A 57671-nucleotide genomic window follows, 5' to 3' on the forward strand; every position below is an offset into this window, starting at 1 on the left:
CGGGAAAATCATCCGTCAACTGACATCACTGGATTGCGTCATCATCGACGAGTTGGGCTACATCCCGTTCCCCAAGTCCGGCGGTGCACTCCTGTTCCACCTCATCAGCAAGCTCTATGAGAAAACCAGTGTCATTATCACCACAAACCTAGAATTCGGCGAGTGGGTATCCGTCTTCGCAGATGCCAAGATGACGACCGCGCTGCTAGACAGGATCACCCATCATTGCTCAATTATCGAAACGGGTAATACATCCTTCCGCTTTGCCCAGAGCAAAAAGTCCCAAAACTAATAAGCCTTGGTTGGCACAAAGCCAGCAGACGAACCTGCTAGATGAGAGCTGTTCGCCTGCTGGATTTGTGCCAACCAAGGTGGGTCAATTTTAAATGATGATGCCGGATCAATTTTGAACGCTCATTGACATTCCCAATACTGACCCAACCTATTCCTACGTTCGCTTAAATGAAGCTGAACTGCAAGATTTTGTCATAAGAAAACAGATAAAAGAAGGTCTTGATCCAAAGCGTGGTCTTGTGATTACGAGCAGTTTAGGACGAACAGTGCCTGTTCCTACCGAAACTCCTTCCCCATCGCTACAAAAAATCATTGATCAAGTCATACAGCAAGTGCAGATTCAAAAAGAGCTATACCCACGTGGACTTTCAGACCATCGTTGGCTCGAAGAAGTGTCTAAACAATACGAGTGAGAGCCTGACAATAGAGCCCCAATGACCATCAGATCTTACCGAGAAACCGACTTTCCCGCTGTTCTTGATATCTACGCTGCAAGTAAGTTGGATGAATTGATCTATGAGGATCAGAGGTTCCAGTTGCTACCGTTGGATCAAGATTTGAAGCGGTTGGAGGGCTTTAGGAACTCGAGGGTGTTTGTGTTTGAGCAGGACGGTTTGAAGACTTATGCCGCACTGGACCAGTCTGAGATCACGGCCCTCTTTATACATCCCAAAAGGCGGGGAACTGGCATTGGTAGAACGCTCATGCAACACATGCTGGAGAGGGCTGAGGGGGAGGCAACTCTCTATGTTGCTAAATCCAACCTACCGGCCAAGCGGCTCTATGAGCAATTTGGATTTGTCATTACCAGCGAGTTCATGACCGACTATAACGGCATTCCGATCCTTGCAAACAAGATGGTGCGTAAGGCTTAAGCCACTCACCAACATACCAGCAAATAAAAAAGGGCCGCAGAACTGCGACCCCCGATCTTTAGAATCTCTGGAATCCAATTATTTCTTGGAGCCGTCTTTATTGAACTGAGCGAGGTACGCAATAACGTCCTGACGCTGAGTTTCTTTCTTAAGACCAGCGAAAGCCATCTTACCTTTCGGGATAACTTTCTTCGGTTTTGTAAGGTATGCGTCCAGGGTAGCGGCGTCCCAAGCTTTACCTTCTTCTTTACCTGCCAGAAGAGGCTTGGAATACTTGTAGCCTTCGACTTCACCCCAACCAGCATCGATGATGCCGTTGAGTTTAGGTCCTACCTTGTTCTTGGCTTTTTCACCAACAGCATGACAAGCCTTACATTTTTTGAAAACTTTTGCGCCCTTAGCAACATCGCCTTCAGCGAAGGCCGCACCGGAACTCAACAGCAATGCAAGCGCTGCAACGACGCCAAACTGCTTCATATTTTATCCTTCCCACTATATCCTAAGAGATAACCGCGAATAGAGAACAACATAGTCTAACTCATGGGGCAGTTCCCATAGATTCGACGTTACCTTCGTATATATTGTTACGGCATATTGTCGCGGACGGAATTGATCATAAGCATAAACGACTGAAAATAACTTGCTTTGCGTCAAACTCACCAAAAACTGAAGCCGTTGTTTTGTGGGCGACAATAGACTTAATGCGGCTTTTATCTTTGCATAAATTATGAGAGTCTCAGCTATTGTATTCAGTAAGTACGGTTGGGTTGGTGGCTTGGAAATATAGTTTCAAATCACAACTCAGGAGGGAGGCCTGATGGCAGCGATCGCGATGCCAAAACCGTCACAGGAAACATTAAGAAAGCGCTCCAAAATCGTCGCTGATTTGCAAAAAATCGTGCGTGGAGAAGGTGTTATCTGCGATGAAATCGAGATGCGTCCCTATGAGACGGATGCCTTGACGGCATACCGCCAACTGCCGCTTGTTGTGGTCTTGCCTGAGACGGTGGATCAAGTCTCGAGAGTGCTCAAGTACTGTTACGACAATGATGTAAAAGTGGTGCCTCGTGGCGCCGGGACCTCCCTGTCTGGCGGTGCATTGCCGTTGGAAGACGGCGTTTTGCTGTCCATGATGAAATTTAACCGGATTTTGGAAATAGATCTGGAAAACCGGGCAGTTGTGACCCAGCCGGGTGTAACCAACCTGGGGATTACGACGGCTGTTCAGCAGGATGGCTTCTATTATGCTCCTGATCCGTCTTCTCAAATCGCCTGTTCCATTGGCGGTAACATCGCAGAAAACTCCGGCGGCGTGCACTCCCTCAAATACGGTTTGACCACCAACAACCTGTTGGGGCTGGAAATCGTTCTCATCACTGGAGAGGTGATCCGCCTCGGCGGCAAACATCTGGATTCTGAGGCCTACGACTTGCTGGCCCTGCTTACAGGGTCCGAAGGATTGCTTGCCATTGTCACTGAAGTCACTGTCCGCGTTTTACAAAAACCGGAAACAGCACGCGCTGCACTCATCGGCTTCCCAAGCTCGGAAGAAGCAGGCAAATGTGTTGCTGAAATCATCGGAGCGGGCATTATTCCCGGTGGCATGGAGCTTATGGACAAGCTCGCCATTGATGCTGCCGAGGACTTCGTACATGCAGGATATCCGCTGGATGTTGACGCCCTCATGATCGTGGAACTGGATGGACCTGAGGCTGAGGTTGACGATCTGCTCAAGCGCGTCAGTGCAATCGCAGAAAAGAATGGCTCATCTTACCTGCACGTCTCTCAGTCAGAAGAGGAGCGCAATACATTCTGGGCAGGGCGTAAGGCTGCGTTCCCGGCGGTCGGTCGCATCTCGCCGGATTATTTGTGCATGGACGGCACCATCCCACGCGCAGCTCTGCCACAAGTCCTGCAAGAGATGCAGGAGCTGAGCGAAAAACACGGGTTACGCGTCGCTAACGTGTTCCACGCAGGTGATGGAAACTTGCATCCACTCATTCTTTATGACGCTAATATTCCCGGCGAGCTGGCAGCAGCAGAAGCCTTTGGCGCAGATATCCTGCGCCTCTGCGTAAAAGTGGGCGGTGTCCTCACAGGAGAACATGGCGTCGGGATTGAGAAACGCGATCTCATGCCGGAAATGTACTCTGAGGATGACCTGAAACAGCAGCAACGCGTGAAGTGCGCGTTTGATGAGAAGCAGCTTCTCAATCCGGGCAAGATGTTCCCGGTCCTGCATCGCTGTGCGGAGCTTGGCTTCATGCACGTACATCAAGGCCAGTTGCCATTCCCGGATATTCCACGCTTCTAGAGCGTGATCCTAAGACAAGAGAACAGGACGAAACCATGGGAGAGGGTTTCCACCCAACAACAGCTGAGGAGTTGGAGGCGGTCGTCAAATGGGCCGCCGCCGAGCGAACTCCGCTGGAAGTGATCGGCAGTGGCTCCAAACGCAACTGGGGCAGGGCAGTGCAGTCCGCGCATACGCTGCGCGTAGACGGCATTGCTGGCGTGATCGACTATGAACCGGCAGAACTGGTGCTCACGGTCAAGGCGGGCACGTCACTGACGGACGTTCAGACCCTCTTGAAGGAGCATAATCAGGAACTCCCCTTTGAACCGGCAGATCTCAGTGCTGTTTTGGGAGTGCCAGTTCAGGCAGGCACCATCGGCGGTGTTTTGGCAACAAACCTGTCTGGCCCACGTCGCCTCAAAGCCGGTGCGGCGCGCGACCATGTGCTTGGTCTGGAAGCTGTTTCTGGGCGTGGTGAGATCTTCAAGGCAGGTGGGCGCGTAGTGAAAAACGTGACCGGTTATGATCTGTCACGCGGCTTCTGCTCCTCATGGGGCACTCTCGCCGTTGCCACAAGTTTCTCCATCAAAGTCCTCCCACGAGCAGCCAAAGAATGCACCTTCGTATTGCTAGGCCTGACCTCGCAAGAAGCATCCAGTGCCATGTCAGAAGCCATGGGTTCTTCAGCAGAGGTTTCTTCCGCAGCTCATCTGCCCAAAGGCTTCTGCCCGCTTTCACAAGAACATTCCATCACCTTACTCAGACTGGAAGGCATTCCCGTTTCCATCGAATATCGTTTGGATAAGCTTCGTAGCATCCTGAAACGCTTTCCATCGCAGGAGCTCATTGAAGGGCAGGCCTCCCGCAAAACTTGGGGTGATCTGCGTGACCTCATTCCGTTTGCCGGAAGTGACAAGCCGCTCTGGAAGCTTTCGGTCTCCCCGACTGCAGGCCAACAAGTGATTGCTGAGCTGGAAAAACGATTTGCGATCAGATGGATGATGGATTGGGCTGGTGGTCTTGTCTGGGTAGAAATGGAAGGTGAAGGACCTCATGATGTTCCTCTGCGCCGGATCATCACGGAAAACGGAGGTGGACACGCAACGCTCCTGAGAGGGAGTGTTGAACTCCGTGCCAGTGTTGATGTCTTCCAGCCGCAAGCAGAGACGTTAATGGGTCTTTCAAAACGTCTAAAAGCACAGTTTGATCCACACGGAATCCTCAATCCGGGCCGAATGTACGCGGGGATCTAGGTCATGCAAACCAACTTTACACCAGAACAACTCAAAGATAGCGCGACAGCAGTCTCCGAACAGATCCTGCGCAAATGTGTGCACTGCGGGTTTTGTACCGCAACGTGCCCGACCTTCGCGCTGCTGGGAGATGAGCTGGACAGTCCACGTGGTCGCATCTATCTCATCAAAGAGATGCTGGAAAACGACCGCCCTGCAGATGCCAAAACGGTCAAGCATATCGACCGCTGCCTGTCCTGCTTGTCTTGCATGACCACATGCCCTTCGGGTGTGAACTACATGCATCTGGTGGATCACGCTCGCATCCATATCGAACGCACCTACAAGCGTCCGTTGCAAGACCGGCTGCTCAGAGCAGTGCTACAGGCCATTCTTCCCAAACCGGGCCGTTTCCGTCTTGCCATCGCAGCCGCCTTCTATGGTCGCCCACTTGCTGGGCTCATGAAGAAATGCGGCGGCACGCTTGCAAAGCTGGGTACCCTTCTGGCGCTGGCTCCGACCAAATCTGCAATGCCCTCCCAGTTTGCAGGACAGGAAACCATTGCGCCGAAAGTGCAGAAGAGAGGCCGTGTCGCCATCCTGAAAGGTTGCGCACAAAGCGTCCTTGCCCCGTCGATCAATGATGCAGCTACCCGCTTACTTACCCGCATCGGCTATGAAGTGGTCTTCCCGAAAGGCGAGGGCTGTTGTGGTGCGCTCGTTCATCATATGGGCAAGGAAGAAGCCTCTAACGAACAGGCCAAAGCCAACATTGATGCATGGATGAGAGAGATGGAAGATGAGGGGCTCGATTCTGTTATCATCACCGCGTCTGGCTGTGGTACCACCATCAAAGACTATGGCTTCATGTTGCGCGATGACCCGCAATACGCCGCGAAAGCTCAACAAATCTCGCAGATGTCGAAGGATATCGTTGAGTTTCTGATTGAACAGGATTTGGGCGAAGCACAGCCGCACGAAGAGCTGACCATCGCCTACCACTCTGCCTGCTCCATGCAACATGGCCAGAAGATCACCTGGCAACCGAAGAAGCTGCTACAAAATGCTGGCTTCACAGTCAAAGAACCTCTGGAAGGTCACCTTTGCTGTGGGTCGGCTGGTACCTACAACATCATGCAGCCCAAAATTGCCACTGCTCTGCGAGACCGCAAAGTAAGCAATCTGGAAGCTACCCAGCCAGACCTCGTCGCCACCGGCAACATCGGCTGCATCACCCAAATCTCCAGCGGCACCCAAATCCCGGTCATCCATAGCATCGAGCTTCTGGATTGGGCCTACGGTGGTCCAAAACCGCAACAACTTGCAAGCAACTAATGAAAGGTTGAGGAGGGGCGAGCTCCTCTACTCGACGTGGATGTGGTCTTCAGAGTGGATCCTGCAACTGACTTTCCCGCCAATTTCACCTTCTAACTGGCGAAGCTCCTTGGCTAATTGAGGGGGGAGTTGAACCACTTCAACTGCGCCGGGCGTAACCGCGACGACTTGGGTATGCCAATCTCCAGCAAAAACCAAACCAGTCTCGTGAGCGAGTAGCAACAGGCTCAGCATACTGGCGAAACAGCCAAGCAGGATGGCTGCAAGTGTATACCGATTGAGTGATGGTCCCTGGTCTTTCAGGCAATCCTCCAGAACACCACGGATCTGGGTGATGTCTTCAGAGTTCAAAGGCTCATTCAGCAGCTCAATGGGTGAGCGTTCCTCGCTCGTGTGTTGTGAAGGAGAGGTGTTGCTCTCTTCATCAACTCCGTCAACAACTGGTCGTAGACACTCAAAAACAGGTACATAGCCCATGTCCGGCAACCGGATCTGCATGTGATGGGCATCAGGGTGTGCGTCGTTGTAACCCCGCAGAAGAGACCGCAAGCGCGAGATGTTGACCCGCACAATTGGGTTTTCACGCGGATTAAATCCCTCAGATAAATTGAAGACCCTCTGTCCAATAACTTGCTCTTTGAGGTCTTCTTCCTGTTTGGAGAGTTTACGCTCGACGAGAAATGTCAGGAGGGCAGTTAGTTTCGGGCTTCGCCTGAAGTTGGGGCTGGACAAAATACTGGAAAGAGTTGCGACCACTTCGTCCTTGCTGATGACTAGTCCATTCTTCTTGGTACACATACGCGGCACTCCCAAAACACACAGATGTGGCCTGGGGGAAAAGTCCCTCAATCAGATGGTCAGCAACGGCACATTCACATAATAAGTCTGTTTAAAGACAGACCTTTATTTTTTGATGCTTTGCCGTTAACTGGGGTACGGCAAGCAACTTGAAGTTGTTACCTTATCATAGGTTCCTGTACCCAGGATTGCAACAAACGTGCATGTCTAGCGCACATAGACCTTTGCGCCAAACGGAACCATATTATACAGCTCCGCCACATCTTCGTTTCTCATACGAATGCAGCCGGAAGAAACTGCTTGGCCAATCGTCCATGGTTCATTCGACCCATGAATACGGTAAAGCGTTGAGCCCAGATAAAGTGCACGCGCGCCCAATGGGTTACGCGGCCCGCCCGGCATGTAACGGGGGAGGCTTGGTTGCCGTTTCAGCATCTCAGCAGGTGGCCTCCAGTCTGGCCACTCGCGCTTACGGGTAACTTTGTGAACGCCAGCCCATTCAAAACCTGGACGGCCAACACCAACACCATAACGGCGGGCCTTGCCATTGCTTTGCACCAGGTAAAGATATCGTGATGTCGTATCGATCACGACAGATCCCGGTGAATACGAGGTGTTGTAGCTCACTGTCGTCGGCAAGAATTGTTTGGGAACACGGCGATCATACCGCTTTGATGTCGTACGCGGCCGTCTTGCTTGTTTTGCAGATCCACGAAGGTTCTGGACGGCCTTGGCTTGGGATCGCGGGATTTGCACAACCCACGGATTTGCAAGATCAGGGCTAAGGACAAGTGGAGGTGCAGAGGCGCGCGGCTTGTACTCTGCTTGCGCAGCAGTACCAAACGCACAAACTAAGCTACCTACGCCGAACAAAGTAACAAACCAGTTTGCTTTGCTTTTTGCCGTTGCTCCAAACATTCCACACTCCTCTGGACCTTGCCAATGACCCGATGTCCTCGGGAAAACTAGGAGTTGCAGTTCCAATAATCGTTAAAATTATCAATGTAATTAATGCTAGTTCAAACTAAGGTTAACCAATTGTTACTGGGTTATGCGGCCAATCGTCGAATTTATCCTTAAAAATCAATGCTGATAAATCTAAGGTAATAATTAACACTCTAAGAAGTATGTGAGTAGTGACCGGCGTGCAGGAGTGCGAATCGTGCCCATCTTACTCATGGGTGCATGGACGCGTCTTGTGACCGGGATTGCTATTTAAAACCTGTAATTGAGAGCCTGTCTTCGTAAGCCTGTGCCAGTTTGCGAAGAAAGGGCGGAAAACAAAAGAGGGTGCATCGCCGGACAGGAGTAGCGACGGTGTGGTCCTCATTAGGAAGCGTATTGGCTTCATGAGTTCGGGGTTGGGATGTCAGTTGTAAGAAAAACCTTTCGTGCAGAGGCTCAGTTCGGAGTGCGTAGCAAACGCACCGAAGTAAGCACTCCGATTCAGGACAATGGTGAAGAGTTGCGTCACCAGCAGATCATGGAAGAAATTGCCAGCTTGAAGGAGTTGGTAGGATCTCCCGCAACTGACCCACAAGAACTGTCCCGACGCGTCGCAGAAGAACTGCGTGAGGAAATCGGCGAGGCCGCAAAGCTCAAGGGTGAGCTGGATGCGATTTATCAGGCAATCGCTGAGACCAAGAATGAAATTGCTGCTCTTCACAACAAGGCCAGCGTCGATAATGACGAGCGTGGCCGCGTGACATTGGAGCTGGGCGCGATTGTATCTGGCACCGAAGGGGCGACAGAGCAAATCCTGACCGCAGCTGAGGTCATCGACCAGAGCGCAGCAACGGTCATGCCAATGGTCCCAAGTGAGCATGAAGGCCTTGTCACTGATATTCATGAGCAAGTGGTGTCGATTTTTGAAGCCTGTAACTTCCAGGATCTGACTGGCCAGCGCATCAGCAAGGTGGTGAACACCTTGTCATTCGTCGAAGAGCGCATCATTCGCATGATTGAGATATGGGGCGGTATTGAAAGCTTCAAGGAGATCAGTGATCGTATTGCCTCTGATAAAGAGGGCGATGATTCCGCACTGCTTCATGGTCCGGCTTTGGATGTGGAAGCTGGTACCGTGACACAGGATGATATTGACGCTTTGTTCGATTGATCTGTCTGAAAAGTGAATTGCAGATGGCTTGCTATTTTGGCAAGCCAATGCTTTATGAGAGAACATAACATAAACATTTTGAGCGGGTTAGTGAGACTGACTGATGGTCGTCCAACAAGACTCCGCAAAGACAATTGACCAAGAAGGGCAAGGCAATGGACCAGAACTCAACACCGATTGCTGAAGGACTGATCCGCGGAGAAGATGGCAAAGACCGCTGCTGGTGGCATGGGGGAGATCCATTCTATCAGGCCTATCATGACGATGAGTGGGGGCATCCGGTCACCAACGACATCCGCCTCTTTGAAAAGATCTGCCTTGAAGGTTTCCAGTCAGGCCTGTCTTGGATCACTATCCTGCGCAAACGCGAGAATTTCCGCGCCGGCTTTGCAGGTTTTGACTTTGAGAAGGTCGCAAAGTTTACACAAAATGACATCGAGCGCCTTGTTCAGGATGCAGGCATCATCCGCCACCGCGGCAAGATCAACTCCACCATCAACAACGCCAATCGTGCACTGGAAATGCGTGAAGAGTTCGGTTCACTCGCAGCTTACTTCTGGAAGTGGGAACCAGCCCCGGATCAACGCCCTGAGACCTGTGATTACGCCAACCTGAAGACACTCGGCAAAACCGAAATCTCCACGGCCATTTCCAAAGATCTCAAAAAACGCGGATGGTCCTTCGTCGGCCCAACCACCGTCTACGCCTTCATGCAAGCTATGGGCATGGTCAATGATCACCTCGAAGGCTGCTGTTGCCGGGACATCGTTGAGGCCAAACGCGAGGCTTTGGTGCGCCCTGTGAAGAGCTAGTAGAAGTTCTGCTGAAATGGATGACGAGGTGAGGGGGCTTAATGCACCAGTCACCTCGTACGATTGCTATGCAGTGTCAGCCGGACGCTCAAAGGTGCCTTGGGGTGGAAGGATCGCAAGAACAAGCGTTTCGCGATGCTCAAAGCCACAACGCCGATAGATCCGGCCTGCCGGGCCGTCACTGTGAGCTTGTAAGACAGGTATGGTAGCAGGTGCCTGCGCCTTAGCCCAGTCGACACCAGCGGTAACGAGAGCCGCGCATATGCCGCGCTTGCGATGGCTGGGCCGTGTCTCAACTTCCTGAAAACGCGAAACCGCTGCATCGGTATAGATTCCCAGATCTGCAACCAAGAGATCCCCATCAAAAGCGCCAAACCAGTTCGCCAATCCTGCTTTAACCTGGCGGCGACGGCTCTCAAAGCGTCTCCGCGCGTAGTTCCCGAAACTGTCTCGGTTATAGCCCTGATCAACAGCAGTGTCGATTTGGAGCGCGATGACTTGCTCCCAGTCTTCATCAGTCTGAACAGGACGGATATCGATCCCATCAGGCACCGGAGCACGGTTCAAAGGCCCGGTCAGGCTTAGCACATCGATTTGTTCCAACTTGTATCCAAGATCAGATAAAGGCGTATGTGCAGCCCCAATCGTCATGTCAGGCGTATCCCAACCGAACATTGTGTGTGCAGCCTTTGGAAGGTCCTGACGAAACTGCGCAATTTGCTTTTCTGGTTCAACCTTGTCACCCCGGAAGAACACCATGTTGCCAGCCCAGTAATGAGGCTCTTCCGGTATGCGCAAAATGATCCGGTCTGGATGAACCTCAACCTCACTAACGCTCCGTTCCACAAGAAGATCACTGCGTACCCCCAGCGTCTTCGCTATTTCCTGCTCGTTGCCCACACCGCGTCCTTCAAGTCACCCTGCTTTCAATCAGCATGAAGCTATTGAAAATAATCAACGCCCACAAGGGCAACACACCCCATCAAAGCAGAACCAAGCGTCCTGTCACTCATCCGCTATTGTCAAACGTTAGATCAGCAGGGCGAAATATAAAAAAGCCCCGGCGAATACACGCCGAGGCCTCATATTAGTCTAATTCACCACCACTTAAACGAATGCAAAATCATCAGCATGGAGATCAGCTACAGAAACATTCTGCAGGGTGATTGAAGTGTCATCATTCACATAGATAACAGTATCCGCACCAACATCACTTGCTGCAGCAAGGACATCTGCAACGCTATCGAATGTAGCAGCGAACTGGATCACATCCTCAGAAACGGCACCTGCGGTGAAGTCTGTGATGATGTCGTTGCCGAAGTCTGATCTGAAGAAGAACGCATCGTCCCCAGCACCACCTTCAATCACATCATCACCATCTCCTGCAATGACGGTATCATCACCATCTCCAGCGAAGATGGTGTCATCACCGCCGTATCCATGGATCTTGTTGGCATTAGCATCGCCAGTTAAGTGGTCGCTATGCTTGTCGGTGCCCATAACGTTTTCGATAGAGACATAAACATCTCCAGCAGCATCACCTGTGTTGTTGGACTGATCTGTTAGATCCACCGTAACAGCAGACGTAGACCAACGATAGCGGACAGTATCATTGCCTTCACCACCATCAAGATAATCAGCACCAGAGCCATAAGCATTCAGCTCATCATCACCGCCACCGCCTTCTAGGCGGTCGTTGCCACTAAAGCCAAACAGTCCGTTATTTCCGTCGTCTCCGACGATAACGTCATCAAAGTGAGACCCGAAAACCAGACTGATGTTTGTGAGATGATCGCCCTCTGCATGGCCGCCAGTGTTCTCGTTGGTAGCTAGATTGACATTCACACCTTCTTCCGAGAGAGTATATCTGATGCCATTGCGACCGCCGCCGCCATCAATGGTGTCAGCGCCAGCGCTTCCATAGATTTCCTCATTAGCAGAAGAGCCTGTGAAGGTGTCATTCCCATCAGTGCCATGATATCTGACTCTGCCGTCTTCCTGGATGGAAAAATCCGAGAGTGTCGTCCCATTCGAAAACACAAATTTCTCAATTGGGGAGCCACCACGTGCCCCATCCTGAATAGTCAGAACATTAGCAATCTCATCGAGCGGTTGGTCTGGATTAGATGGATCTATGATATAGATTTTTAGATCAGCTGCACGTTCATCAGATACAGCTACTTTGATATTTTCAAGTGAAATTCCATAACCAAATCGAACTGTGTCATTACCTGAAGTCTCGATGATTTTATCTTTACCGTAATCTTTGTCGAAAATGTAGGTGTCATCGCCAGCTCCGCCGAATAATCTGTCTTCGCCTTTGCCTCCGTCTAGGTAATCATCGCCATTTTCACCAGCTAGTTGGTCATCATCATTGTTTCCATAAAGTTTATCATTGTCATCCCCACCACTGAGCGTATCGTTGCCATCTCCACCTTTAAGAGTGTCGTGACCGTTGCCTGCGCTCAGGCGGTCATTTCCATCTTCACCATAGAGGCGATCATGACCATCAGTAGTAATTACTGTGTCATTGCCACCACCTGCAAAGACAACATTTGTATCGTACCCATAGTCGCTAAAATAATCATTGCCATTACCGAGTTCTGTATACTTGGACATTTTCTTCCTCAGTTTCATAAATATTTATGTATATGCAAAATACACATAAAATTAATGCAGTTTAGAAGTTGCGCTTGGCTGACTAAAAATACAAAATTAAAGAAATCTCAGAATTTTGGGGAAATCCGGTAAAATATCAGAATCCCGAAATCTATATCTAAGCAGTGATACGTAACTTGCCGCTCATCGTGATCGTTAATGTCTATTTGACTGGTGCTGCTTGTAAAAAATAAACCCCAGCGGAGACCCGCTGGGGTTTCATAAATGTTCAATTTTCCATCACTTAAACGAATGCAAAATCATCAGCATGGAGATCAGCTACAGAAATATTCTGCAGGGTGATTGAAGTGTCATCATTCACATAGATAACAGTATCCGCACCAACATCACTTGCCGCTGCAAGGACATCTGCAACGCTATCGAATGTAGCAGCGAACTGGATCACATCCTCAGAACCGGCACCAGCAGTGAAGTCTGTAATGATGTCGTTGCCGAAGTCTGATCTGAAGAAGAATGCATCGTCCCCAGCACCACCTTCAACCACATCATTACCATCACCTGCGATAACGGTATCATCACCAGCTCCAGCGAAGATGGTGTCATCGCCACCGTATCCATGGATCTTGTTGGCATTAGCATCACCAGTTAAGTGGTCGCTATGCTTGTCAGTGCCCATAATGTTTTCGATAGAGACATAAACATCTCCAGCAGCGTCGCCTGTGTTGTTGGACTGATCTGTCAGATCCACTGTGACAGCAGAGCTGGACCAACGGTAACGGACAGTATCATTGCCTTCACCACCATCGAGATAGTCGGAACCATCGGCATACGCATTCAGCTCATCGTCTCCTGCACCGCCTTCCAGATGGTCGTTACCGGCTTGAGCAAATAAATAGTTGTCATTGTCATCACCGATGAGAACATCGTCATACCAACTACCAATAATGGCATCAATATTGGTAAGTTGATCACCTTCAGCGAAACCACCAGTCATCACGCCTGTATCGAGGTTCACTGATACACCTTCAGTTGAAAGAAGGTAGTTCACAATATTATGGCCCTCTTTACCATCAATTGTGTCCGCACCAGCACTGCCATAAACTTCATCTCTGCCAGTACTACCGATGAAATTATCATCTCCGGCAGTGCCATAATGTTTCGCACGTCCATCTTCTTTAAGTGCGATGTTAGAGAGGGTCGTGCCATCCGCAAACTTAAACTGCATTGATGGAGAGGTATCGAGCGCTCCGTTTCGGATTGTTAGAATATCGGTAATCTCATCGAGCGGTTTATCCGGATTTTCTGGATCAATGAGGTAGATTAAGAGGTCCTGATTTTCAGAACCGCCTGCGACAACTCTAATATGATCCAATGTAATATCTGAGCCAAACTGAACGGTATCATCACCCGAAGTGTCGGTAATAACGTCTTTGTCATAGCCTCTGTCGAAGAAGTAAGCATTGTGCCCGGCACCACCAGACAAAATGTCATCCCCAGTGCCACCATCCAGGTAATCATCACCTTCTCCACCACTTAGGCTGTCATTCCCAGCTTCTCCGTAGAGCCGATCATCGCCTGCAGCAGTTATAATAGTGTCGTTGCCTGCACCGGCTAAAACAAGGTGGTCTTCAGAACTAGTAGTAGTATAGTTCTCATTGCCACTTCCGAGTTGGATATTCATGGCCACAATCCTCGAGTTTTATAAATTTTTATAATTGTGCAGATTGCACGTAATATTTATGCAGCTCATGATTGCGTGTGGCTGACCCAAAGTGAGGTAAGAAATACAAATGCTCGGTCTTGTTGATTCGAAGAAATATTAAAATCCACAATAACTTACAGAGAAGTTTCTTTTACAAGGTGCATCGCAGTTTAGGATGTAAAGTTTATTCAAAACGGCTGGAGAGGTTTTCGTCATAACTTTCAGTATGTGGTTACGAAAAAGCCCCGGCACAGTAGTGCCGAGGCTTCGAAGTTAGTGCTATACGCAAAAGTTAAGAGACAAAACTAAAATCATCAGCATGTAAATCAGAAACCTCGACAAACTGCAGAGTGATTGAGTTGTTTTCATCAAGTTGAATGATCGTATCAGAGCCTTCCTCGCGAGCTGCGGACATCACATCCTCGAAGGTCTCAAATACACCATCTGAGAATTGTATAGTGTCGATGAAACCTTGGTTTGCATGAAAATCGATGATTGTATCATTGCCAAAGCTCTCGCCAAAAATGATTGTATCACGGCGATCGCCGCAGGTAATTGTATCGTCTCCAGCACCTCCAGAAATCTGATTATCGCCGTTTACGGCAACAATAACATCATCTCCGCCAAAGCCGTTGATGACGTCATCACCATTCGTGCCCCAAAGGATGTCGGCATTATCACTTGCATTTTTCAGAAGCTTTTCGTGGATGTCTTCCCAGTTCCAGACAGTACCGTCTGCGAACTGAATCTCACCAAAGGCCAGTCGGCCTACTGTTGATGAGAATGCGTCCACAATCAGTAGCGAACCTCCGTCTTTGAAGTGATACTGAAGGTCAGAAGAGCTACTGTTTCCAGCGGAGCGTTCAATGCTGACATCATCTGGAGTGATTCCTTCACCAAATACGATCTTGCTTTCTGCAGTCCATAAGTGCTTGGTATGGATGATGTCTTTCCCGTCACCCAAGCCATAATGGAGCACAACTTCACCACCAGAGTAATGAAGAGTATCGTTGCCACTTCCACCTTCAATAGTTGTAATGACGTCGCTTGTAGGAGTAGCCAGGCTGTAGAAACTATCGTTTCCATTACCTCCAAGGAGTGTGTTGTTTCCTAGTGTACTACCGGACATGACATCATCACCATTTCCTCCTTCAAGAATGTTATCACCTGTGCCGCCGCCTAGTAGATCGTCCCCGTCTCCACCATACAAGTGATCATTGCCGTTACCTCCATAGAGTTCGTCGTTCCCGTCTCCACCAAACATCTGGTCGTCACCATCACCGCCGTGCAGCTTGTCGTCGCCCGCTTCACCGTAAATGTGGTCATTTCCTGCATCACCACTCAGGACGTCACTTCCATCTCCTCCTTTGATGGTGTCATTTCCATCGCCGCCAAAGATGAAGTCTCTGCCGTTCCCACCGTCGACAACATCATCACCTGCAAGGCTCTTGATAATGTCACCGTCAACAGTACCCGTTATCGTATCATTCCCAGCTCTGGCTCCATGATCAAAGGCGTGAGCTGCTGCGCTGTCGATGAGCTTTTGATTGATGTCTTCCCAGGTCCAGACCGTTCCATCGGAAAAGTGAACTTCGTTGAATAACATCTTTTTACCTGAAGGGAAGAAGCCATCATCCAGACGTAACGTACCACCGTCTGCAAAGGTAAACTCAAGTGAACCACTCACGAGAACTTCGTCAGGAGTGATGGCTGCGTTAAAGATAAGTTTATTGGATGGACGACCTGCCTTGCCATTTGCATGAATAATATCGTGACCATCCCCAAGACCATAGTGAACTGTGATATCGCCACCGTAGTAGTGAAGGATATCATCGTCCTTTCCACCTTCAATGTGAGATGCGCCATGGAAGACATAGAGGGTGTCGTTTCCACTGCCGCCTAGCAGCTGAATTGCATGCGGCGTACCGGCATGGAGAGTGTCATTGCCATTCCCACCATCAAGGATATCATCGCCTCCAAAACCTGCCTCAAGCAAATCATCACCATCTCCGCCTTTGAGGATATCATTTCCCTCTCCGCCAATCAGGTGGTCATCACCGTCTTCGCCATAAATGGTGTCATTCCCGCCGAGTCCCCTGATCACATCATCACCAGTGGTGCCACCTAAGAGGTCGTCCCCGTCACTCACATTCTCAAGCAGCTTCTGGTTGATGTTCTCCCAGGTCCACATAGTGCCATCAGCAAACTCAATCTCTCCAAGGATGAACCGCAAGCTGTGAGGGTCCATCACTCCGCTGAGGAGCAGAGTTCCGCCGTCTTTAAAGGTGAGTATGATGTTGTTCGGATTAGATGATGTTCTTGCAACCGTGACTTCATCAGGCAAGACGTCAGGACCCAAAATTATTTTGTTATTTTTGTCTTTAAAATCTTCAGGCTCCCAAAACTCTACTAAATCATCGCCATCGCCCAAGTTGTAATGGATGGTGACTTCAGCACCCCGTGTCACATAGGTTGTGTCGTTGTCTGCTCCACCTGTTATTATTGCAGTGTCGCGATAGACCCATGTAGTATCATCACCGGCTCCTCCTGCAACAATCGAAGTGCCGTGGTAGGCATGTATAGTATCGTTGCCATCTCCTCCAATAACCTGATTTTCTCCTTCAGTCCCGCTGTTGATGGTGTCGTCGCCTTCTCCGCCATCAAGAATATTGTTGCCTTGAACTGCAGTGAGCCTGTCGTTGCCAGCACCTCCTTCAAGGTGATTATCTCCGTCGTTGTCTTTGAGAGTGTCGTTTCCTTCGCCACCTATGAGGTGATCATTTCCCAAGAGACCTTCGATCCTGTCATCGCCGCCAAAGCCATAAATAACGTCATCACCCAAAGTACCCGCGAGCACGTCATCGTCACCACTTGCATTTTCAAAGCAGAACCGATTGATGTCTTCCCAGTTCCAGACCGTGCCATCTGCGAAATGAAATTCACTGAACGTGTACGCGGTAGGATAAATGTAAAAGGCGTTTTTGATGAGCAACGTGCCGCCATCTTTAAACGTTAGAAGCAGATCAAGGTCGTCACGAAGATATCCTTGTCGGTCTATGCCTTCGCCCACTTGTGTTACAGTGATTTCGTTGGGTGAGATAGCAGCACCAAAAACAACTTTTTCATTGTTTATCGTCGCATCCTCTGAATGATTGACGTAGATGGTGTCGTTGCCATCACCAAGGTCATATCGGAAGGTGGTGATGCCATTACCATAATAGAACTCATCGTCTCCGGTTCCGCCTTCTAGCGTATCATTCCCATTCCCTGCTTTCAGGATGTCATTGCCGGCACCTCCAATGAGGGTATCGTCACCATCACCACCGTCTAGCAGGTCATTGCCAGTTCTACCTTTCAATGTGTCATTGCCAGCTTGCCCATAAAGACTATCGTCACCTGCGCTAGTTGTAATATGATCATCACCTCCACCAGCGTGAATGATGTGATCGTTTAAGGCATTAGTAGAGAAGTTGTCGACGCTGTCTGGAAATGTAAGTCGGGTGACGGTTTCGTCTTCACCTGTACTGTCTGCAAGCTTCTCGCTGATAACTTCCCAGTTCCAAACAGTGCCATCGGCAAATTCGATTTCGCCGAAGTTTAAACGCAGGGTATCTGAATCTATGACAGATTTCAGCTTGAGGGTTCCACCGTCTTTGAAAGTCAGTAGAAGATCGGTAGATGTGCCATTTGCATGCGTCACTGTAACTTCGTCCGGAGAAATACCGGAACCAAGAATGACCTTATGATTTTCTTCCTTCAGTTTTTCCGGATACCAGAAATCAACGGTATCATTACCATCACCTAAATCGTATCGGACGGTGACCTTTGCAGAGGAAACGTTAACGATATCATCTCCCGTTCCTCCTGAGATAACTGAGGTGCCGGTAGCTGCATGTATTGTGTCGTTGCCACTTCCGCCTAAGATCTGATCCTCTCCATAAGTGATGCTAAGGATTGTGTCATTACCAGCACCTCCATCAAGGACATTGTTACCAGCGGTACTTTCTAGTCTGTCATCACCAGCACCGCCTTCTAGGTGATCATTTCCTTCATGTCCTCTGAGAGTATCGTTTCCGTCACCACCCACAAGGTGATCGTCTCCAGAGTAACCATTGATATCATCGTCTCCGCCGCGACCATCAATAGTGTCATCCCCTAAAGTGCCGGCGAGTTCTTCATCTTCCTCACCTGCGTTTTCAAAGCGCATCTTGTTGAAGCTTTCCCAATTCCAAACAGTGCCGTCTGCAAAGTGGAACTGTCCAAATGTAAAGTAATTTGGTCCGTGGTGGAAAACATTGTGGAGACGTAACGTTCCGCCATCTTTGAAGGTCAGCAAGAAATCAAGATCGTCGCGTTCATTGCCGTACTTGTCTGTGCCTTCTCCTTGGCGCGTAACTGTGACGTCGGCAGGGGGTATGCCTGGCCCGAAGACCACTTTTTCATTGTAGGAAGATTCTATATCGTGGTTCACATGAATGGTGTCGTTGCCATCACCAAGGTCATAGCGGAAGGTGGTGGTGCCTTCACCGTAGTGGAACTCATCGTCACCGGCTCCGCCTTCAAGGATATCAATTCCGTTACCGGCTTTGAGGATATCATTGCCCTTGCCACCGAGCAGAGTGTCATTACCGTCGCCACCGTCCAGGGTGTCATCGCCACCGTAACCCCAAAGTTTGTTATTATCGGCATCGCCTGTGATGTGGTCATCGTAACTGTTGCTGCCCATAACGTTTTCAATGGAGACAAGGGTATCTCCGTCCGCATCACCTTCATTCTTTGTCTGATCAACGAGATTTACTGTGACAGCGGACTTGGACCAGCGATAGCGAACTGTATCGTTGCCTGTGCCTCCATCGAGATAATTGTCTCCAGAGCCATAAGCGTTGAGCCAATCATCGCCAGCTCCGCCTTCCAGATGATCGTCACCGTCAAGAGCATAGAGACCGTTATTGCTGTCATCGCCAATAATCACGTCATCATGATTTGATCCGAAAACTGTTTTGATGTTCGAAAGCTGATCGCCTTCCGCGTCACCACCAGACATTGCTCCTGTGTCCAGATTCACAGATACGCCTTCTGTGGAATTGCTGTACCGGATGACATTGTTACCGCCGCCACCGTCAATTATATCAGCACCGGCACTGCCATAGATTTCTTCCCCAGCAGACGTGCCATTAAAGATATCGTTTCCATCTGTGCCGTAGTACTTGACATAACCACTGCTTGAAACCGTCAGGTTGGAGAAAACCGTCCCATCAGCAAATTCAAATCGTTCGATGCCGTGATCACCAGCAATCCAATTATCAAAGTAAAAAACGTCAGCAATCTCATTAAGCGGCTGGTTCGGGTTAGCCGGGTCGATCAGATAGAATACCAGATCGCCACCTTCGAGGCGGATTTTGAAATCGCTTAGTGTGAGGTCACCATCAAAACGAATGGTAGTGATTCCAGGCGCTCCTCCAAAATAGTCGATGCCTATTCCACGCTTGAAACCGTAGCTGTTATCGCCTTCAAGAGGCATTTTATCTGCAGCCATCTGTTTTCCTCGAATTTCATAAATATTTAAATATATGCATTGAGCACATATAATAAATACACTTCAAGGTTGTGTCTAGGTGACTCAGAGAAATCGCTAAATTTACATAAATTAGATGGATAAGTATTTTGAAGTTACTGCAGGTATGTCATAGATACATAAACACGCAGAAATCTCACAAGTAACGCAAATCAACGCAATAAAAAACGCACCCCGAGTAGAGGTGCGTTCAAAAATTTTTCTCAGTGGTTTTAGTCTTAGCCTGCGACTTTTTGTGCCAGAGGCTCAAACAACGGGTTTGCTGTGTGGAACACATACTCCAGCGGCGTCACAGTCACCATTTGTGCTCCTTCTTCGCGCAGCATGTCTGCACATTCAGGCACTCTGGCAGCAGGGCAATGCAGGACTAAAGAAGAACCTTCAATGCCAAACGGGGCAACACAGCCAAGAGCAGCAACCTTCTCCAGTACACCTGCAGGATTTGCGACAACAGTACGCATCTCTTTGAAATTGTGAGCGTTATCCTGCGCCGTGATCCGGTCCAGCATCAAGCGGGCGGCCTGCAAAGCACTCTCATTCCAGTTGGCTGTTCTGGACGCCACCAGGTGTGCCTGAGACCTGGCGATCACACCATCCTCAGGGATCTTCAGATTGTTGGCTTTCAGCGTAGAACCAGTCGAGGTGATGTCCACCACCAACTCAGCAGAACCAGCAGCAGGTGCACCTTCAGTCGCGCCAGCACTCTCAACAATGCGGTAATCCGCAATGCCTTTTTCTGCAAAGAACTGCCGAGTATGGTTCACATACTTAGTCGCAATGCGCAGGCGGCGACCATGCCGCGCCCGAAAATCTGAAGCAACGTCAGCAAGATCGGACATAGTGGACACATCAATCCACGCCGTTGGAACCGCAATCACAACGTCCGCATGGCCAAAGCCAAGAGCGGTGATGATATGCGTCTTCTCCTCGGGACGGTCGATGTTCTCGTTGACTAGATCCGTTCCGGTGATACCGAAGTGAACAGTACCAGCCGCAATCTCACGCGCGATCTCAGAGGCAGAAAGGAACGCGATTTCAACGCCGTCCACGCCCTTTAAGGTTCCACGGTAATTGCGATCACCACCCGGACGCTTCACCTTCAAACCGGCACGCGCAAAGAATGCATGGGTCATTTCCTGAAGGCGGCCTTTGGACGGTATCGCAAGAATAAGATTAGAGCTCATCAGCTTGCTCCCTCAAAAGCGCGGTCCAGCCAGATTGTAAAGCCAACAGCAGGAACAGTACTTGGCGCACCAAGACGTTCCACCAGCTTGTTGTAGCGACCACCACCGATCACTTGTCCAAGATGCTCACTGGATTCATGATGAATTTCAAAGACAAAGTCGGTGTAGTAATCGAGACGGCGACCAAAATCACCGGAGTACTCCAGCTTTGAAATATCAATACCACGCGCTGCCATCAGGTCGGTACGCTTCGCCAAACGCTCAATGGAAGCATCCAGATTAAGCCCGGTCTCTTTGGCGAACCCATGCAAGGTCTCAACCGCTTTCGCAGGTGGAGGACCAGACACGTTGAGATACTCACTCAATCGCGAGATCACATCCTTGTCCACGCCTGATCCAGCAGAAAGGGCGGCTTGCTCCATGAAGCGCTCAGCAATTTCGTGAGCTGTACGTCCACCAACAGCAGAAATGCCCGCAAGTGAAAGCACATCTTCAACAACAGCCACAGCTGCTTCTGGGTCCCGACCCTCAAGAGCAGCAAGAAAGCCCAGCTTCGCATCTGGTTTGGCCTCAACACCACTCATTCGGGTGATAACCTGATCCAGCCGGTCACGCTCACCAAACACATCACGCAGACGACGCTGCCAAACCTTTGGAATCTCAAGAGCTTGCAGAACAGCTGTAAACAGGCCTTCATCACCCACTCGAATGCGAGGGGAGGACAAGCCAAGCTTATCAGCAGTCTCTAGAGCAAGCGCCAGCATATCCGCATCAGCTTGTTCTTCATCCTCGCGGCCAATGGATTCAACACCGGCCTGCATGGTTTCACCCAGTTGCCCAGGTCGATGTCGGAAAACTTGCCCAACATAGGAGAATGCCGCAGTACGACCCGCGATACCTGTTTCCAGATAATGTCGGGCAATCGGAATAGTAAAATCTGGACGCAAGCAAAGCTCTTGTCCATCTTCTCCTGTCGTCAGGAAAAGGCGCCGCCGGAGATCTTCACCAGCCAGATCTAAAAAGATATCGGCTGGCTGTAAGATTGGCGGGGTTGCCTCTTCATAACCTGCATCCCGAAAAAGCTGGCTCAAAGCCACGCTGCGGTTATCCCCCAATGTCATATTAGTTCTCGCTTTGGTTTTTGCGATCGTCTTCCTGTGCGGCCAGAAGCTTTTTCACTTCTGCAACAAGATCATCCCGTTTCACAGCAAACTGTGCAGGACGGCTCTCACGCCAGGTTTTGTTATCTTCAATCTCGGCAGAAAGGCGTTTGCCTTCAATGAGATCTTTGATTTGAATTTCGCCTTCTTCACGCTCTTGCGAGCCTTGAATGATGGCACAAGGTGAGTTGCGGCGGTCAGCGTACTGAAGCTGCTTGCCAAACTGCTTTGGGTTGCCCTGATACATTTCTGAGCGGATACCAGCAGTGCGAAGCTCCTGAACCATGGCTTGGTAATGTGCAAGGGAGTCAACGTCCTTGTCCATCACACATACAACCACTGGGCCTGCAACTTCTTCCTGCCCAAGCTTGCCGAGCATAGTGAGTGCTGACATCAGACGGGAAACACCAACAGAGAAGCCGGTAGAAGGCACAGGCTGGCTCATGAAGCGGGAAACGAGGCCGTCGTAACGGCCGCCACCACCAACAGAGCCAAAGCGCACAGGGCGGCCTTTATCGTCTTTCACTTCAAAGGTCAGCTCAGCTTCATAAACAGGGCCGGTGTAGTATTCCAGACCGCGCACAACGGATGGATCAATCAGAACACGGCCATCAGTGTAGCCTGCTGCATCAAACAGCTTGCCCATGGTTGCCAGTTCTTCAACGCCTTCCGCACCAGTTTTGCTGTCTGCGATCAAACCACGAAGGTTCTCAATGGTCTGGTCGGTGGTCTCACCACCAGCTTCCACAAAGGCAAGAACCTTTTCCGCTTCAGCTTCACCAAGTCCAGCACCCTTGGTAAAGTCGCCGGAAGCATCTTTACGGCCTTCACCCAAAAGCAGCTTAACGCCTTCAACACCAAGACGATCCAGTTTATCGACAGCGCGTAGAACGGTCAGACGGGTATCAGCGTGTTCGTCACCGGAAAGGCCGATCACTTCCATCACACCGTCCAGAACCTTGCGGTTGTTCACGCGGATCACGTAGTCACCACGTGCAATGCCGAGGCGCTCCATCGTGTCGGACGCCATCATGCAGATTTCAGCATCAGCAGAGACAGAAGGCGCACCAATCGTATCAGCATCAAACTGCATGAATTGGCGGAAACGACCCGGTCCAGGCTTTTCGTTGCGGAATACATAACCAGCGCGGTAGCTGCGGTAAGGCTTTGGCAGGCTTTCGAAATTCTCGGCCACATGACGGGCGAGGGGCGCGGTCAGGTCGTACCGCAGGCTCATCCATTGCTCGTCATCATCTTGTAGCGAAAACACACCAGCGTTCGGACGGTCCTGATCTGGCAAGAACTTGCCAAGAGCATCAGTGTACTCGAACAATGGAGTTTCCACGGGCTCAAAGCCGTAAAGCTCATAAGTCTGCCTGATAACGGAGAGCATCTGCTCCATTGCCTGCAGTTCAGCTGGACCGCGATCTACAAATCCGCGCGGTAAACGAGCTTTGAGCTTGGCACTTTTCTTTTTTGCCATGAGGCCGTCTCATCCATGAAATAAAAGGGTTGTTGCAAACGCTTCCCGCAATAAGTCCCCAGAACGCACCAAGGGAAGCATGCTGTTGTCTGTCTCCTAGCCCATTGAGCAGGGGAGGGCAAGGCGCGAAGCGGGTGCAATCCGGCGCAAATTTCCCAATCAATACTTGCAATAGCGTCAAGAGAAGCTAAGGTCGCCCCAAAAAATGGAAGGACCATTCCCTTACGCATGCAAAGGAAGGTCTGCACACTGGAGAAATCATGGTGTCAAACACCAACTACGAACCAACTGAAATCAGCAAATCCGAAGGTCGCGTTACAGGTCCAGCAGAGTTAACTGTTGTATTGCCGACTTATAACGAAAGCAAAAACGTTCCCATCGTGGTTGAGCTGCTGGATAAAGCGCTCGCTGGTGTAGCTTGGGAAGTTATTGTTGTTGATGATAATTCTCCAGATGGAACCTCTAAAGTCACTGCTGACATTGCGCAGCAAGACCCTCGTGTTCGCATTGTTCAGCGTATTGGTCGTCGTGGTTTGTCCGGCGCATGCATTGAAGGCATGCTGGCCTCCAGCTCCAAATTTGTAGCTGTGATGGATGCTGACCTTCAGCACGATGAGAGCCTGTTGCCCAAGATGCTCGAAGCACTTCGTTCTGAAAGCTACGACATCTGCGTCGCCTCCCGCCATGTGGAAGGTGGGGATGTTGGGACGGGTCTGTCCTCAATTCGTGCATGGGGCTCCAACCTTGCCAACAATCTGGCACGTAAGTTTCTTAAAGTGGAACTGTCCGACCCGATGAGCGGCTTCTTCATGCTGCGTCGTGACAGGTTTGTTGAGCTCGCTCCGCGTTTGTCGTCCCAAGGCTTCAAGATCATGCTCGATATTGTCGCCAGCGGAAAAGGCGCCCTGCGTGTGAAAGAACTGCCTTTCGTTTTTCGTGAGCGTCAGCATGGTGAAAGTAAGCTCGATACACTGGTGACCATGGATTACCTTGGTTTGCTGGTTTCCAAAATCTTCGATGATAAGATTTCAGTTCGCTTTCTTATGTACTCCATGGTCGGTGGAACAGGTGTCGTCGTTCACCTCATCGCATTGAAGATATTCCTTGCCGCCTTCGGCATGCCATTTGGCCTCTCGCAATTGGTTGCAACCTTTGTGGCCATGTCCTCAAACTTTTTCCTCAACAACCGCCTGACCTATCGCGACCGTCGTTTGACGGGGCTTGCATGGATCAAAGGTCTGCTCACATTCTATGTGATCTGTAGCTTTGGTATTTTGGCAAACGTTGGTGTGGCAGAGTTGATCTATACGAACAAACCAATCTGGTGGTTTGCAGGTGCTGCTGGTGCCGTTATGGGCGCGGTTTGGAACTACGTCGTTTCCAACGCTCTGACATGGCGCAAAGGCTAAAGCGTTTCTTCTAATAGTGAGAGAAGCTTTTCACAGGAAGAAACGCAGGAAACCAAAGTTAAAGCACTTTGAGGAAAGCATTTAAATGCAGGACAATCCCGCAGGAAAGCCGCTGAGCTTTTGGTTGCGCCCGACCAATCTGATCCTGATTGTAGCCGTGCTGTCTTTGGCACGGCTGGCAACTGGTATGAATGTCGATCTGGTTGAGGATGAAGCCTATTATCGTTTGTGGGGGCTGTATCCTGCATTGGGTTATTACGACCACCCGCCAATGGTCGCTTATTGGATATGGCTTGGTCAATCCTTGTTCGGTGACACGGCACTTGGCGTTCGCTTCATCAGTATCCTGTCTGCTGCAATCGGTTCCCTTGCGCTCTGGCGAACTGCAAAAATCCTATATGATACCCATGTCGCTGGCTGGACAGTCCTGTTTTTCAACGCAAGTTTGCTGATTGGTGTCGGCTCACTGTTAGCTACGCCTGACGCACCCTCTGTTTTCTTCTGGGGACTGGCTTTGTGGGCCATGGCAGAGCTGACGGTATCCAAAAATGCGAACTGGTGGATTCTGGCTGGTATCTTTGCAGGATTAGGCCTTCTTTCAAAATACTCCGTGTTGTTTCTGGGGGTAGGGATTATTCTCTGGCTGGTGTGGGTGCCTGAGAACCGCAGATACTTCCTGTCCTGGCAGTTGTGGCTCGGCGGAGCACTGGCAATCGCGATCTTCTCTCCAGTACTTTACTGGAACTCGCAGCATGAGTGGATTTCTTTTGTAAAGCAGTTTGGGCGTTCTATACCAGAAGGGTACTCCGTCAAGTACATTGGCGAGTTCATCGGCGCTGTTGCAGGCCTGCTGAACCCGCTCGTCTTCATCATAGCGATGGTTGGTGCGTGGCGTGTCATCCGCAAAATGATAAAGCAAGACAACACGGCCAGCCTGCTGGTTTTGACTGTCCTGCCGTTCCTGGTCTATCTGACCTTCCATTCATTCCATTCGCGTGTTCAAGGCAATTGGCCAGCTCCGATGTACCCGACACTGGCCCTGTTCGCTGGTATTGCAGCAGCTTATCCGCCTGCTAATGTTGGCCGCTGGTTCAAAGTGCTTGCCCCGATTGCAGTCGGCCTGGGTGTCGTTGTAGCTGGCTTGGTCTATATCCACGCCTACACTCCACTCAACACATCTTTGGGCCGCAAAGATCCAACGCACCAAATGCGTGGCTGGCAAGAAATTGGCGATGAACTGACCGAGTTAGCAAACGCAAATGACATCAATTGGATTGGCACAACCAGCTATGGTTTGACGGGCCAAATGTCGAATGCGCTCAAGAAGACAGACCTCAAAGTCTATGGAATTCCTGAGCGAATGCGCTATGCAATGATTCCCGATAATCTCCAAAGTCCCGAAAATAGTGACATGCTGTACGTCACCGAGGAAAGAAGAGACCGCTCTCAAAAGCTAAAAGCCAACTTCAATCAGGTTGAGCTGCTAAAGACCATCCCCCGAGAGAATAAGGGATTATTCGGAAAAACAGCTATTGAAAATGTACGGGTCTACCGATTATCAGACCCCAAACAGCCCCTGAAATCCAACTGAAACAGCTGAGATTCCGTTGCGTTAAATTTGCAGGCTTTGTTAAATGTACTCCTGAACCTTTTGGATTGGGAGATCCGCGCGATGAAGCGCATCCTCTTGACGAGTCTCGAATTTGGGCAAAGCTACGGTGTTGACCGGGCGATCTGCGATCTTATCATCGCAGGTCGGCTTTCTGCTGTAGGCTGTGTTGTCACTGGCAAGATGTGGTCGAGGGAGTTCTACCAGCTTCGTGACGTGGTTGCCTGGGCCGAACATGAAACCATGGTCGGCCTGACTGTCACACTGACAAAACCTGCCGGACCACTCACTGATTTTGGTCGGACGGTATTCGGAGAGACGTTCCCCGCGCCGTGGTGGTACGCAATGCGCAGCCCCATGAAGATGCTACCGGAAGAGGCGATCGCCGCTGAGATCGCCGCTCAGGTGGATCTGTTCGAAGAAGTCTATGCTCGTCCGCCAGCCTTTGTTGCCATTCAGGGTAACCTCGCAAAGCATCCTGCCGTGCATTCAGCGCTCATCACGGTGCTCAGCATGATGACAGGACGAGAGCCTGCACTGGTATTGCCTGCTGGTGTTAGTCGGTCGAGTAATTCCATTTCCAAGCGCGCCACCAAAGCCGGATTAGAAACTATATTCTCAGGTCCAGATCTGCCAATGGCTGATGAGGACACGGATCTGCGAGATTTCTTCTGGCACGGAATCAATGAGGCGCAGGATTCGGCGATGGTCTTATGTCGGCCATCCTATCCTGAAGAGCAGGCCCAACCCGTCAAAAAGAAAAACGTGCGCCAGAGCTCATCCCGTGAGAACCAGCTGAAGTTCCTGATAAGTGAGGAATTTCCGTTTCTTTTGATGGAAAAAGATATCTTCTTGTTCTAAGAACGATCTCTTCCTGCGGTTGAAGAGATCGTTCCTTTTGAATTTGCCATAAACGTTGGGGTATTTATGAACACCCCTAATTTGCCTAAAACTAAAGAATATCTCTGTGACTCCGGTCACAAAATGGCCGCATGATAGACCTAATTAAAATCATCAATTATATTGATGCAGCTTAAACTAAAAAACTGAATCTACGGCGCGTCAGGATCTTGTGGCAAGATGACAAAGTTCAAAGAACTCCTTCAAAACAGCTTTTCACTGTCGGGTTTGGCCGAGGAACATGCACATGGTCTCTCTGAGATAGCTCAGCCTATGTCATTGAAATCCGGCGCAGTTCTCTTCAAGGCTGGGGATCCTGGTAATGGTTGTTATGCAATCATCGAAGGCAGCATGAAAGTCTCCGTTGTCTCGTTGGATGGCAGTGAGCAACTGCTTGCAGTTCTCGGACAGGGCTCTCTGGTAGGTGAAATTGCTTTGCTTGATGGCAGTGAACGATCTGCTACCGTCACGGCACTTAAACCGAGCCAGCTTGCATTTATCTCCAAAGCTGCATTTTATCGTTATGCTGATGAGAACCCCGCTGTTTACCGTCACATGCTGCAGATCGTAGCCACGCGCCTGCGTCGTTCAAACGATGCTCTCGCCGCACGGTCGTTCTTGCCACTCAATGGACGCGTTGCGCAGACACTGCTGCAACTCTCTGAAACATTTGGCAAAAAAGTCGATAGCAGCAAAATCCTCGTTCACTATAAGATCTCTCAGGCTGAAATCGCCAATATGGCTGGTGGTGCCCGTGAGAACGTCAGCCGCGTACTCAATGTCTGGAAGAGAGAAGGCGTTATCAGCCGCCTCTCTGGATATTACTGCCTCGAAAAGCCAGAGGTGCTACGAGCTGCCGCAGAGCTTTAAACTCGGTATTTGAGTAAAAGTGACCCGAACTAACAAAAAGGGCATGGGCCTTGTCCCAACAAGGCTCCTGAAACATCGAGATGACCTATCAGCATTTTGACATTCGCCCACAGGACGAGTGCACACTAATCCATCCTGACCTGACGCATTCTCAAGTGCGTGCTTTGGTTGCCAGGCATTCAGAAAAACTCCGCCATAATGGCGAGCTGGCATCGGTCTACCAGAATAGCATGAAGTGCGACTGGGAGGATTACGAAGCTCAGGCCGTGCGTTTCTGGTGCTCCGCTCTCATGAAAGACAGAAGCTATTCTGGCCGTCCTCTTGGCAAGTATCGCGGTGCCGCAAAGCAGGTATGCAGCGATGATATTGCCAGCTGGTTGAAATTATTCGAGAATGCAGTAGATGAATGCGTTGCTGAAACCGCTCGGGCCAACACCAAGAAATGTGCGACCCAGGTTGTTGATTGCTTCCATATGGCGATGATCCCTGCTTGAGTAGTTGAGCTTCGCCATGCATAGCATTTCGCATGATGGATCTACGGAGCTTTAGAACTATGAATGATACAAGAGACGCTGTCGAAGAAGAGCAGCCGATTGGTGAGCTGACCACGCGCACAATGGCGATGCCGGCAGACACCAATGCTTCTGGCGATATCTTCGGCGGTTGGGTCGTCTCTCAAATGGATATTGCCGCCGGTATTGCAGCAAGCCAGTGCGCCATGGAGCGCGTTGTGACTGTTGCGATCGACAGCATGACCTTTATCCGCCCTGTTAAAGTGGGCGATGTAATGTGTGTCTACTCCAATGTGCTCCGTGTTGGCAGAACCTCTGTAACGCTTTCCATCGAGGCTTGGGCTTTGCGTCACCGCTTTGGCTATCGCGAGAAGGTTACGAATGCTCAGTTCACCTTTGTTGCTGTTGACGATAACGGCAAGCCGATTGTGATCTCTGAAGAGCAACGTGCTAAGTACAACAAAGCTTAAGCGGATCGCGGATTAGGAATAGGAAACAAGCTGTGTCATCAAAAATTCCCGTTATGTCAGCGCGTGAGCGGACACCGCTTGATCCTTCCATAACACCTGCCCAGATCAATCATCTGGTTGAGAGTTTTTATGGCAAGGTCCGCCAGCATGAAACGCTTGGCCCCATTTTCCTGAGGGAGATGGGGGAGGACTGGGGGCCGCATCTACATAAGATGAAGCACTTTTGGGCATCAGTTCTGCTAAAAACTGGATCGTACAAGGGCAAACCAGTTCCGGCTCACGCTAGAATTCAAGGTGTCACCACTGAGAACTTCCATGAGTGGATGGACCTGTTTGAAGAGGAGGTCTACGCGATCTTCTCGCCAGAAGCAGCACCGCTTCTTCTGGCAACTGCACAGCGCATCGCACAGAGCCTGTGGCTTGCAATGTTCGCAGACCCGTTTGCTACGCCTCCTGCAAAATTCGGCAGCCGCGCAGCTTAAAAATCAGTTTGTATTGTAGTGCAGCTTACCTAGCTCGGGAATTTCTTTCTCGAGCGCAATGCGTTTTGCCTGAAGTACTCGCGTAATGCTTCCAGTTCTTCGGGACGACGGCGTGCAGTATCCGCAAATAGACGCTCGTCAACAACCGTATGGCATCCTTCTGCCCATAGGCGAAGCAACATAGCAAACCGGTCAGAGCGTTCGTCAGTGGTCAGCGGCGTGTTTGGCTGTCGTGTTGAATTGGAGAGCAGCCGACTGCGCAGCCCTTTTTCCAGAATCAGACAATCCAGCAAATAGGCAGCAGTAAACTCGTCGGCAAGGTGTGCGACGGCTTCCCTCAAAGATTGAGGCACATATTCAGATACATACGATTGCCATGCAGACTGTGGCTGACCAGCAATATCAAACATTAAATCCTCCATCGGTTTCCCGAGGAGGACTGGCGCAAAATCCATTGAAACTACCGCTTGGTTGTTACGAATGATGAAGACAGCGTCCTCACTTCGAAACCACATCCCTTTTGGCGGAGACCACCTTGCCCGGTTAGGCAGGTTGGCGAGGGCGCCAGCCCTTCTCTTGATGATGCGTAGGATTTGGCACGAAAATGAGGCAATTGCAAGTGGGCACCTTTCCTTTGTTCTTTGTCCACACTTTCAAATTTACGTCATGTCGTATTCTAGCACCACAAAACGCAACTTCCGCTAAGTGAATATCTTCAATTTTTGTGGTTCTATAAACTGAATTCCCGTCATATCTGAGTATTCTCCTCAGACTTTGAATGAGCGCATAGTGGCAGCTCAAAAAGGCAGAGCATTCCAAATATTCCGATCAATTTTCTCAGTCAAATTTCTAGGCCCTTCAGGAAGGAAAAAACGATGTGCACCACAAAGCCCGTTCTCTTTGGAGTCCTGACAGGGTGCGCCTACGCCTTGCTGCTAACCACATCTCTGGCAGCAACGACCACCAAAATGGTCGATGGTGTCAAAACGGAGTTTGTGGAGCAGGTCTCTGAAGAGCAGAAAACTCTGGCTCGCAACACTAAAGTTGTGGTCATGCCCAAAGGCTTCCATATCGAACCTTACGCTGCCGTTCCTGACGCCCGCCATATGGCAGTCGCAGCTGATGGCAAAACTGTCTTTGTAGGGACGACTACGGACAGAGTCTGGGTCGTTACTCCGGATAAAGAGGGCAAGAAAGCTGCGGAAGTTCGCCAATTCGCTCCAGATCAGTCCTTCATCATCCCCAATGGTGTGTGCTTCACAAAAGATGGCTCGTTGGTCCTTGCAGAGCAAAACCGTGTCCTGAGTTTTCCGAAGGCATTGGAAAACAAAGAGCAGGGCAAGCCTGCGGTGAAGGTGCTAGTCGGCAAGGGTATGCTTATCCCTCCCTCTGAAGAAAGCTATAATCACTCCTCCCGTGTGTGTGATCAGGGCCCGGATGGCCGCATCTATATCTCGCTCGGACAGCCTTACAATGTCCCGCCCAAGATGAAGCTAAAACTCTATGACAGCCTCGGCATTGGCGGCATTATCTCCATCACCGCAGATGGTATGGATCGTCAGGTCTACGCGACCGGGATCAGAAACTCCGTAGGATTGGAGTTTCATCCAAACTCCGGCAATCTCTGGTTTACCGACAATCAGGTGGATGGCATGGGAGATGACATCCCGCCTGAGGAGCTGAACAAAGGCACCGAGCCGGGCAAGAACTACGGCTTCCCATGGTATGGCGGTGGAACGGTCCGTACTCCTCACTATATTGATGAGCCTGTCCCAAGTGGTGTGGTGAACCCGGAAGTTGAGCTGGACGCCCATGCCGCAAGTTTGGGCATGACGTTCTATCAGGGCGATATGTTCCCTGAAGAATACAAGGGCGGCGTCTTCATCGCACAGCACGGTTCATGGGACCGCTCAGTGCCAATTGGCGCACGCGTAGTGTTTGTGCCCATCAACGAGAAAGAGGAAGCTGGAGCACCAAGCATTGTCGCCACGGGCTGGATTGATGCCAGCGGCGATTATCTGGGCCGCCCGGTTGATGTGGTCGAACTTGGCGACGGGTCATTATTGATCTCAGATGACTCTGCCGGCGGTATCTATCGCATGTACTACGAAGAGTAGGGAGCTTTCCCGACGTGCAGCAATACACCTAAAAGAAAAGACCAGAGCAATGCCTCTGGCCTTCTTAAGTTCTATACTAAGCCCTTAGTGCTCTCCGGGGATACCTTTGTAAGCATTTGGACCCCAGACCTGTTTGACGCGTTGATCACGGCCACAGCGGTAGCGGTAGAACTTGTAGCGGATCGGGTTCTTCTCGTAGTAGTTCTGATGATAATCTTCTGCATCATAAAACGGCGCTGCAGTGCGGATTGGTGTTACAATCGGGCGGTTGACCTCACCTGATTTTCCAAGCGCTTTCTTAGAGGCCTTTGCCGCTTTCAGCTGCGCAGGGGAGGTTGCAAAGATGGTTGTCTGATAGCTCTCACCACGATCACAAAACTGACCACCAGCATCTGTTGGATCAACAGAATGCCAGAAAGCTGTCAGCAGCTCTTCATAAGACACCTTGGCCGGATCAAACTTCACTTCCAACGCTTCGATATGACCTGTGCCACCAGCAGAAACCTGCTTGTAGGTCGGGTTTGCACTGCGGCCACCTGTATAGCCGGATGTGGTCTCAAGAACGCCTTCGATCTTGTCAAAGTCAGATTCGATACACCAGAAGCAACCACCAGCAAAAATTGCGGTTTCGGTCTCAGCAGCTTGCGCAGGCTGGCTCACAGCATAAAGCAAAGGAAGAACGGCAAGGGCTTTTGCAGCTTTGCGTGCAATCATCTCAGATCCTTAAATCAGGTCATGCATTGGAATTGCCAAAACCTTAGCAGCCGTCCGCCCACAACGGAAATGAAGTCACTTCAACAAAACGTCAATCACTGAGAGCGTGCTCTGCAAACTAAAACTCGCAGGACATGTTCCATCCGGTCACGTTAAAGCCAGCCTTGTAGTAGGTGCGTATGGCGCCGTGATTGTCAGGAGCGACACGAAGACCAATGCGCGTCAGGCCATCTTTCTTGAACGTCGCCTTCAATGCTTCAAGAGCTTTGGAAGCATACCCCTTGCCCCGATGTTCTGAGTAAACCAGAAAATCCATGATGAAGGCAGACGCATCATCCTGAAGGGAGTACCAGAGAAAACCAACTTCCACTTCGCCAGCCTTCGTCTTGTTGACGATGCTAAGCAGCTTGTTGTGTTCGTTGCTTTTTCCCTCAGGAAAGGCCTTTAACAAGCCGTCCTCGGCCTTTTTCAACGCGGCCTGTTCTTCCATACTGCGATTATCCATCAGATCCTGGGCGTATTCAGAGACGGAAATGATCTGAAACTCGTCAAAACGAGCTGCGGGAAAATCCTGAAGAGCAATCATGGCAAATCCTGGTTGGCAAAGGTTGAAGCGCTTCGGAAGGTCTTGCGCTGATCATGTGACGGGAAGCTTAATTGAAGACTAAGGCCGCGAAAAGCTCAATGCTATAATTCCTAACAGGTGCAATTTAAGCCACCGGATCATCATGGAGACACCGAAACTATCCATGTTGTCTTTCCCGCATATGATCAAACATTATTGGGGTCTTGCGAAAAACAGCTCAATTCAGGGCTGTGTGTCTTCCGGTTGGTTAGAGACCTCCGCCTATACTTTCCCTTGGTCTTTAAAGGGATTGCGCATGATTATCCTCCTGGCATGTATCGCCGTACTTTGTGGTTTGCTCTATGGCTACAACGAAGGCGTCATCGCTGGCGCTTATGAGCCCATCAAAGCAGAGTTTGAATTCTCTGCGTATTGGGGAGGGCTTCTGGTCGCATCCTTGTCCATCGGCGGTTTGATCGGAGCCTACCTGAGCGCCTATCTCAGCGACAGATTTGGCAGACGATCAACGGTCATCATTGCAGCCCTGTTCTTTATCACCGGGGCTGTCTTATCCAGTGTTGCGCAAGACCTTTTCATCCTCACATTTGCTCGTTCTCTCATCGGAATGGGGATTGGCCTGTCCTCAATGGCAGGCCCCCAATATGTCTCCGAAATTGCACCGCGCAAGATCAGAGGCCGTATGCTTGGCGCGTTCCAGTTTATGATCTCCTTTGGTGTCTTGATTGGCTACCTCTCCAATCTGATCACACTTGATCTCGGCTACAGCGCAGAAGCCATCAATCGCTGGCAGTTCATGTTCCTCCTTTCCGCAATCCCTGCAGCGTTTCTGCTCTTTGGAATCTGGAGTGCCCCTGAAAGCCCGCGCTGGCTTGTCATGGCAAAGCGCTCAGCAGAGGCTGAGGCCGTCTTTGAAAAGATCGAACCAACCCGATCTGAGGCATGGGTCAAAGGCAATGTGAAGCGGATTGAACAAGATCTCGCCGAAGTCGCAGACCAAAAGGGAGGCTGGCTGGACCTCATCAATCCACGAAACCGGCCTATCACCAGTTTCTGCGTCTTCACCTTCCTGTTTCAGCAACTCAGCGGCATCAATGCCGTCATCCTCTACGCACCGGAGCTCTTCGGTGACCTGGGCTTTTCTGAGGAAGCAAGCCGCTTATCTGCAACGGTCGGTCTTGGTGCAGCACTCGCTCTGGCCGCAGCTGCCAGTTTGCTTCTCATTGATCGTGTTGGCCGCAGACCCCTGATGGTCTACGGATTGCCCGCCTGCGCACTCTCTCAGTTCCTGATTGTGGGAGGTTTTCTCATGGGGGACGGGATTGGCACGGCTTTGTCCGTCTCAGGTCTTTGCCTCTACGTAATCTCCTATTCCCTCTCCATGGGGCCGCTGCCATGGGTCTACATGTCAGAGGTGTTCCCCAATTACCTGAGGGCCAAAGGCATGGTTGTGGCGGTAACTGTCAACTGGGTCTTCACATTCCTTGTTGTGTTCGGTTTCCCCAAATTGAACCAGCTCTTCACGATCACCGAGATCTTCCTGTTCTTCGCCATATGCTGTTGCATCGGAACCGTCTACGCCATCCGCCGCGCACCAGAGACCAAAGGTGTCTCTCTGGAGGATATCTACGAGCTGTTCCACAAAGGGGACAGCAAGACAGCTGAGAGGCCAGTTGCTGGCGAGTAAAACCGCAAGCACTAAAAGCACCGCATGACTTCTCATGCAGTGGTGAAGCTAAAATCCCGAGAAACGGGAGGGGCAAGGCGAGCAGGCAATACCTGCGCATTTTATATAAGTTAGTTTCTTCGGCATTGACTGTCGCCTCGCCCGGGCGTTTTTGTATGAAACAAGGTCTCCACCGAAAGGCATTGGGAGCAGGTGCCTACCCATCAACGTGAGGCCTCACAAAACACAAGGCTTTGCTTCGAATCTCACAGTCAGGGCAGTTGCTGTAAAGGACAGTTTGACTTGTCCCTGACAGCAGCAGCTGCCAGTGTAGACGCCCATCGGGTGACCAGCTTCCGCTTGGTCCCTGCACTAAAGACTTTCAAGGGGTGTTTCAACGGACCCGCCGGAGAATGCGTTATGTCTCCCGGTAGCCCCGCCCAGCCCACGCCACACTGACGGTCGCTCCGCCAGCTGCCCGTGTACGTGGACATGAGATTAGTATGGAGTGTGTTAGGGAGAGGGGGATAAGATTTATAACTCAAATTGCGCATTAGGTGGTGAGTTCTGACGGCGAAAGGCGATTTTCTGCTACTTTTCCAGAATAGGTAAAACAGGCAAACTTGCACGTTCTGCTATAAGGTCTGCTAAGTGCTTGGCGTCAAACTCAAGATTATCTTCTAAAATAACAATATGAAACCCATGTTGACTCAAGTTGTATTCTTCAAGTGGTGTGAGTTTGAAATTGTCGCTGGGTTTCTTTTCAATGCCGACTGCGTTTTTTCTTGTGGTAATGCCTTGTGCAACGAAGCTCACCTTACCAAAACAGATTCTTTTAATCTCATCCATAGGTAAAGTAATTCTATGTCTGGAAGAAACTAGGCTGTTTATAATAATTTGGCTGTTGTCGATGAGCAGAAACGGTTGTCTTCTATGCATGATCCGGGTGATGCTAAAGTAAAGAAAGAGAGCATCAATCACGGCTAGTATTAGAAGGGCTATCGCTATTTTTGGTGCTTCTTCACTTATACGCCCGAAGTCCAACTGAAAAACTTCTGGAAATTGAGCGAGACAATAGAACCCAAAGAAGTTCATGAGAGCAATGAACCAATTATTTGAAATGGCTCTTGCAATGCTTATATGCGGGATCGAGATTATTTCACTCGGTTTATAATGATTGATCATAAATTAGCTTGCTTAGTGCGTGTATTGGAAACAGTTTGAAACGTAAAACTTCGCGCTTAATTCAGCACTAGGTCGATGTGTTCTTTTCTGCAAGGCAAAAAAAGGCACCCCCGAGAGGCCCCGTTGACATTGACACAGGGTTCGCATGGGGTGGAGTGAGGAGCGCGGGTAAGAGTTTTCGCTCAGCCGGCCAACTTTGCAATCTCGTCACCTTCCAGAACGCGAAATCCATTCCCACCTTCAAGGGCCCCGGCAACCAACGCACGTGCAACTGCTGTGCCCTCGATTGGACGATACTTCCGCAAAGGGCCTTGGAAGAGAAACGAAAGGTGTGGCAGTACCGATCCAGCTAGCCCTTCCGCAAAGCGTTGTTCCTGACGCTCACCAAGCAACAAAGACGGTCGGAACACTTTTGTGCAAGGATAAGATAACCCACGAACCGCCTCTTCAAGCTCCCCTTTGACCTTCAGATAGTAGTTGGAACTGCCCGCCGCTGCACCAATCGAAGAAACCATGAGAAACTGCTCCGCACGAGCCTCACGAGCCTCACGAGCCAACCGGCAAGATCGAAGGCTAGCTGGAAGTCAATCGCGTAAAACGCTTCTTTTGAGCCAGCTTTCTTCTGCGTGGTGCCCAGACAGCAAAACACATCCGTCACGTTTGTTGGTAGTTGAAGGGAGGAAAGATCGCTGAAATCGGTCAGGTGCACATGAAGCTTATCATTCTCAATACTCAGCTCTTTGCGAGCAACGGTATGAACTTCGCCATACGCCTCACTGGCAAGCAACCGCCGAACCACCTCAGAACCAATCAGGCCTGTTGAACCAAAAACCATAGCCACGCGATTTTTCATATAAGACTCTTCCGATTGTCAGCTGAAGCAGATTGGTAGATCAGGGTGAGAGTTTAAAACTCGAGCAAATTGAAGCGTAATGCAAAAAATAAGAGCACCATTTCAGGTGCTTTCATTTCGATTGCTATTTGGGAATGGCAGATAGTAGAGGGAAGAGTGCCATATGGAAGTTTCCGAGCCAGGTTACATACCAATCTGCAAGCTCTGGCATTGTTGTGTTGGTGCCAAGATCAACATCTCTCTTCCATAACACGATGCTGCAATATCGGGCATGTTCAGCAGGGTCCCAATCAAGGGATGCGCCGATTTCTGTCTCTACATGTTCTTTTTGGCGTAGCAGTTCTTTGAAGTAGGCCTCGCCGGGCTCATTCCGAAAGTTGATCATAACTTTCGCGCAGTTTTCTTCATCCAGGTAATGGAGACTCAGATAGGCGTTCGGGATGCCAAATTTGATGTCGTAGTAACTACCGTCAGGAACATTATTTCTCAGTTTAATCGGCAGTTTAGTGTCAGACATCTGGTCTTTGACTGCTTGCCAAATATCATGATGTTTTTGCTTTAGTTCACTCATGAGTTGTTATTTCCTAGCTGAAGCTGTTTGTGACAATGCAAAAAAGGGCACCCCGAAGGATGCCCTAATTCGTTTAAGCGTTGGTTGGCTTGGCTTAGAAGCCCATGCCGCCCATGCCGCCCATGCCGCCGTCCATTGGAGGCATTGCTGGGCCGGAGTCTTTCTTAGGCAGTTCAGCAACCATTGCCTCAGTAGTGATCAGCAGACCAGCTACAGATGCAGCATCCTGAAGAGCAGTACGAACAACCTTAGTTGGATCGATGATGCCAGCTTCAATCATGTTGACGTATTCTTCGGTCTGAGCATTGAAGCCGAAGGTCTCATCCGCAATGTTGTCCTGGATTTTGCCAACAACGATGGAACCTTCAACACCAGAGTTTTCAGAGATCTGGCGAAGCGGAGCTTCAAGAGCGCGCAGAACGATCTTGATACCAGCTTCAATGTCAACGTTATCGGAAGATACTTTCTCAACAGCAGCTTTTGCACGAAGAAGAGCACAACCACCACCTGGTACGATACCTTCTTCAACAGCAGCGCGTGTTGCGTTCAGAGCATCGTCGATGCGGTCTTTTTTCTCTTTAACTTCTACTTCGGTTGCACCACCAACGCGGATAACTGCAACACCGCCAGCAAGCTTAGCAAGACGTTCCTGCAGCTTCTCGCGGTCGTAGTCAGAAGAAGTTTCTTCAATCTGGGCTTTGATCTGGGAAACGCGTGCTTCGATGTCAGCTTTTTCGCCAGCACCATCAACAATGGTAGTGGTTTCCTTGGTGATGTTCACCTTGTCAGCAGTGCCGAGCATGTCGATGGTTACGTTTTCCAGCTTGATGCCGAGATCGTCAGAGATCACGGTACCGCCAGTCAGGATAGCGATGTCTTCGAGCATTGCTTTACGACGGTCGCCGAAGCCAGGAGCCTTAACAGCAGCAATCTTCAGGCCACCACGCAGTTTGTTCACTACGAGAGTTGCCAATGCTTCACCTTCAACATCTTCAGCGATGATGATGAGTGGGCGGGAAGACTGAACAGCGCTTTCAAGGATTGGAAGCATTGGCTGCAGGTTGGAAAGCTTTTTCTCGTGAAGGAGAATAAGTGGCTTTTCCAGGTCAGCAATCATCTTTTCAGCGTTGGTGACGAAGTATGGAGAAAGGTAACCGCGGTCGAACTGCATACCTTCAACAACTTCAAGCTCGGTCTCAAGAGACTTAGCTTCTTCAACGGTGATAACACCTTCGTTGCCAACGCGCTGCATTGCTTCAGCAATGTCTTCACCGATCTGAGTGTCGCCGTTAGCAGAGATAGTGCCAACCTGTGCAACTTCGTCAGTAGAAGAGATAGACTTGGAACGGGAAGTCAGGTCTGCAACAGCAGCAGCAGTTGCCATGTCAACGCCGCGCTTCAGGTCCATTGGGTTCATGCCAGCAGCAACGAACTTTGCACCTTCTTTAACGATAGCCTGCGCCAGAACAGTCGCAGTTGTTGTACCGTCACCAGCAATGTCGTTGGTTTTGGAAGCAACTTCACGCACCATCTGTGCGCCCATGTTTTCGAACTTGTCTTCAAGTTCGATTTCCTTCGCAACAGAAACACCATCTTTGGTGATGCGTGGTGCGCCGAATGCTTTATCCAGAACAACGTTACGACCTTTAGGGCCGAGGGTAACTTTTACAGCGTTTGCAAGGATGTCGACGCCTTTAAGCATCTTGTCGCGGGCATCGGAGCCGAATTTGACTTCTTTAGCAGCCATGGTTTTGTCTCACTTAAATTCTTGAATAACAGAAGGGATCGTAGGGTCTCAACAATGGCCTGGAATTAAGCCAGGATACCCATGATGTCGGATTCCTTCATGATCAGCAGGTCTTCACCGTCGATCTTAACTTCAGTACCGGACCATTTGCCGAACAGAACGCGGTCACCAGCTTTAACGTCGATAGCGATCAGCTCACCGTTGTCCTTACGTGCGCCAGCGCCAACAGCGATAACTTCGCCTTCCTGTGGCTTTTCTTTTGCAGTGTCAGGAATGATGATGCCACCAGCTGTTTTTTCTTCAGACTCAATGCGGCGAACGACAACACGGTCGTGTAGCGGACGAAACTTCATAATTGGCTCTTCCTCTCATACGCGAGCGCCCCTTTTAGGCAACGCCCGGACGCGAAGGTTAAAAACTTTGAGAGTGGGTGAAACCTTGCGGGCCCACAGTGATTAGCACTCCCAAAGGCAGAGTGCTAACAACCGTGAAATGATGTAGTTTCACCCTCTGGTATAGTCAAGGAGAGAGCAGCAAAAAAATATTCTGGAGCGCAAAAATTATAGGAATACTGCGAGAAATTGGGGGCAATTTGGGTACAGTCTCAACTCACCCTAGACGAATGGACTGTCTGTGCTGCCTGCACGGGATTTTCTGGAATCAGCGCAAAAGAAAAGCCGGCTTTAAGATTAAAGCCAGCTTTTGAACTTTAACAGGAAGCTTTCAGGTCTTAGAGCGTGTTCCCGAAAAGTGGTTCCGGTTTTTGGATAAGAATACGCGCAAAATTAAAGAGTTAGAGCTTGGTGCGTGAATGCATATGAACGCAACATGCTCTAATTCTGAAGAGGCGCGTCCTTCATGGAAAACGGAAGTTCAAAGCTGCCGGACTTTTCCGAGTTCTCGTCGTTAAACTGCACCTTCAGCACATAGTCTCCAGCTTGCAGCCCTTTAAGGTTGAAGCTCAAAGATGTCTGATACTCGCGGATTTGGTTGAAGCTTACAGAGTGCAGGGCGGTAAACCCGTCCTGAGAAGCAAGCACCTGACCAGTGGTGTTGCGCAGTTCAAAATCAACGCTCAGATCAATCGCATATGTGCTGCCCATCTCTTTGTAAGAGAAGCCAACAGGCTCAGCATAAACGGTCAATGGATCACCGCTCTGGAACTCTGCCGTCTCCAGAGGTGTGTAAGCCCCATAACTCTCAGCTGGTAGTGCGATGAATTTTGCTGCCGTAAAAGCGAGTGGCTGCTGCTGCCAGGCAATGGTGTAGGCGTCCTGAGCAGCTTTAAAGCCAGCGCTCGGCGCACTCTTGTCTTCAGCAGATGCAGCGCTACCCAACAAAGCAACCGCAAAAATAGAACAGGCTGCAGCTTTTGCGTAAGCTGACATCCCTCTCACTGTAAATGGCATTGTTAGCCCCCTAGAGCCAGCAGAACACAATATCTGCGGCACTCACCTGATTCTTGGCGGTGGTATAGCTCTTAAATCTAAGGGAGACAATACTGCCCCATTTGTTGAGGCAGCTTAGACATGCGTCACGAAGACATTCCTCATGCGATGGTTAAGCAATTACCACGCAATTGATCAGGCACCGGCCCGTTCAGCCCAGGATTGCTTCTTTCGGTAGATGGTCGAGGGGCTGATTTCCAAGGCGGCAGCTGCAAGGGCAATGTTGCCGTCAAAAGTTTCAAGCGTGGTCTCGATAATCTGCTTTTCCTGAAACCACAACGGTTCGATAGACCGCCCCATGGAAGGCATAGGCTCGCTTGCGCTGAAGGCAATCTCGGAAAGAACAGGAACAGCCTGGTCACGCAACAAAGGAGAGAGCATGAGTTCAGTGACTTCATCACCATCATTCATGACCACAAGCTGGCGAATGACATTCTCCAGTTCGCGCACGTTACCCGGCCAGCTGTGCTGCAGTAAAAGAGCCTCTGCATAGGTCGAAAAACGCTGAAATCTGCGATTTTCTTCTGCTGCATACTTCTTCAGGAATGTTTGAGCGAGGGACGGTATGTCCTCGCGGCGCTCCCGAAGAGCGGGCAGTCGGATCGGCAGCACGTGGAGACGATAGAACAGGTCCTCACGGAAGCGACCAGCAGTGATCTCTGTTTTCGGGTCTCTGTTGGTTGCGCAAATAACGCGCAGATCCAGCGAGCGTGGTTTATGCTCTCCAACCCGTTGAATGGAGCCGGTCTGAAGGAAACGCAAAAGCTTGCTCTGCAGGCAGAGTTCCATTTCACCGATCTCATCAAGGAACAAAGTTCCCCCATCGGCAAGCTCTGCTGCACCAGCTCTGGCTTCATCTGCTCCGGTAAAGGCACCGCGTGCATGACCGAAGATCTCGGACTCCATCAGATTGGCCGGAATCGCTCCACAGTTGATTGCGACAAAAGGCCCGCCTTTGCGTGCAGATCTGGCGTGCAGCGCCTGTGCACACAATTCCTTGCCTGTACCTGATTCCCCGGTAATGAAGGCTGGCGCACTGGATGTGGCCATCCGGTTGATCTGCGCATAAACGCTTTGCATGCGGTTGGAAGCACCAACAAACCCTTCAAACTGAGCAGCTGTTCCAGACGTGTCGCTGGAGACAATCGCCTCAGAGCCAGTCGCGGCTGAAAGGGAAGGAGAGGGTGCCGCTCTCTTGAAGACACCCAGATGTGCTTCAAGTTTCTCCAAAAGCATTTCGTTTGTGTAGGGTTTGGTCAAAAAGTCATGGGCGCCATTGCGCATGGCATTCATGGCACGGCTCACAGACCCCTTGGCACTGACCGCAATCATAACCGCGCGCGGCGCAGCAGCGACAATCTCGGAAAGCTCGGCTTCCCCACCGATGCATTCAAGATCGACAATAACGATATTGATTGGGGTATGTCGCAAAAAGGCGACAGCATGTTCTTTGCTCGCAAGAACATGCGCAGGTTGTCCGCTGGTAACATGCTTCGACAAAGCACTACTGGTTTTACGAGCCTCTGCACGATTAGTGTCGACGACACAGGCGTTCAAAAACCTATTGGTAGCTTTGGGGGATCCCATTGGCAGGCAACCTCAAAAATCAATACATCAGGTCGAAAATCATTCGACACCCTGAGTTTGTGCAAACAGGGTAAACAAACCCTTTTCGTTTTCGAGGTTGATTGCATTATGCAGTTAATTTCTTTCACGCAGAACGCTTCGAGCAACTTTCTTACCCGATAAACATCATTGTTCGCCAGAATCGCGCGCCGAAGTTCAGCTCGGGATTGTGACGAAAATCGTATGCGCTGATGATATATGTAGCTCTATTGTCATTCTTGCGGGGACAACGCGGGTTTTATATAGAAATATAATGGGTATAGGGTTCGAACGACCTCGGTAAATACGGCAAAATTCAGGTATGTATTTTGTGATTCGGACCAACAGGTACTCTTGAGGATATGACGCGCTTGGCGAACATTTCCATTTTGTTTTCTATTTCAGCCATTGCGGCCTCTTGTGGCACTGTGATGGTCTACCTTTTTGCGCGTCCGGTTGGCGAGGCCATCACCGTTGCCTTCACGGCGATGTGCACCATGATCTTCATCCATTTCATGTTGACCCGCTCTCAGGAAAAATCCGCGGTATCTGAGGCTGTCAATCGCTTGGAAGAGCGGATTGCAGTCATCGATGATGATGTCGGGAACCTCGAAGGCCGCCTCACTGGCGTCGAGCACAACATTCCGCGTCGCACACGGGAAGAGATCGACCCGCTGTTTGCTGAAGTGGAGGTAATCGGTTCTCTGGTGAAGCAGATGGCCGAAGCCATGGCTGACATGGAAACCCGGATCGAGGATCAGGGCATTGCCATCGAGGACCAGCGCACCAAGCAGGCACAGCTTCAGCCTCAACCAGCTCAGCGCCTGGCCGCTCCGCAGGCAGCGGTGAGAGAACCATCTGTTGATCTGGCCAGTCAGGCAGCTGCTGCATTTGCGAGCGCAGCAGGCCAGCCGATGGCAGCAAGTCAACCGATGGCTGCAGTGCAGGAACCGTTTGCTGAGACGCGCGCACCAGAGATGAAGCGCCCGGCAGCTCCGCGCATGCACCATCCCAATGCCGCTCTGGCAGAAGAAATTCGCGCAAGCATCGAAGCGGGCAGGGTGGACCTTTACCTCCAGCCAATCGTGACATTGCCACAGCGCCGTGTTCGCTATTACGAAGCCCTGACGCGTCTGCGCAAAGCCAATGGCGACACGCTGGAGCCAATCGAGTTCCTTCAGGAAGCGGACCGCACCGGCCAAATGCCAGCGATCGACAACATTTTGTTGTTCCGTTCCCTTCAGATCCTGAAGCGTCTGGCAACCCGCAACAGAGAAGCAGGTTTGTTCTGTAACCTGTCTCCAAGCACGCTCATGGATGAAAACTTCTTCCCGGGCTTTCTGGAGTTCGTGCGCGCCAACGACACATACTCAGATCTGTTGATCTTCGAATTCTCGCAGGCTGATGTCGCCGTCATGAGCGCGATTGAGTATGAGAGCCTCGCTGCTCTGGCTGAGCTAGGCTTCCGGTTCTCTGTAGACCGCATCACCGATCTGCGCATGGACTTCCGCGCTCTGGCTGATCGCGGATTCCGCTTTGCAAAGCTGCACGCATCGCGCCTGTTGTTGCATGAAGATGATCTGGCCAAAAGCAACATCCATCCGGCTGATTTTGGCAGTTTGCTGCAACGCTATGGCATTGAGCTGATCGTGGATCACGTGGAGAGCGAAGGCGCTGTGCTGGAGCTTCTGGAAATGGACATCCGCTGTGCACAGGGCTTCCTGTTCTCACCGCCACGTCCAGTCCGTGCAGACGTTCTGCAAGGCGCGCCAAACCCACGCTCGCTAAAGAAAGAGGCGAGCTGATTTTCATCAACTCGCCTGCTTGTTTTTCTTGTTTTGAATGAAGGTTAGTTCAGTGGTTTGCCAACCGTAACAAAGGTTGGCTCAATGCCATCAAACATGTCTTGAGCAACCTCGCGAACACCTTCCAGTGTCACTGCTTCAACCATCTCATTGCGCTTGTCGATGTAATCGATGCCCAACTCCTGCGTCTGAATGCCTGTCAGCTGACGGGCAATGCTGCTGGAGCTGTCAAAGTTAAGCGCATAATTACCGGTCAGATAGGACTTAGCTTCTTCAAGTTCTGCCGGCGTAGGACCAGTCTGCGCCATCCGCACCATCTGCTTTTTGATGATATCAATCGCTTCACCGGCTTTGTCTGAACGTGTGCCGGTAGACCCCATCAGCAGCGCTGCATGCTTGTAAGGAACCAGATAAGAACCAACAGAATAAGCCAGGCCACGCTGCTCACGGATTTCATCATAGAGCCATGAGGAGAATGAGCCACCACCCAAAATGTGGTTCATGACGAAGGCAGACATGAATTTCGGATCATGACGCTCATAACCCGGCAGAGCAAACTGAATGGAAGTCTGTGGGCTCTCAAAGTCAACGTGAACAGCTTTGTCTGTCACAGGCTCCACATTGGGAATGGTAACCAGATCACCGTTTTCAGGCAAATCAGCAAAGACTTTGTCCAGAACGCTGGCCAGCTCATCAGCACTAATGGCTCCCACAACGCCGATCTTCAAAGAGCCTTTTGCAAAGATCTTTGCACGCTGTGTTTTCAAATCATCAGAAGTCAGCTTGGCAACCGTATTCTCTGTTCCTCGGCTTGGGCGGCCATAAGGGTGATCCGGGAAGATGGTCTTGGACAAATTCAGACCAGCCAAAGCATCTGGGCGCTTTAGGCTGCGACGAATGCCAGAGACCGTCTGTGCTTTCATTCGCTCAAGCGGTTCATTGTCAAAACGTGGCTCATTCACAGCCAGACGAAGCATCTCGAAGGTGTGATCTTTATTGGCCTGCAAGCTCTGGAAGGACCCATAGAAGAAGTCACGGCCAGAACTGAAGGACAGACTCATAGTCAAATCTTCAAGGCGTCCCTGAAAGGCCTGAGAATCCAGATCACCAGCCCCTTCATCAAGCATGGTGCTCAAGAGGTTGGTCACACCCAGTTTGGCATCTGGATCCTGAGAACTACCACCTGCAAACGCAAAGTTCAGCGCGATGATCGGAACAGTATAGTCTTCCACCAACCAGGCTGTGATACCTTCTGGGCTTTTAACCTCTTGGATTTCGATGGCCTGACTGTTCTGCACAAAGGTAGCGACGAACATGAATGACAAGGCCAGCAATGCAAACAAACTTGCCGTCATGTGGGAAGCGGAGTCAGAAGCCGCCATAAGAACTTTAGCTTTCATCGAGCGTCCCCTCTCACTCTGCATTTTCAGGTTTTGCAGCAGGCATCAGATAGCTCGCCACACTGGTTTCACTAAGGTACTTCTGCGCAACTGCCTGAACCTGTTCAGGTGTCACCTTGGCAATGCGAGCAGGCCAGGTCTGAACCTTCTCAACAGAACCGCCTGTGGTCAGAGCTGTCCCAAAGATGCGCGCCAGAACGTCTTGCTTGTCTTGTGCGTAAATGGCAGAGGCCAGCATAGAGCGTTTAGAGCGTTCCACTTCTTCAGCTGTCACACCATTCTCAAGAACATCATTCACGATTGCCAGAGCACGCTTCTCCAACTCTTCCAGCTCAACACCATCTTTGGGAGAGGTGTAAAGAATGAAGCGGGTGTCATCCAAAGCGGTGGATTGGTACCAGGCTCCAGCACTGGTCGCGACTTCGCCTTCAATCACCAGCGCTTTGTAAAGCCGGCTGTTAGCACCGCCACCTAAAATGTCTGAAAGCACTTCAAGAGCTTCAGAGTCACTCGGCTCAGCAGTGGTCGAGCTTGGTACGATCCAGCCATGTTGCAGGCTTGGCTGGGCAACCTGATCACTCTGCAGGCTGACTTCGCGATTACCTGGCACGATCTGGACATGCGGACGATCACGTGGACCCGGGTCTGCACGTTGCTCAACCTTGCCATAGGTCTTCTTGGCGAGGGCCAGAACGTCTTCCGAAGTCACATCACCGGCAACAATCAGGATTGCGTTGTTTGGTGTGTAGTACTTGTCGTAAAAGGCGATAGCATCGTCTTTGTTCAGCGCCTGAATTTCGTTTTTCCAGCCAATCACCGGAATACCGTAGGGGCTGTTCGGAAACAGGACCTGATCGAATGTCTCAGATAGTCTGGCCGCAGGGCTGCGGTCCACACGCTGGGAACGCTCTTCGAGCACCACATCCCGTTCCGGATCAACCTGCTTTTCGGTCAGGATCAGGTTGGACATGCGATCGGCCTCATAGCCCATCACCATTTCCAGATGCTCTTTGGCAACCTGCTGATAATAGGCCGTGTAGTCTTGAGAGGTGAAGGCGTTTTCCTGACCACCTACCTGAGCAACCTTTTTGGAGAACTCACCCTCTGGTGTATTCTTGGTTCCCTTGAACATGAGATGTTCAAGAAAATGCGCGATGCCGGATTTACCGGGTTTTTCATCTGCTCCGCCAACGCGGTACCACACCATGTGTGTCACAATCGGGGCGCGTCGGTCAGGGATGACAACCACCTGAAGGCCATTGTCGAGAGTGGTTTGGGAAACATCGGTTCCGCCGATGTGTATTTTTGAAAAGTCTTCGATTGAAGTTTTCCCTGTCGTATCCGCAGCCACGGGCAACACTGGGCTTGCGAAAACAACCAGACTCAAAGCGAGGGCTTTAAGCGCGAGAGATCGACCAGTCACGTAGGGGGCTCCCTTTAAAATGAGCAGGACACAGCTGTCCTACCTATACCGTGATTGTGGTTAATCTCCTCGTGAATTATTCGTAATCTATTGCAGCTATAATGAAAAAAGCGCGAACATTGTCGCGCTTGCTTCATAGTTTATTCAGGCTTTCAGTAAGACTTGAACTCTCTGTGAGAGAGGTTCCTACTGCTTGCTCATATCGATACGAGCGCCGTCTTCAATTGCTGCTGCTTCACGCTTTTTGCGAACTTCTTCGCTTTCGTCCACTTCCGGGGTCGCAAAAGCAACGCCTGCAACAGGAGTGGAGTAAGCCACTGGAGGCTCGGTCAGGTACTTGCGTGTCGGCGTACAACTTGGATCGCCAGGTGCGCAAATCGGTGCTTCCACATCTTTGCCACCAAGCTGTTTTTTGGCAGCCTGATATTGCTTGCCAAGAGCTGCAAGTTCAGTCGGGCTCAGCTTGTCACCATCAAGAAGCTGCTGCTGACGTTTCTCAGCTGCGAAATCGCGAGGGCGAGCCGCTGCTTTCTCCAACGCAGGGTGGCCGCGCATTTGCTCAATGCTCAAAGGCTCACCTGGCTCTACCTTGTAGAACGCGCGGATCTCTTCAAGTTCTTCCTTGGAGCGGTCAACCGGCCAGTTGCTAGCGACTTCAGAAAGCTTGCGGGAATCTGGCTGCGGAAGGTTGCCAGCCTGTGTCGGCATAACAAGCGGAGCACGCTCTTTGTACTTGATGTCAGTGTTTTTCTGAGACTCAAGACCAACGGCGCTCAAGACACCAGTCATCAAACTCAAATCGGTGGTTTCAGTGCCATCATCGAAGTCACCATTACCTGTCATACAGGCGGATAGTGCGAGAGAGAGCCCGCAAACAAAAGTGGCCCGAACAACGAATTTTTTGCTACGGCTTTGCAATTTCATTACCCTTGTTTCCCGATCACCATCAAAACGGCGTTTGACAGGCATCACGGGTCAAATGACAGCCTGCGAAATCTGTAGTCCTCATAATCCAGTGATGCCACCTTAAAACAGGAATCACGAAACCATGAAGGCCCTAAGTGTGTAGTTATGCCCAGAAGCACCCGATATTCCCCACATATAATTGAGAATTAGGCAGTTTTAGGGCCGGCTATCCTTATTTTTGCCAATAAATAAGGTGTCGAGCAGCAAACCAGCAGCGCCAATAACAATCCATGCATCGGCAAGATTGAAGACGTACCAGGAAAATTCCCCAACATGAAAATAGAGGTAATCGACGACTTTGCCATAATAGAGGCGGTCAAAACCATTGCTCAGGGCGCCGGAGAGAACCAGCCCGAGGCAGAAACCTTCCAGCCGATTACTTGCGCGCGCACTCCAGAACCAGATGAAAACTGAGGCAACAACCGTAAAGGCTGCCAATCCCCAGCGGCCAAGCTCTGTCGTTTGCTGGAAAAATCCGTAGGAAACGCCTTTGTTCCAGACCAGAACCAGATCCAGAAAAGGGCCAACTGGGATTGTAGGAATACCGCCACCTGAGAAATGAGCGACAGCCCAGAACTTGGCAATCTGATCAACAACCAGACCAGCTATGGCAAGGAGGAGGACGAGGGAACTGTGATGTCCCCAAAACTTCAGTTTCTTCAAGGTCAATTCCCTCGTCACATCGTTCGCTTAAACAGTCGCGCCATCCAGCTCGCGCATTGCATCCGCATCGCGCAGTGTCAGCTCAGGATACTCAGCGTCTGCACCAACTTCTGGCAGGATCTTCCAGGAGCGGGCACACTTGTTACCCTCAGCAAGACCTGGCACAACGCCAACACCAGCAGTGTCTTCCAACGTGAACGCACCTTCAGGAGCGCTGTCAGAGGACAGGTTCAGCTGGGATGTGATCGCGATTTCTGCAGCGTCCAGACCATCCAGAGCAGCCATCAGGTCTGCATCTGAAATGTAAACGGTTGGATGTGCTTCCAAAGAAGAACCGATCCGCTTTTCACGGCGTTCGATTTCCAATGCACCAGTGATCACACGGCGCACCGCACGAACCTTCTCCCACTTCGCTGCCAGCTCATCGTTTCTCCACGCAGAAGAAACAGCAGGGAACTGCTGCAGGTGCACAGAAGTTGTCGCTTCACCGTAACGGTAGATCCAGCTCTCTTCCATGGTGAATGGCAGGATTGGTGCCAGCCACATGGTCAGATGACGGAACAACTGCTCAATCACATAAAGAGAGGCTTTGCGCTTCGTGGAAGATGGAGCATCGCAATACAGCGCATCCTTGCGGATATCGAAGTAGAATGCGGACAGCTCAACAGTCATGAAGTTAAACAGAGCAGAGAACACGCGCTTGCTGTCGAACGCCTGATAGGCATCACGAACCAGCACATCCAGCTCAGCCAGACGGTGCAACATCAACAGCTCAAGCTCATTCATGTCAGCAAGAGCAATCTCTTCGCCGTCATAGTGACCAAGAGACCCAAGCATGAAGCGCAGAGTGTTACGCATCTTGCGGTAGGCATCAACGTTGGTCTTGATGATCTCAGGGCCGATACGCTGGTCTTCAGCATAATCGACTGAACCAACCCACAAACGCAGAATGTCCGCGCCGTACTGCTTGATGACGTCCTGAGGCGCAACCGTGTTGCCCAAAGACTTGGACATCTTGCGGCCTTGCTCATCCATGGTGAAACCGTGGGTGAGAACAGCGTCATATGGTGCATGACCGCGAGTACCACAGCTTTCCAAGAGGGAAGAGTGGAACCAGCCACGGTGCTGATCGGTACCTTCAAGGTACAGAACGTAGTCGTCACCACCCAAACCTTTACGGTTCGGGTTCAGGTCTTCGCGGCGTTCCATGCAGAAGGCGTGTGTTGAACCGGAATCGAACCACACGTCGAGGATGTCCTCGACTTTTTCGAAGTTCTCAGCATCATATGCATCGCCAAGGAAGCGCTGCGTTGCGCCTTCTTCAAACCATGCATCTGCACCTTCATTCTGGAAAGCTTCAAAGATACGTGCGTTGACCGCTTCGTCCTTCAAAACTTCACCAGTTTCCTTGTTCACAAGCACGGTGATCGGCACGCCCCATGCACGCTGACGGGAAAGAACCCAGTCAGGGCGGGCTTCGATCATGGCATTCAGACGGTTCTGACCGGTTGCTGGCACAAAACGGGTCTCAGAAATTGCCTTCAGCGCACGGGCACGCAGTGTGTCCCCTTTGGCTTCCTCGGAAAGTTCCTTGTCCATGTAAACAAACCACTGCGGCGTGTTACGGAAGATCAAAGGAGCTTTCGAGCGCCAGGAGTGTGGGTAGGAGTGCTTCACACGCCCACGAGCCATCAGACCGCCAACTTCTGTCAGCTTTTCGATAACAGCTTTGTTGGTGGAGCCTTCCTTGCCTTTACGGTCAAGGATGTACTTGCCTTCAAACAGCGGCACATGCGGATAGTAGGAACCATCCGGCTGAACGGTCATTGGAACCTGTTCAGTACCAGCTTTTGCAAAGGCTTCCCGGTTGTCCAGGAACATCTGGAAATCTTCCTGACCATGGCCAGGAGCCGTGTGAACGAAGCCAGTACCAGCATCATCGGTGACATGCTCACCGGCGAGCATCGGAACGTTGAAGTCGAAGTAGTCGCCAGCACCTTCTGCACCACGTAGCGGATGCGCGCAGTATTCGATGGTGCTCACATCAACATCGGAAACACGCTCATAGGCATCAACGCGGGAAGCTTCAAAAACAGATTCAGCAAGCTTGTCAGCAATAATGAACTCTTCGCCAACTTTCGCCCAGTTGTCTTCAGCAGCTTCTGTCACCTTGTAGATGCCATAGCTGATGTCGTTAGAGAACGAGATCGCGCGGTTTGCTGGAATGGTCCATGGAGTGGTTGTCCAGATCACCACTTTCTTGCCGATCAGCGCTTCATCGCCAGATACAACCGGGAAAGTCACCCAGATGGTGTGGGAGATATGGTCTTCATACTCCACTTCCGCTTCAGCAAGAGCGGTCTTTTCAACGATAGACCACATTACAGGCTTGGAGCCACGGTACAGCTGGCCGGATGTCGCGAACTTCATCAGTTCTTTCGCAATCACAGCTTCGCTGTCGTAGCGCATGGTCAGATATGGGTTGTCCCAGTCTGCTTCAATACCAAGGCGCTTGAATTCTTCACGCTGAACGTCAATCCACTTGTCCGCAAACTCACGGCATTCCTTACGGAATTCGTTGATCGGCACAGCGTCTTTGTTTTTGCCTTTTTTGCGATACTGCTCTTCGATCTTCCATTCGATCGGCAGACCATGACAATCCCAGCCAGGAACGTAGTTCGCATCAAAACCCTGCATCTGCATGGAGCGGTTGATGATGTCCTTCAGGGTCTTGTTCAGCGCATGACCAATATGGATGTTGCCGTTCGCATAAGGAGGGCCATCATGCAGGATGAACTTAGGGCGACCTGCGGATTGATCGCGCATCACCTTGTAAAGGTCCTTGTCCAACCATTTGGCGAGGATCTTAGGTTCATTCTTTGGAAGGCCTGCCCGCATTGGGAAATCAGTTTTAGGCAGGTTGAGCGTGTCCGAATAATCGCGGCTCGGTGTATCGGTCATTTGGCAGTCCGCTTATGTGGGCATTTGTTTGCCCATAGGCATTTGGTAAAGCGCAGGAATTTGCGCAAGTTTGAAAATCCCGCCGTCTCTGTGACGGTTGGAGGTCTCCCGGTACTTCAGGGCGCCAGCGGGCGTCTCAACTGAAGGCCGGGCCAATAATTCGAAATTGGCACACCTTGAGTAAGGTCAAAGGAGTAGTCCTGTTATCTTCAAACTCGGCTAACATAATGAGTGCTTTTAGCAGCGCTTATCCTAGGAATAAAGAGCCTCTAACAACAAAGCTCAATATTCTCAAGACCAAGGGCAATTTTCCTGAAGGCCGGAGCTGCCGCGCTGAAGTCAGTAATGACGCTTGGGTGAACTGTCGACAAGCTCTTCGCTCTCCGCCTGACGCTTCGCAGCTGTCCGTTCACGGTGTGCAATGTAAAGCCCGCCACCTGAGATCAAAGCCACACCCAGCCAGACAAACATGTCTGGAATGTCCCCAAACAGCACGAAGCCCACAATCGTTGCACTGATGATCTCTGTATAGCTGAGCGGTGCAAGAACGGAGGCAGGGGCTCGGTCAAACGCAAGCACAATACAGCCGTGTGAGGCAAATGAGATAATGCCCATCAACACGAACAGCGGTAGGTGAGTGAGGTCTGGTGTCGTCCACGCGGCTGCTTCAAACCCAAGCAGGCTTGCGATGATAACAAGCGGTGTCAGCGTCAAAACACCAGCAATACCCGTCGCGAACTGAATGCCAAGCAAAGAGGCACTCCCTGCAAGTTTGCGCGTCAGAACAAGATAAACTGCAAAGGAGGTCGCAGCAGCAAGTGGCAACAGAGATGGCCAACCCAAAGCGCTCGACCCTGGACGGATAATGATCAGAGCCCCGATCATGCCAACCACAACGGCTGCCCAACGGCGCACGCCTACTTTTTCCTTCAAAACAACAGCCGAAAGTACAGTCAGGATCATCGGCTGCACAAAGAAAATCGCAATCGCATCCGCCAAAGGCATGTACTTAAGAGAGGTGAAGAAGAAGATTGAGCAAATTGCGAGACAAGCACCGCGCACCAGCTGAATACGGTTGACCTCTTTCATCAAAGAGCCGAACGAACGGCCCATGAAACCCGCAATCACGAGAACAATAATCGCCTGACACAGGAAGCGGCCAAGCGATACCTCAACCGGCGAAATGAACGCACTGAGATACTTGGCTGTGCCATCCATCAGGGGGGCCAAAGACATTCCGGCGACCATAAACAGAATGCCATGTAGCCCGGCATTGGAGGTATGACTATCTGTCGAGGCGGTTGTTGTTGTCATGTTGCTCTCGGATAATGGGGATACGCTGACATATCAAAGCCAGCGCAGAGGGTAAGGGCCTATATTGACGCACCAGCTATTCCTTTGCGCAACCAAAAGAAAGTGCCGGTAGCGGGCTATTCAGTGCAGTTATCTAAAGAGTATCTGTTCCGCCCCTCAATATTATGAGGGAGAGGGTTTTCTCTCTGCATTTGCAAGTATCAGTCCGCTGCAGATAAGCATACCAACGCCAACCCAGACAAACTCGTCAGGGACTTCGTTGAAGATCAGGTAACCGACTATAGTTGCAGATATAATTTCAATATAGTTGATGGGCGCAAGCACAGACGCCGGAGCTCTCTCAAAGGCTTTAACCAGTAACACATGCGCAGTCAGTCCTGTTCCGCCAAGGCCGAACAGAAGCAGAGTCGGCACTGTGAAATCGCGGTTCTGATCCGCAATCACCAGATCTCCACCAAAGCCCGTCAGCCAGGCATAAACGATGATCGGCAGAATAAAGAGGCTGGCAGCAAGGCCGGTTGCGAACTGAATAGCCAGCTGAGAGGCTTGCCCGGAAAGTTTACGCGTCAACATCAAATAGCAGGCAAATGTAGAGGCAGCAGCAAGAACAAGAAGGCTGGCCCGTTGGAAAACCTCAGTCCCGGGGCGCACGATCACAAGCACACCGACAAAGCCGATCATCACTGCCATCCAACGTTTAGCGCCAACTTTTTCCTTCAGAAACACTGAGGACAGAATCACCAGAATAACCGGCTGAACAAAGAAAATTGCTGTCGCCTCTGTCAGCGGCAGGTACTTCAACCCAAACACCATGAAGACTGAGCCAACTGCAAGCAGCAGACCACGGCAAAACAAGGGAAGGGTCATTTCCTTCACGAGGCTCCGCCAGCTCCGCTTCTGAAAAGGAGCGATTGCCAGAATAATGACAAGTTGCACAGCAAAGCGAAAGAAAGCGACAGTCAAAGGCGAGAAAAACTCTGCCAGATACTTCACCACCCCGTCGGTACTCGACAGAATGAGCAATCCGCAGATCATGAGCAGCACGCCGTGCAACACATTATCAGAGCTGGCGGTGCCAGCTCTCGTAGCCGCTGATGTCATGAACTATCTTTCTAAAGGGAGGGATTACCCGCCGGCATTGAGCATTTGGTCCAGATGAGAGAGTGGGCGCATCGATGCAATCATTGCCCGTGCCTCAGCACTATCCTGATCCATTTGGCTAATTAAGGCTTCAATACCGTCAAATTTAAGTTCGGCACGGATAAATCCGACGAAGCAGACTGTGACTGGCTTTTCATAGAGGTCACCAGTGAAGTCAAACACATGCACTTCAAGCAGCGGTGCGCCATCATCAAATGTTGGACGACGGCCAAAACTGGCCACACCATCATGCATCACGCCGTCAATTTTGATCTGAACGGCATAAACGCCTTCTTTCAGCTCGCAATTATCGGCAAGCTTTAGGTTCGCAGTTGGGTATCCCAGCTCGCGGCCACGCTTCTCACCATGTTGAACGGTTGCTTCAACAAAATAACGATACCCAAGCAAGCCGTTCGCCACAGCCAATTCACCTTCAGAAAGAGCGGCTCGAATACGGCTGGAAGAGATGATCTCCCCCCCTTCGTCACCCTCTGCACCAACGATGGTCACGGCAAATCCATGAGCTTCACCAGCTTGCTCAAGAAACTCAGGTGTTCCTTGCCGCCCCTTCCCAAAGTGGAAGTCATAGCCAGTAATGCTCTGGGAAATGCCAAGGCGCCCAACCAGAATGTCCTTCACAAAATCCTCAGCGGCCATACCGGCAAACTCTTTTGTAAAGGGCAGTTCGATCACCCCGTCCAGATGTTCCGCTTCAAAAATCTCAGCTTTGACATGTGAAGGCGTCAAACGAAACACAGGTTGATCAGGCCGGAAGAAGGTGCGTGGGTGTGGTTCAAATGTCATGGCGAGGGCCGGAACACCGCGCTTTGCAGCTTCATCACGCGCTAAATCAAGGACAGCCCGATGTCCGCGATGAACACCATCAAAATTCCCAATAGCAACAACGCCGCTGCGCAGTTTGTCGGGAAACTGCGCAAGGTCGGTAATATGCTGAAAAGAATGCGCCTGCTTGATCGGCTCACCCATGAATTGACTTCCCGCTAAAGCGTATTTCCGAAAAGTGGTTCCGGTTTTCGGATAAGAATACGCGTGAATAGACAGATTTAGAGTCTGATGCACGAATGCATAGAGCGCAACACACTCTAAATATCTAGAATTTTGCGAGACGGTGCCGTGAGAAGTCCGCCTCGTCAAGCTCTTGAGATGGAGTTTGCCGAGCCGGACACAAGAAACTTTAAGTTCTGTGCAGGAATTTCAGCTTAGAGCGGAATATCCATGTCCGCACGGGCAGGGACTTTGACCATCGCTTCCCCCTCCAAAACCACTTTGCCTTCGACCAAACATTGGCAATCCAACCTAGCGCGATTGCCCTTGTCGATCAGCTCTGCGACGCTCACGCGCACCTCAATATCGTCGCCGATATACACAGGCGCGCGAAAATTTAAAGATTGAGACAAATAAATTGCACCTGGGCCCGGTAATCGCGTTCCAAGTACGGCTGAGATAAGGCTCGCGGTGTAAAGACCGTGCGCAATACGAGTTTTGAAAGGGGTCTTTGCTGCAAAATGCTCCGACAAATGGATTGGGTTTCTGTCACCGGAAACCTCCGCAAATCCTACAATGTCCTGGGAGCTGACGTGCTTTACAAAAACTTCGGTCATGCCGACGGAAAGGTCTTCATAGGCAAGCGGGCGGAGGCTGAGCATAGTGTTTCCTCGGATTAACCACAGGCAAAATTGCCGGTAAAACGCGCAGAAAAGCTAGTAAGCAGACCTCTAAAAAACAATTAGGCTTTTAGCATTATTGAAATCGTATTGGATAAATTAACCTAACTATAACGTAGGGCGGTTAATTTCGCGAAGTTGAATTGGTGGGGACCCCTTTTAATTTGGAAGGACACCTGCGTCCAGTGTGACCGAACAATGTCGTGGTCGCCGTGAGTATAGCAGAGAGGCAACGACAGCCTCTTGAGAATATGGAGTTGTACATGGCCCTTGATCTTCAGATGCCAATTTTGGTTGTCGATGATTATAAGACCATGATTCGAATCATTCGGAACTTGTTGAAGCAACTTGGCTTTGCGGACATCGATGATGCGGCTGATGGCACTGAGGCCTACGAGAAAATGAAGCAGCGCCGTTACGGCCTGGTGATCTCGGATTGGAACATGGAACCTATGACTGGCTATGAACTGCTCAAGCAGGTCAGGCAGGATGCTGCTCTGAGTAAGACGCCATTCATTATGGTGACGGCTGAGTCTAAAACGGAAAACGTGATCGCTGCTAAAAAGGCAGGGGTTAACAACTACATCGTTAAGCCGTTTAATGCGCAAACTCTTAAAGGCAAAATCGAAGCGGTTTTCGCTGAGTAAATTGTTTGCGCACAACTGAAGAATAGGGGCTGGGGTGAGGACGCGATAACGGTAGCGCCCCAACCCTTCTGTGCACCCAACTGACCGGTTACAAGGTCGGGTAGAGCTCCGACCCAGCAGGCGATTTTGCCTGCTGGAGGAGACGTTCCCTACACAGGCAAAGGGAAGAGTGTTTTGACCAAAATTGATATTCAGCAACTCATCGATTTTCTGGAAGAAAGCCGTGAGAAGTCTAGCGAAGTCACACTAACTGATGTGATGGACCTTGCAGAGGTTATGACAGGTTCAATGGGGGATATCATTGAACACATCCAACCTGCAGTGACCATGGAACTGGCAGAAATCGGCGCGGAAATTGCGCGGATGAAAGCCGAGATCAGTAAGCTTCGTGTCGCAGATATGAGAGATAATCATATCCCTGATGCTGGCCGAGAGCTGGATGCTATTGTTTCTTCAACAGAGGAAGCAACACATTCAATCATGGAAGCAGCTGAAGCCATCATGGCAGCTGATCCTGAGGATGCCCAAGCCTATCAAGACACTGTCAACAATCAGGTTATGGAGATTTTTCAGGCCTGCGCGTTTCAGGATATTACCGGACAACGCATCTCTAAAGTTGTCAGCACCCTGAATACGATTGATGAGCGTGTTTCCAACTTCGTTGAACGTTTACGCCTTGAGCAAGAAGCGCAGGGTGAACAGGGCGGCGAAGAAACTGACGAAGAACGCCGCAAGCGTGAGTTGATCCTCCATGGCCCGCAGCACAAGGGTGAAGGTGTCTCTCAGGATGAGATTGATGCCATGCTCGGTGATGTGCAGCAGGACGATATCGACAAGCTGTTCGCCTGAATTTACTTGCGATCAGTTTGTCAGTGGGCGCCGCCCACCAACAAGAAATTCAAAAGCAGTTTGTTGACCTGAAATGATGCAAACTGCTTTAGTCTTACCAGCTCAGGCGTCCCATGAAATCGTGCGCATGCAGACCTTCTGCCTTAAGCATGCTTAAGACAGCCTCAGCATCCCCTGCCAGATCAGCTGCATGAATACCTTCTGTCAAAAATAGCGCGGGGATACCTTGGGCATTCGCACCTTTGATATCAGTCGGTAAACCGTCACCAATTGCCAGAATCTCAGTTTTTTCAAGCGCTCTGCCTGCGTGTACATTCAGTTCTGCCCGCGCCATGTCGTAGATCGGATGAAAAGGCTTTCCCGTAATGATGACGCGGCCACCCATCTCTTCATAAAGCTTTGCGAGTGCGCCTCCGCACCAGACCAACTTGTCGCCTTGTTCAGCAACAATGTCTGGATTAGCGCAAATGAGCGGAAGATCCAGCTTCAATAACTCTTCAAAATGAGAGCGGTAATCCTCTGGCTCTTCCACGCGTCTGTCATTCAAACCTGAACAGACGATAATGTCCGCAGCATTTGGCTCCACAAAGTCAAAA

General features: G+C 50.6%; 50 protein-coding genes and 1 riboswitch (1 of these 51 running past the window's edge). Of the genes, 19 read left to right on the forward strand and 31 right to left on the reverse strand.

Annotation, left to right across the window (positions count from 1 at the left end):
- Together PsAD37_RS06370 and PsAD37_RS06375 are read left to right on the forward strand one after the other, a co-directional pair.
- Nucleotides 1–292, forward strand: a 292-nt coding sequence (locus PsAD37_RS06370; RefSeq protein ID WP_193778225.1) for an ATP-binding protein, incomplete at its 5' end; no start/stop codon positions are given.
- 436 nt (nt 293–728) lie between these two features.
- On the forward strand, nt 729–1169 hold the full coding sequence (locus PsAD37_RS06375; RefSeq protein WP_063295444.1) for a GNAT family N-acetyltransferase: 441 nt from the start codon (nt 729–731) through the stop codon (nt 1167–1169).
- 78 nt (nt 1170–1247) lie between these two features.
- Here the strand turns inward: PsAD37_RS06375 and PsAD37_RS06380 are convergent, their stop codons facing one another.
- A complete protein-coding gene (locus tag PsAD37_RS06380) occupies nt 1248–1646 on the reverse strand; it encodes a cytochrome c family protein (protein WP_057463750.1) in 399 nt (132 codons plus the stop codon).
- 340 nt (nt 1647–1986) lie between these two features.
- On the opposite strand from PsAD37_RS06380, the gene PsAD37_RS06385 reads away from it, so the two are divergent.
- Genes PsAD37_RS06385 through glcF form a run of 3 tightly spaced genes read left to right on the forward strand, consistent with a single transcriptional unit; the run spans nt 1987 to nt 6032 of the window.
- Complete coding sequence (locus PsAD37_RS06385) at nt 1987–3483, forward strand: FAD-linked oxidase C-terminal domain-containing protein (protein WP_063295445.1); 1497 nt, start codon at nt 1987–1989, stop codon at nt 3481–3483.
- A 35-nt stretch (nt 3484–3518) separates the two neighbouring features.
- Nucleotides 3519–4718: a glycolate oxidase subunit GlcE gene (gene glcE / locus PsAD37_RS06390; RefSeq protein WP_063295446.1), complete on the forward strand. Its 1200-nt coding sequence runs from the start codon at nt 3519–3521 to the stop codon at nt 4716–4718.
- Nucleotides 4719–4721: 3 nt separating this feature from the next.
- The gene (gene glcF / locus PsAD37_RS06395) at nt 4722–6032 is read left to right on the forward strand and encodes a glycolate oxidase subunit GlcF (protein WP_063295447.1); all 1311 of its coding nucleotides are present in this window, start codon (nt 4722–4724) and stop codon (nt 6030–6032) included.
- 27 nt (nt 6033–6059) lie between these two features.
- Here the strand turns inward: glcF and PsAD37_RS06400 are convergent, their stop codons facing one another.
- Nucleotides 6060–6830 carry a hypothetical protein gene (locus PsAD37_RS06400; protein ID WP_063295448.1) on the reverse strand — a complete coding sequence of 257 codons (771 nt, stop codon included), beginning with the start codon at nt 6828–6830 and terminating at the stop codon, nt 6060–6062.
- A 207-nt stretch (nt 6831–7037) separates the two neighbouring features.
- A complete protein-coding gene (locus PsAD37_RS06405) occupies nt 7038–7748 on the reverse strand; it encodes a L,D-transpeptidase (RefSeq protein ID WP_063295449.1) in 711 nt (236 codons plus the stop codon).
- Between the two features lie 448 nt (nt 7749–8196).
- On the opposite strand from PsAD37_RS06405, the gene PsAD37_RS06410 reads away from it, so the two are divergent.
- Together PsAD37_RS06410 and PsAD37_RS06415 are read left to right on the forward strand one after the other, a co-directional pair.
- Nucleotides 8197–8946 (forward strand): protein phosphatase CheZ, encoded by a 750-nt coding sequence (locus PsAD37_RS06410; protein WP_063287144.1) that lies wholly within the window; start codon nt 8197–8199, stop codon nt 8944–8946.
- Between the two features lie 155 nt (nt 8947–9101).
- Nucleotides 9102–9758, forward strand: a complete 657-nt coding sequence (locus PsAD37_RS06415; RefSeq protein ID WP_082826904.1) for a DNA-3-methyladenine glycosylase I — start codon at nt 9102–9104, stop codon at nt 9756–9758.
- 66 nt (nt 9759–9824) lie between these two features.
- Here the strand turns inward: PsAD37_RS06415 and PsAD37_RS06420 are convergent, their stop codons facing one another.
- The 7 genes from PsAD37_RS06420 to hisS form a co-directional block, all read right to left on the reverse strand.
- On the reverse strand, nt 9825–10658 hold the full coding sequence (locus PsAD37_RS06420; RefSeq protein WP_208991736.1) for a GNAT family N-acetyltransferase: 834 nt from the start codon (nt 10656–10658) through the stop codon (nt 9825–9827).
- A gap of 207 nt (nt 10659–10865) precedes the next feature.
- Nucleotides 10866–12377, reverse strand: coding sequence for a calcium-binding protein (locus PsAD37_RS06425; RefSeq protein ID WP_193778226.1), 1512 nt, complete (start codon nt 12375–12377; stop codon nt 10866–10868).
- A 283-nt stretch (nt 12378–12660) separates the two neighbouring features.
- Complete coding sequence (locus PsAD37_RS29370; protein ID WP_063295450.1) at nt 12661–14058, reverse strand: calcium-binding protein; 1398 nt, start codon at nt 14056–14058, stop codon at nt 12661–12663.
- 313 nt (nt 14059–14371) lie between these two features.
- A complete protein-coding gene (locus PsAD37_RS06435; protein WP_063295451.1) occupies nt 14372–19615 on the reverse strand; it encodes a calcium-binding protein in 5244 nt (1747 codons plus the stop codon).
- A gap of 257 nt (nt 19616–19872) precedes the next feature.
- A complete protein-coding gene (gene hisG, locus PsAD37_RS06440) occupies nt 19873–20838 on the reverse strand; it encodes an ATP phosphoribosyltransferase (RefSeq protein WP_063295452.1) in 966 nt (321 codons plus the stop codon).
- Nucleotides 20838–21935 carry an ATP phosphoribosyltransferase regulatory subunit gene (locus PsAD37_RS06445; RefSeq protein WP_063295590.1) on the reverse strand — a complete coding sequence of 366 codons (1098 nt, stop codon included), beginning with the start codon at nt 21933–21935 and terminating at the stop codon, nt 20838–20840. The genes hisG and PsAD37_RS06445 overlap by 1 nt, the downstream gene beginning before the upstream one ends.
- A gap of 25 nt (nt 21936–21960) precedes the next feature.
- Nucleotides 21961–23481, reverse strand: a complete 1521-nt coding sequence (gene hisS, locus PsAD37_RS06450) for a histidine--tRNA ligase (RefSeq protein ID WP_063295453.1) — start codon at nt 23479–23481, stop codon at nt 21961–21963.
- Between the two features lie 260 nt (nt 23482–23741).
- Here hisS and PsAD37_RS06455 point away from each other — a divergent pair, with 260 nt between their 5' ends.
- From PsAD37_RS06455 to PsAD37_RS06485, 7 genes are all read left to right on the forward strand, one after another.
- Nucleotides 23742–24890: a glycosyltransferase family 2 protein gene (locus tag PsAD37_RS06455; RefSeq protein WP_057463739.1), complete on the forward strand. Its 1149-nt coding sequence runs from the start codon at nt 23742–23744 to the stop codon at nt 24888–24890.
- Nucleotides 24891–24975: 85 nt separating this feature from the next.
- A complete protein-coding gene (locus PsAD37_RS06460) occupies nt 24976–26481 on the forward strand; it encodes a glycosyltransferase family 39 protein (RefSeq protein WP_063295454.1) in 1506 nt (501 codons plus the stop codon).
- Nucleotides 26482–26562: 81 nt separating this feature from the next.
- On the forward strand, nt 26563–27360 hold the full coding sequence (locus PsAD37_RS06465) for a ChbG/HpnK family deacetylase (protein WP_208981724.1): 798 nt from the start codon (nt 26563–26565) through the stop codon (nt 27358–27360).
- 219 nt (nt 27361–27579) lie between these two features.
- Nucleotides 27580–28269, forward strand: coding sequence for a Crp/Fnr family transcriptional regulator (locus PsAD37_RS06470; RefSeq protein ID WP_063295455.1), 690 nt, complete (start codon nt 27580–27582; stop codon nt 28267–28269).
- A gap of 80 nt (nt 28270–28349) precedes the next feature.
- The gene (locus tag PsAD37_RS06475; protein ID WP_063295456.1) at nt 28350–28763 is read left to right on the forward strand and encodes a group III truncated hemoglobin; all 414 of its coding nucleotides are present in this window, start codon (nt 28350–28352) and stop codon (nt 28761–28763) included.
- 59 nt (nt 28764–28822) lie between these two features.
- On the forward strand, nt 28823–29251 hold the full coding sequence (locus PsAD37_RS06480) for an acyl-CoA thioesterase (RefSeq protein ID WP_063295457.1): 429 nt from the start codon (nt 28823–28825) through the stop codon (nt 29249–29251).
- Between the two features lie 32 nt (nt 29252–29283).
- On the forward strand, nt 29284–29733 hold the full coding sequence (locus PsAD37_RS06485; protein WP_244272492.1) for a group III truncated hemoglobin: 450 nt from the start codon (nt 29284–29286) through the stop codon (nt 29731–29733).
- Between the two features lie 29 nt (nt 29734–29762).
- On the opposite strand, the gene PsAD37_RS06490 is transcribed toward PsAD37_RS06485, so the two are convergent.
- Nucleotides 29763–30143 carry a hypothetical protein gene (locus PsAD37_RS06490; protein WP_208860115.1) on the reverse strand — a complete coding sequence of 127 codons (381 nt, stop codon included), beginning with the start codon at nt 30141–30143 and terminating at the stop codon, nt 29763–29765.
- 47 nt (nt 30144–30190) lie between these two features.
- Nucleotides 30191–30321, reverse strand: a riboswitch (SAM-I-IV-variant riboswitch).
- Nucleotides 30322–30608: 287 nt separating this feature from the next.
- Here PsAD37_RS06490 and PsAD37_RS06495 point away from each other — a divergent pair.
- The gene (locus tag PsAD37_RS06495; RefSeq protein WP_063295459.1) at nt 30609–31850 is read left to right on the forward strand and encodes a sorbosone dehydrogenase family protein; all 1242 of its coding nucleotides are present in this window, start codon (nt 30609–30611) and stop codon (nt 31848–31850) included.
- Nucleotides 31851–31934: 84 nt separating this feature from the next.
- On the opposite strand, the gene msrA is transcribed toward PsAD37_RS06495, so the two are convergent.
- Nucleotides 31935–32564, reverse strand: coding sequence for a peptide-methionine (S)-S-oxide reductase MsrA (msrA, locus tag PsAD37_RS06500; RefSeq protein ID WP_057463732.1), 630 nt, complete (start codon nt 32562–32564; stop codon nt 31935–31937).
- 118 nt (nt 32565–32682) lie between these two features.
- Nucleotides 32683–33150, reverse strand: a complete 468-nt coding sequence (locus PsAD37_RS06505) for a GNAT family N-acetyltransferase (RefSeq protein ID WP_063295460.1) — start codon at nt 33148–33150, stop codon at nt 32683–32685.
- A 295-nt stretch (nt 33151–33445) separates the two neighbouring features.
- Here PsAD37_RS06505 and PsAD37_RS06510 point away from each other — a divergent pair, with 295 nt between their 5' ends.
- Nucleotides 33446–34834 (forward strand): sugar porter family MFS transporter, encoded by a 1389-nt coding sequence (locus PsAD37_RS06510; protein ID WP_057463844.1) that lies wholly within the window; start codon nt 33446–33448, stop codon nt 34832–34834.
- Between the two features lie 570 nt (nt 34835–35404).
- On the opposite strand, the gene PsAD37_RS06515 is transcribed toward PsAD37_RS06510, so the two are convergent.
- From PsAD37_RS06515 to PsAD37_RS06550, 8 genes are all read right to left on the reverse strand, one after another.
- Entirely contained in the window at nt 35405–35998 is a 594-nt protein-coding gene (locus tag PsAD37_RS06515; protein WP_063295461.1) for a hypothetical protein, read from the reverse strand.
- A 182-nt stretch (nt 35999–36180) separates the two neighbouring features.
- Nucleotides 36181–36513 carry a hypothetical protein gene (locus PsAD37_RS06520; RefSeq protein ID WP_063295462.1) on the reverse strand — a complete coding sequence of 111 codons (333 nt, stop codon included), beginning with the start codon at nt 36511–36513 and terminating at the stop codon, nt 36181–36183.
- Nucleotides 36465–36851 (reverse strand): NAD-dependent epimerase/dehydratase family protein, encoded by a 387-nt coding sequence (locus PsAD37_RS06525; protein ID WP_063295463.1) that lies wholly within the window; start codon nt 36849–36851, stop codon nt 36465–36467. The genes PsAD37_RS06520 and PsAD37_RS06525 overlap by 49 nt, the downstream gene beginning before the upstream one ends.
- 124 nt (nt 36852–36975) lie before the next feature.
- Nucleotides 36976–37422, reverse strand: a complete 447-nt coding sequence (locus PsAD37_RS06530; protein ID WP_057464070.1) for a DUF4268 domain-containing protein — start codon at nt 37420–37422, stop codon at nt 36976–36978.
- 94 nt (nt 37423–37516) lie between these two features.
- Nucleotides 37517–39169 (reverse strand): chaperonin GroEL, encoded by a 1653-nt coding sequence (gene groL, locus PsAD37_RS06535; RefSeq protein ID WP_063295464.1) that lies wholly within the window; start codon nt 39167–39169, stop codon nt 37517–37519.
- A 65-nt stretch (nt 39170–39234) separates the two neighbouring features.
- Complete coding sequence (groES, locus tag PsAD37_RS06540; protein WP_057464068.1) at nt 39235–39522, reverse strand: co-chaperone GroES; 288 nt, start codon at nt 39520–39522, stop codon at nt 39235–39237.
- Between the two features lie 480 nt (nt 39523–40002).
- The gene (locus PsAD37_RS06545) at nt 40003–40578 is read right to left on the reverse strand and encodes a hypothetical protein (RefSeq protein ID WP_063295465.1); all 576 of its coding nucleotides are present in this window, start codon (nt 40576–40578) and stop codon (nt 40003–40005) included.
- A 174-nt stretch (nt 40579–40752) separates the two neighbouring features.
- Complete coding sequence (locus tag PsAD37_RS06550; protein WP_063295466.1) at nt 40753–42204, reverse strand: sigma-54 dependent transcriptional regulator; 1452 nt, start codon at nt 42202–42204, stop codon at nt 40753–40755.
- Between the two features lie 380 nt (nt 42205–42584).
- On the opposite strand from PsAD37_RS06550, the gene PsAD37_RS06555 reads away from it, so the two are divergent.
- Complete coding sequence (locus PsAD37_RS06555; RefSeq protein ID WP_063295467.1) at nt 42585–44027, forward strand: EAL domain-containing protein; 1443 nt, start codon at nt 42585–42587, stop codon at nt 44025–44027.
- 44 nt (nt 44028–44071) lie between these two features.
- Here the strand turns inward: PsAD37_RS06555 and PsAD37_RS06560 are convergent, their stop codons facing one another.
- The 9 genes from PsAD37_RS06560 to PsAD37_RS06600 form a co-directional block, all read right to left on the reverse strand.
- Nucleotides 44072–45427, reverse strand: coding sequence for a pitrilysin family protein (locus PsAD37_RS06560; RefSeq protein WP_063295468.1), 1356 nt, complete (start codon nt 45425–45427; stop codon nt 44072–44074).
- Between the two features lie 13 nt (nt 45428–45440).
- Nucleotides 45441–46850 carry a pitrilysin family protein gene (locus PsAD37_RS06565; RefSeq protein WP_063295469.1) on the reverse strand — a complete coding sequence of 470 codons (1410 nt, stop codon included), beginning with the start codon at nt 46848–46850 and terminating at the stop codon, nt 45441–45443.
- 186 nt (nt 46851–47036) lie between these two features.
- Nucleotides 47037–47774, reverse strand: coding sequence for a hypothetical protein (locus tag PsAD37_RS06570; RefSeq protein ID WP_208985557.1), 738 nt, complete (start codon nt 47772–47774; stop codon nt 47037–47039).
- A 198-nt stretch (nt 47775–47972) separates the two neighbouring features.
- Nucleotides 47973–48479, reverse strand: a complete 507-nt coding sequence (lspA, locus tag PsAD37_RS06575) for a signal peptidase II (protein ID WP_057464062.1) — start codon at nt 48477–48479, stop codon at nt 47973–47975.
- Between the two features lie 27 nt (nt 48480–48506).
- Nucleotides 48507–51440, reverse strand: coding sequence for an isoleucine--tRNA ligase (gene ileS, locus PsAD37_RS06580; protein WP_063295470.1), 2934 nt, complete (start codon nt 51438–51440; stop codon nt 48507–48509).
- Nucleotides 51441–51779: 339 nt separating this feature from the next.
- The gene (locus PsAD37_RS06585) at nt 51780–52754 is read right to left on the reverse strand and encodes a DMT family transporter (RefSeq protein WP_063295471.1); all 975 of its coding nucleotides are present in this window, start codon (nt 52752–52754) and stop codon (nt 51780–51782) included.
- Nucleotides 52755–52916: 162 nt separating this feature from the next.
- The gene (locus PsAD37_RS06590) at nt 52917–53855 is read right to left on the reverse strand and encodes a DMT family transporter (protein WP_063295472.1); all 939 of its coding nucleotides are present in this window, start codon (nt 53853–53855) and stop codon (nt 52917–52919) included.
- Nucleotides 53856–53879: 24 nt separating this feature from the next.
- Nucleotides 53880–54881 (reverse strand): bifunctional riboflavin kinase/FAD synthetase, encoded by a 1002-nt coding sequence (locus PsAD37_RS06595; RefSeq protein ID WP_063295473.1) that lies wholly within the window; start codon nt 54879–54881, stop codon nt 53880–53882.
- Between the two features lie 233 nt (nt 54882–55114).
- Complete coding sequence (locus PsAD37_RS06600; RefSeq protein WP_057464057.1) at nt 55115–55561, reverse strand: MaoC family dehydratase; 447 nt, start codon at nt 55559–55561, stop codon at nt 55115–55117.
- Nucleotides 55562–55842: 281 nt separating this feature from the next.
- On the opposite strand from PsAD37_RS06600, the gene PsAD37_RS06605 reads away from it, so the two are divergent.
- Both PsAD37_RS06605 and PsAD37_RS06610 read left to right on the forward strand, forming a co-directional pair.
- The gene (locus PsAD37_RS06605) at nt 55843–56226 is read left to right on the forward strand and encodes a response regulator (RefSeq protein ID WP_057464072.1); all 384 of its coding nucleotides are present in this window, start codon (nt 55843–55845) and stop codon (nt 56224–56226) included.
- A gap of 174 nt (nt 56227–56400) precedes the next feature.
- Nucleotides 56401–57075, forward strand: coding sequence for a protein phosphatase CheZ (locus PsAD37_RS06610; RefSeq protein ID WP_063295474.1), 675 nt, complete (start codon nt 56401–56403; stop codon nt 57073–57075).
- A 94-nt stretch (nt 57076–57169) separates the two neighbouring features.
- Here the strand turns inward: PsAD37_RS06610 and PsAD37_RS06615 are convergent, their stop codons facing one another.
- Nucleotides 57170–57671 carry the 3' portion of a TIGR01459 family HAD-type hydrolase gene (locus PsAD37_RS06615; RefSeq protein ID WP_063295475.1) on the reverse strand. 353 nt of this gene lie beyond the right edge of the window, so the window shows 502 of its 855 coding nt (coding positions 354–855); its start codon lies off the right edge, out of view; the stop codon is at nt 57170–57172.

Source organism: Pseudovibrio sp. Ad37 (assembly GCF_001623075.1).
Lineage (GTDB): Bacteria > Pseudomonadota > Alphaproteobacteria > Rhizobiales > Stappiaceae > Pseudovibrio.

Excerpts from the sequence above, each read along its gene's own strand:
- PsAD37_RS06375 (WP_063295444.1), top strand. The coding sequence starts at position 729 with ATGACCATCAGATCTTACCGAGAAACCGACTTTCCCGCTGTTCTTGAT.
- PsAD37_RS06380 (WP_057463750.1), bottom strand. The coding sequence starts at position 1,646 with ATGAAGCAGTTTGGCGTCGTTGCAGCGCTTGCATTGCTGTTGAGTTCC.
- PsAD37_RS06385 (WP_063295445.1), top strand. The coding sequence starts at position 1,987 with ATGGCAGCGATCGCGATGCCAAAACCGTCACAGGAAACATTAAGAAAG.
- glcE (WP_063295446.1), top strand. The coding sequence starts at position 3,519 with ATGGGAGAGGGTTTCCACCCAACAACAGCTGAGGAGTTGGAGGCGGTC.
- glcF (WP_063295447.1), top strand. The coding sequence starts at position 4,722 with ATGCAAACCAACTTTACACCAGAACAACTCAAAGATAGCGCGACAGCA.
- PsAD37_RS06400 (WP_063295448.1), bottom strand. The coding sequence starts at position 6,830 with ATGTGTACCAAGAAGAATGGACTAGTCATCAGCAAGGACGAAGTGGTC.
- PsAD37_RS06405 (WP_063295449.1), bottom strand. The coding sequence starts at position 7,748 with ATGTTTGGAGCAACGGCAAAAAGCAAAGCAAACTGGTTTGTTACTTTG.
- PsAD37_RS06410 (WP_063287144.1), top strand. The coding sequence starts at position 8,197 with ATGTCAGTTGTAAGAAAAACCTTTCGTGCAGAGGCTCAGTTCGGAGTG.
- PsAD37_RS06415 (WP_082826904.1), top strand. The coding sequence starts at position 9,102 with ATGGACCAGAACTCAACACCGATTGCTGAAGGACTGATCCGCGGAGAA.
- PsAD37_RS06425 (WP_193778226.1), bottom strand. The coding sequence starts at position 12,377 with ATGTCCAAGTATACAGAACTCGGTAATGGCAATGATTATTTTAGCGAC.
- PsAD37_RS29370 (WP_063295450.1), bottom strand. The coding sequence starts at position 14,058 with ATGAATATCCAACTCGGAAGTGGCAATGAGAACTATACTACTACTAGT.
- PsAD37_RS06435 (WP_063295451.1), bottom strand. The coding sequence starts at position 19,615 with ATGGCTGCAGATAAAATGCCTCTTGAAGGCGATAACAGCTACGGTTTC.
- hisG (WP_063295452.1), bottom strand. The coding sequence starts at position 20,838 with ATGAGCTCTAATCTTATTCTTGCGATACCGTCCAAAGGCCGCCTTCAG.
- hisS (WP_063295453.1), bottom strand. The coding sequence starts at position 23,481 with ATGGCAAAAAAGAAAAGTGCCAAGCTCAAAGCTCGTTTACCGCGCGGA.
- PsAD37_RS06455 (WP_057463739.1), top strand. The coding sequence starts at position 23,742 with ATGGTGTCAAACACCAACTACGAACCAACTGAAATCAGCAAATCCGAA.
- PsAD37_RS06460 (WP_063295454.1), top strand. The coding sequence starts at position 24,976 with ATGCAGGACAATCCCGCAGGAAAGCCGCTGAGCTTTTGGTTGCGCCCG.
- PsAD37_RS06465 (WP_208981724.1), top strand. The coding sequence starts at position 26,563 with ATGAAGCGCATCCTCTTGACGAGTCTCGAATTTGGGCAAAGCTACGGT.
- PsAD37_RS06470 (WP_063295455.1), top strand. The coding sequence starts at position 27,580 with ATGACAAAGTTCAAAGAACTCCTTCAAAACAGCTTTTCACTGTCGGGT.
- PsAD37_RS06475 (WP_063295456.1), top strand. The coding sequence starts at position 28,350 with ATGACCTATCAGCATTTTGACATTCGCCCACAGGACGAGTGCACACTA.
- PsAD37_RS06480 (WP_063295457.1), top strand. The coding sequence starts at position 28,823 with ATGAATGATACAAGAGACGCTGTCGAAGAAGAGCAGCCGATTGGTGAG.
- PsAD37_RS06490 (WP_208860115.1), bottom strand. The coding sequence starts at position 30,143 with ATGTTTGATATTGCTGGTCAGCCACAGTCTGCATGGCAATCGTATGTA.
- PsAD37_RS06495 (WP_063295459.1), top strand. The coding sequence starts at position 30,609 with ATGTGCACCACAAAGCCCGTTCTCTTTGGAGTCCTGACAGGGTGCGCC.
- msrA (WP_057463732.1), bottom strand. The coding sequence starts at position 32,564 with ATGATTGCACGCAAAGCTGCAAAAGCCCTTGCCGTTCTTCCTTTGCTT.
- PsAD37_RS06505 (WP_063295460.1), bottom strand. The coding sequence starts at position 33,150 with ATGATTGCTCTTCAGGATTTTCCCGCAGCTCGTTTTGACGAGTTTCAG.
- PsAD37_RS06510 (WP_057463844.1), top strand. The coding sequence starts at position 33,446 with ATGATTATCCTCCTGGCATGTATCGCCGTACTTTGTGGTTTGCTCTAT.
- PsAD37_RS06515 (WP_063295461.1), bottom strand. The coding sequence starts at position 35,998 with ATGATCAATCATTATAAACCGAGTGAAATAATCTCGATCCCGCATATA.
- PsAD37_RS06520 (WP_063295462.1), bottom strand. The coding sequence starts at position 36,513 with ATGGTTTCTTCGATTGGTGCAGCGGCGGGCAGTTCCAACTACTATCTG.
- PsAD37_RS06525 (WP_063295463.1), bottom strand. The coding sequence starts at position 36,851 with ATGAAAAATCGCGTGGCTATGGTTTTTGGTTCAACAGGCCTGATTGGT.
- PsAD37_RS06530 (WP_057464070.1), bottom strand. The coding sequence starts at position 37,422 with ATGAGTGAACTAAAGCAAAAACATCATGATATTTGGCAAGCAGTCAAA.
- groL (WP_063295464.1), bottom strand. The coding sequence starts at position 39,169 with ATGGCTGCTAAAGAAGTCAAATTCGGCTCCGATGCCCGCGACAAGATG.
- groES (WP_057464068.1), bottom strand. The coding sequence starts at position 39,522 with ATGAAGTTTCGTCCGCTACACGACCGTGTTGTCGTTCGCCGCATTGAG.
- PsAD37_RS06545 (WP_063295465.1), bottom strand. The coding sequence starts at position 40,578 with ATGCCATTTACAGTGAGAGGGATGTCAGCTTACGCAAAAGCTGCAGCC.
- PsAD37_RS06550 (WP_063295466.1), bottom strand. The coding sequence starts at position 42,204 with ATGGGATCCCCCAAAGCTACCAATAGGTTTTTGAACGCCTGTGTCGTC.
- PsAD37_RS06555 (WP_063295467.1), top strand. The coding sequence starts at position 42,585 with ATGACGCGCTTGGCGAACATTTCCATTTTGTTTTCTATTTCAGCCATT.
- PsAD37_RS06560 (WP_063295468.1), bottom strand. The coding sequence starts at position 45,427 with ATGAAAGCTAAAGTTCTTATGGCGGCTTCTGACTCCGCTTCCCACATG.
- PsAD37_RS06570 (WP_208985557.1), bottom strand. The coding sequence starts at position 47,774 with ATGAAATTGCAAAGCCGTAGCAAAAAATTCGTTGTTCGGGCCACTTTT.
- ileS (WP_063295470.1), bottom strand. The coding sequence starts at position 51,440 with ATGACCGATACACCGAGCCGCGATTATTCGGACACGCTCAACCTGCCT.
- PsAD37_RS06585 (WP_063295471.1), bottom strand. The coding sequence starts at position 52,754 with ATGACAACAACAACCGCCTCGACAGATAGTCATACCTCCAATGCCGGG.
- PsAD37_RS06590 (WP_063295472.1), bottom strand. The coding sequence starts at position 53,855 with ATGACATCAGCGGCTACGAGAGCTGGCACCGCCAGCTCTGATAATGTG.
- PsAD37_RS06595 (WP_063295473.1), bottom strand. The coding sequence starts at position 54,881 with ATGGGTGAGCCGATCAAGCAGGCGCATTCTTTTCAGCATATTACCGAC.
- PsAD37_RS06600 (WP_057464057.1), bottom strand. The coding sequence starts at position 55,561 with ATGCTCAGCCTCCGCCCGCTTGCCTATGAAGACCTTTCCGTCGGCATG.
- PsAD37_RS06605 (WP_057464072.1), top strand. The coding sequence starts at position 55,843 with ATGGCCCTTGATCTTCAGATGCCAATTTTGGTTGTCGATGATTATAAG.